Origin of the sequence: Clostridium thailandense (assembly GCF_019207025.1) — a bacterium.
GTDB classification, from domain to species: domain Bacteria; phylum Bacillota; class Clostridia; order Clostridiales; family Clostridiaceae; genus Clostridium_AM; species Clostridium_AM thailandense.
The window spans coordinates 1-52582 of sequence record NZ_JAEEGC010000062.1 but is presented as its reverse complement, the minus strand read 5'-3'; the positions used below and the strand labels follow the sequence as shown (position 1 = coordinate 52582).

The window sequence follows — 52582 nt, the reverse complement described above, 5'->3', positions numbered from 1 at the left end:
CAAATCTATGGATGTTCCCATTGAAAGCATTAAAAAAATCTTGCCATCAGGAGTTAAAATTAACCTTGTAGCTGATAACTCAACATCTATAATTGATTCGGTCAAAGATGTTCAGCATACAATGATAGAAGGATGTATACTTGCAGTTGTTGTAGTTTTTATGTTTCTTAAGAATGTTGCCAGTACTGCAATTGCTATACCTGTATCCATAATTACTACTTTTGCAGTAATGAAATTTATGAATTTTACACTTAATACAGTATCACTAATGGCTTTATCCATTGCTGTTGGATTACTTATTGATGATGCCATAGTTGTTATTGAAAATATTGTGCGTCACCTTCAAATGGGAAAAAGTCCAATCCAAGCAGCAAAGGATGGTACTGCGGAAATAGGACTTGCAGTTATAGCTACTACTTTTGCTATAGTAGCAGTATTTGTTCCTATTGCTATGATCAATGGTATGGTAGGAAAGTTTCTTGTACAATTTGGATTGACTGTTGCTGCCAGTGTTTTAGTTTCACTATTTGTAGCCTTTACCTTGGTACCAATGCTTTCAGCAAAGAATCTAAGCAGTAAAGAAAAGGAAATTCCTATAATAGGGAAATTCTTAGAAGGATTTAATAATTCTTTTGATAACTTATCTAAGAATTATTCTAAATTGTTAAAATGGGCACTAGAGCATAGATCTGTAACTTTGATGATACCAATAGGATTATTAGTAGCAAGTTTACTTTTAGCTACACAATTGAAGACAGGCTTTGTTGCTGCAACAGATAATGGACAAATATCAATAACAGCAAATTTAGATTCAGGTTCCACCTTAGATAGTGCTTCAAAAATTGATAAAGATATGGAAACTATCATTAAGAAGAATAAAACAGTACAATATATATCTTCAACAGTCCAGTCAGATAAAATTAAACTTAATGTGAAAATTTCAGATAAAAAAGACAGGAAAGAGGGTATTGACGATATTATAGCAAAAATCCGACAGGATTTAGTTAATATCCCAGGAATCAACTTATCAATTAACTCAGCCGGTGTTTCTACAGGATCAGGTAAGTCAGTTCAATACCATGTTCAAGGTTCAGATTTTGCAAAGCTGCAGGAATATGCTTTAAAAGCTGAAAAGGTAATGAAAAATACTCCTGGAGCAGTAGACGTAGGTATTACTTATACATCTGGAAAACCAGAAGTGAAACTTGAAGTGGATAGAGATAAAGCTGCTGATTTAGGAGTAAATCCAAGTACCATTTCTAGTACATTAAGTACTTTATTTAATGGAAGTGTAGTAAGTCAGTACGAAACTGAAAAGGATAGATACGATGTTCGTATGCAGCTTGAAGAAGGCAATAGAAAAGATTTTGATAGTTTACAAGGAATCTATGTGACTAGTACAAGTGGCAAAATGATTCCTATTGATCAAGTAACTAAAAAAGTTTTTGCTACATCTTCATCTACTATCAATAGATATGATAAAGAAAGAGAAATTCAGCTAAGTGCAAACTATGTTGGAGTAGCACAGAGTGATTTTACTAAGGCATTTACTAATAAGCTAAAAAGTGAAGCACCTACACCAAAGGATATAAAGTTAAGTGCCGAAGGAACTCAGGATCAAATGGCAGAAAGTATGGGAGGTTTAGCTATAGCACTTCTTATGGGAGTTCTATTTATATTCCTTGTAATTGCAGCTCAGTTTGAAAGTTTTGTAGATCCACTTGCTATTTTACTTTCTTTGCCACTAGCGATTATTGGTGCAATTTTAGGATTGCTTATTGGTAATAAAGAGCTAGATATGATGTCTGCAATAGGTGTTATCATGCTTATGGGCTTAGTTACTAAAAATGCAATTTTGCTTATTGATTTTGCAAAACAAAATTGCAGCAAAGGAATGAATTTAAAACAAGCTTTAATAGATGCTGGTCATACCCGTTTAAGACCAATTATTATGACTTCTTTAGCAATGATTTTTGGTATGATTCCTACAGCAATGGCATCCGGTGCGGGATCAGAGCAACGTGCACCTATGGCCTTTGCAATTATTGGAGGGCTAATTACATCAACATTGTTGACACTTTTATTTGTACCAGTAGTGTACACATATTTGCATGATTTTAAGGGGTTATTTGAGAAAAGGGTTAAGAAAAAGGCAGTATCTGAGATGTAACTATAAATAGTAATAATAAATTAGTTCAATATCATCTCCAAGGTTCAGATTTTGTAAAGCTGTAGAAATATGCTTTAAAGGCTAAAAAAGTATAGATTTGAGCAGTAACATCAATAAAACAAGAAAAGCATGTGATTTTAAAATAAATTATAAGAATCACATGCTTTCAACTTTTAAGGGCTTATACTCTTTCATATTATTTTTACTTTCCCTACAATGAGATTTTTGGTAGAATACTACTCATAGAAGAGATTTTATATAATTTTTAAAGTAAGAATTACTTGTTGATTAATTATATTTAGAAAGTAGGAAATCAAAAGTGTATAAAATTGGTATGGTTGGTGTCATGGGCCCTAGGCAATCAGTTGAACGAATATTAAGTGTTGCTGAGGAAATGAAAACGTCTTTTGAATTTATTCCATATATATATGAAAGTCCTAGTGAGATTGAAAAACTTATTTTAAAGAACAATGATAAAGTTAGAGCATGGTTATTTTCAGGTCCTGTTGTATACTTATTTGCTAAGGATGCATTAAAATCTGAAAAAAATTTATTTTATATACCAGCAACAGAATCAGGGCTATTTAAAGCAATGCTAGACTTTATTTATGATCAAAATAGAACTCCAAATAGTTTTAGTATTGATTTACCAAAAGACATGTATCCGTTAGATGATACACTTAAACAATTAGATAGTCCGCCGAAGCATATTTACACGAAATATATAGATTCACAAACTAAATCAGAAGAGCTTTTAGAGTTTCATATGAATTTATGGAAGCAAGGAAAGACCGAAGGAGGAATTTCTTGTTTACCCTCTATTAGTGAAGAATTGAAAAAGTTGGGAGTTCCAGCCTCGTGGCTAACAACTAGCCGTCTAGAAACCAGGCAAGCTATTAAGGTAGTAGTGGAAAACCTCATGACATCTTATTTTAAAGGAATACAAATTGGGGTTGAAATGATTGAGGTTGAAGACTTTGATAAAATCATTAATAAGATGAAATCAACCTACTATCTTCAGCGTTTAGAGCTGCGCTTAAAGGATATAATTTTAAGATTGTGTGAAAAAATTAATGGTTTTTTATCCGAACGAGGAAATGGCAGGTATGTCATTATTAGTACACGTGGTGCAATTGAAGAGGAGATTTCAACATTAAAGAAAACGATTCATCAGTTATCAACAGAGGCTGATGCTAGTGTCGCTGTTGGAATAGGTTACGGAGAAACTGTGTTATCTGCAGAAGTTAATGCACACAATGCAATGCAGCAATCAAAAGAAAAAGTTGAAAGGAACATTGTTATTATTCAGGAAAATGGATTGATAATTGAATATGCTGAGGATGAAGAAGAGTTAACTTATTTTCCAGTAACTAGTGATTTAGAGCTAATTGAGAAGTTAAAGGCGGCGAATATTAGTGTTAAGACATACAAAAAAATATTTGCCTTAAATCAAAAAATGGGCTGGAATCAATTCACAACAAAAGATATAGCAGCCCATTTACAAATGACGGAGCGTAATTCTAGGCGTATCATATCAGAATTATGTAAGATAGGTTTGGCATTGTGGATTGGTGAGGAGGATTTTTCTACTCGGGGACGACCAAGTAAGCTTTATCGATTAATTTAGACAATTAAGTTAACAACAAAATATATATTAAGTGAAAAATACATTTATTCATGAAAAGAGATTATTTTAAAACTAATCGATAGTTTTGAAATAGTCCTTTTTTGTTATCTAAAAGTTTGTGAGAGTACTAGCATTTAAGTGAGTATCCGTAAAAAATTTGGAATTCGGATTTTAAATTCCTGCATTATTCAAAAAAATCTTGAAATGTTTAAGAGTATTGAATATAATAATATAAAAGGAAAATTTCCTTTTATATACCGAAAATATAGACTAAGGGGGCAAATATGGAAAAAATTAAGAAAATGGACAAACTGATAGAATCAGTTGAGAAAGAAGTAATTGGATGGCGAAGACATTTTCATCAAAATCCAGAGTTATCATTTGAAGAAACAGAAACGTCACAATTTATTTATGACACCTTGCTGTCTTTGGGGAATATGACAGTTTCACGTCCTACGAAAACAAGTGTTGTTGCACGTTTGATTGGGGCAAAACCTGGTAAGGTAATTGCTTTTCGAGCTGATATTGATGCCTTACCCATTCAAGAAGAAAATGATTTATCGTACAAGTCTAAGAATGATGGTGTTATGCATGCTTGTGGACATGATGGACATGCGGCAGTGCTTCTTGGAGCAGCAAAAATTATGAGTCATTTTAAAGAAGAAATGAGTGGTGAAGTGCGTTTTATCTTTCAACATGCTGAGGAAATTCCACCAGGAGGAGCATATGAGATGGTTAAGGCTGGAGTTATGGAAGGAGTAGATGAGGTATACGCAATTCATATTATGGCTCTTGCGCCTATTGGAAAAATAGATGTTGCATCAGGTATAGCTTCATCAGGAAATGATGCATTTAAAATAAAGATTCAAGGTAAAGGTGGCCACTCATCTATGCCAAATGAAGCAATAGATCCAATTGTTATTGGTTCTGAAATTGTAAGTAACTTACAACATATAGTTTCTCGTCAAATTAATCCCTATGAGAGGGTTGTTGTTTCCGTAACAAAATTCCATGCAGGGGATACTTACAATATTATACCTGACATAGTTGAATTAGAGGGTTCTGTTCGTACTTTTAAACCTGAGATACGTAAAGAAATACCTGTTCTTATGGAAAGAATTATTAAAGGAATATGTGAAGCTCATGGAGCAACATATAAATTTGATTATAATTATGGCTATGATATGATAAAAAATAATGAAGATGTAACTAAATTTGTAGAGGAAACCATTATTAATACTTTTGGAGCAGATAAATTAAGAATAACGGAGCCGATGATGGCGAGCGAAGATTTCTCAGCATTTGCAAATGAAGCACCAGGGTGCTTTGTTATAGTTGGGGCTAAAAATGAGGAGAAAGGCATAATATATCCTCATCATCATCCGCGTTTCAATATTGACGAAAATTCGCTGAATATTGCATTGGAATACTTTGTGAGTATTGCGAGTGGAAGAGTTCTTCTATAAACACAAAGGATATATTTTTAAGGGGGCTAAAATTATGAATAAAGAAAAGCTAATTAATCCAAAAGTGCATCTTTTGGCTTTATGTTTAGTAGTATTTACAGAGTTTATTGGGGCTAAAAAATTAAATGTTGGATTTGGAGTTATAGCATTATTTCCAATGCTATATGCTTTAGTTTTGGGAGGAATTATAAGTTTTCCTTCACTTAAATTATTAAAAGAAAAAGATATGTCTAAATCAGCAAATATTTTAGGAATTTCATTTGTATTATTAGTAGCAAAACTAGGAACTATGCTTGGCCCTTCAATTATGAAAGTTTTCAGTGAGGGATGGGCTCTTTTATTTCAAGAAGTGGGCCATTTTATAGGAACTGTAATTCTTGCGCTTCCTGTTGCTGTTTTTCTAGGAATGAAGCGAGAAGCTATAGGTGCAACTTATTCAATAAGCAGGGAAAACAATTTAGCTATTATATCTGAGAAATTTGGCATTGAGTCTCAGGAAAGTAAGGGAGCAATTGGAGTTTATGTTTGTGGAACACTGTTTGGAGCAATTTATTTAGGACTATTAGCTGGTATTTTAGGTGGAACAGGAGTTTTCCATCCTTTAGCATTAGCAATGGGCGCAGGTGTTGGATCAGGTAGTATGATGGCTGCAGCAGCTGGCGCATTGGTAGTTTTATTTCCTGACTTTAAAAATGACATACTTGTATTCTCTGGAGCTGCAAATCTCGCAACAACTTTACTAGGTACATTTGTATGTGCATTTATATCACTTCCATTAACGGAACGCTTCTATAACTGGCTGGAACCTAGAATTGGTAGAAGAAAAAAATTAAATTCAAATATTGAAAGGAGCAATAGTAATGAAGGATAATGCTATTACATTAAGCGCTATAGGACTAATAACATTGATTGGAAATTGGATAGGATTTGGAATTAAGCCGCTCGAAGCACTCCCTGGAATGGCTATTCTTGTTGCTATAGCTATTTTAGGTTGGTGGATAAGTAAAGTTATTCCGGTAAAGATAGAATCACCTACAGTTGTATGGATTTCACTTTTGGCACTACTTTTGACTTCGCCAATTTTTCCAGGACATGAAATACTAACAAAGGTTACAAATAAAGTGAATTTTATGGCGTTAACCACACCTGTTTTATCTTATGCAGGATTATCTTTAGGCAAAGATATCAATACATTTAAGAAATTAGGATTTAGGATTGTTGTTATTTCATTGCTTGTTTATACAGGAACATTCTTATTTGCTACTGGCTTTGCACAGATAGTATTAAAATTAAATGGGACTATCTAATTTAGAATTTATACTAAGATAATGAAAGTCGAAGTTAAGATGAATAGTAGAAGTATAGAAATAGAATCTGTTATTAAGAAAATATAATGATGTATTTACATAAAAAACACTTAAGTTTTTTATTAGAACTATTTTATAAGTTAGATAATAACTTTTACTGGTTCAGATTACTGATAAAGTGTGAATGTCAGTAATCTGAACACTAAATAAGTTTATATAACTTACTGCAGTTTATTTGTAAGATGTTAAATAAAAATATATAAATGATAAGTTGGCTAGCTTACATAAAGTGTATCTAACCAACTTGTTTTTTATTTAAGCTATTAATAAGAAATATAATACTACTTTCACATAAAAAGCTATATAAGTCTTAGACAATTTATTATGAAAGAAGTTATCATCTGTACTTTATTATCAATTGATAATAAAATTCTGTTGTTAATTTTCTTTTAAATCTGTTGACAATTATAAATTCATAACATATTATTTACATATAAAATTTATTTTTAATTGATAATAGATTTGGATTATACTGGAGAAAATATTTTAAAAGGGGTGTATTAAATAAATGGGTTTATTTTCAAGATCATCAGGAAAAAGACATCATGGAGATAGCCATAGAGGTAGTAATTATTATAAGCGTGAAGGACTTTTGAGTCGTATAATGGGTATATTTGATTCCTTTTCTAGCTCAGGTAGGAGATATAATAAATACTGTTCTCATAATTCACATCACTCCCATCAAAACCATTATTCAGATCAAAAATATGGTAAAAAAAGGTATAAAAGTTCATGGTCATGATACCTTTTTGGAGAAGAAAGATATATCCACCAGGTTATTTGCTTGGTGGATATAAGGTTATAAGAGTAATAGGTGAAGGTCGATTTGGGGTATGTTACTTGGTTGGTTTGGATGGCAAACAATATGTCTTAAAAGAGATTAAGCCTAAAGGCCTTAAGAAAAGTGGCAATAAAGTTATTTTTGAGAAAAAAATACTTTCAAGTATTGACCATCCAGCAATTCCTAAAATAATTGATACAATAAAAAATGATAATATATATGCTTATATTTTAGAATACAAAAGTGGAAAGACAGTAGAAGATATGATTTTTGGAGATAACTATATATTTACTCCTTCTGAAATTTATAAAATAGGAATCAGGATTATAGACATAATAAAATATCTTCATGAGAGAAACATTGTGCACAGAGATATAAGGGTACCAAATGTGATTATTAATGAAGAAGATGTTTATCTTATTGACTTTGGACTTGCTAGAGTAGTAAATAATGAGCGATATATTCCTTCTGTAGATTTTTCGTATTTCGGTCACTTGCTTCTTCATTTATATTATTCTTCTTTCAAAAAAACTAATAGAAAATCACAGTCCTGGTATGATGAACTTGAATTATCCTCAAGTGAATTAAAATTTTTGAAAAGGCTGTTAGGCTTAGATGAGGAATACAAAAATATTTATGATGTAGAAAAAGATTTTTTGACATTAGAAATAGGGGATTTATAAGCTCAATATCCTCATTTAAATTTTTGAATAGTATCAAGAGGTAATATTTTTAGTATATGTTGGAAATCATTATTCATCAGATGTTATAGGTGCATATATAATGGTATTTGCTACAAACTATTTATATAACTTAGTATTGAAACATAAAATTGAAGAGTTTTATACAAAGATCGAAAAGTTACTGCTTAGCAAGTTGAAGTTTAGTAATGATACAGATAAGAAAATATTAAATAATCAATAAGAATAACAACTTTGATACTATAATTGGTTTATGCAAGGCAGGATATTGGAGGGATCTATAAATTGCAGTTTATAACGGGACTACTTAATCATTACGGATATATAGTTTTGTTGGTTGCATTAATGTTAGAGTTGATTGCATTTCCACTTCCCGGTGAAGTTCTTATGACCTATTGCGGTTTTCTTATAAATCAACAGAAGCTGAATTGGTTTTCAAGTATTGTGCTTGCAGCATCCGGAGCAATTATAGGTGTAACCATATCTTATTTTATCGGGAAAATATTAGGGGTTAAGTTTTTTAAGCGATATGGTCATTATATTCATTTGGGCCCAGACAAGTTAGATAAAACTTCAATATGGTTTAATAAGTACGGCAACAGACTATTAGTAATTTCATATTTTATACCAGGTGTTAGGCATATTACAGGATATTTTTCAGGAACAACAGAAATTTCCTATAAAAAGTTTGCGTTAAATGCTTATACAGGAGCTTTTATATGGACTGCAACATTTATTTCTTTAGGAAAGGTTCTAGGAACCAATTGGGAAAAGTATCACAGGATGATTACTAAATACTTAATTATAGGTGGTTTGATAATAGCTTTAATTATAATCGTCATATATCTATATAGGAATTATAAGCAGAGAATTATTGAATTTACCATAAGAATGCTTGGAAATTCTGTAAAAACATTTAATTCTTTTGGTAAAATTAAAGTTGCAATAGCAGGGTTGGCTGTAGCTTTTTTAGCATTTTCTGCTCTTGTAATTGGTGTTATACAAGACTTTTTAGCTCATGAATTTGACCAATTTGATATGATTGTAAGCTATCTGATAAAAACAATTTTCACAGAAGATTGGCGATATATGATGGAGTTGTTTGATAATATAATATCTATAAATATATTAATACCAGTGACTATTTGTATAATTATACTGATTATGATAAGAGGTATAGATAAATTTCTTGAAACCAGATTTGTATTTTTAACGATTTGGGGTGGAGAAATTTTGCAGGCTATATTAAGACTTATCTTTAGAAGGCTAGGGCCATCTGGGCAAGCAATTATAGAAAGTATTAAATATACGTTTCCAAGTAAAAATTCTTTTATGGCAATTGTTGCCTATGGCTTCTTATGTTTTCTTGTATTACGTCATATAAAGAAGGGGTGGGTTAGGACTGCTTCTGTAGTAATAACCATAATTATTTGTTTTCTTGGGGGATTAAGCCCTCTATTCTATCAACTTCAATATCCAAGTGATGTTTATGCCGGATATGTTTTTGGCGGAGTATGGTTAACTTTAAATATTGTTTTATTAGAAGTGTATCGTATAATACCTAAAATACAATTATAATTAAGAGTATAGAAAAAGTTTAATAATCAATAGAGTGATAATTTTGATAAAGACTTCTTTATGAGAAATATAGAAGTCTTTATTTTATTGTTTGTTTAAATAGAATATCCCTAATTATTATCCTTATGAACAATACAGTTATTGCTATTATCGTTAAGTTTACATTCAGTACACGCTTTTGTACAGGCTTCAAGATGTATTAATATTTCAGTATTTTTTAGAATTTTCTCTATATCATTTTCAATCACATCACACAAATCATGAGCAACCTTAACAGTCATATCTTCAGGAAATACTAGATGTAAATCAACATATTTTGTTTTACCAGATTTTCTTGTTCTAAGATTATGATAATCGCAATAAACAGATTTATGTTGATTAATCTGTTCAGTAATAATCTTAATTTCTTCTTCAGATAACTTAACATCGATAAGAGGGCTGAAGGCTGATATTAGTAAATGATAAGCTTCTTTAAGTATAAATATGGCTACAAGAATAGCAACTACAGGATCAAGATAATTAAGTTTTGTAATCCAAATTAGTAAAAGTCCTCCCCCAACGCCTAAAGAGGTGTAAACATCTGCTTTAAGGTGAAGAGCGTCTGCTTCAAGGGCAATTGAATCTTCTTGCCTAGCTACTTTGTATAGCTTTCTAGACACTAAATAATTTACAAATGCCGATGCGAACATGACAATAAAACCAATTCCTACAGATTCAACAGGTTCAGGATGAAGAAGTTTTTTAATGCTTTCAAATATTATCCATGCAGCCGCTATAAAAATAAGTAAGGCCTCTATTACACCAGATACATTTTCATACTTACCATGACCATAGGGATGCTCTTCATCTGCTGGTTTATCTGATGCTCTGACTGAGAAAAATGCTATAATAGCGGCTAACAAATCCATTGTCGAATGGATTGCTTCGGAAATGATACTAACAGAACCGCTTATAAATCCTGCTATCAACTTTGATAGTATTAAAACTGTATTAGAATATATAGATAATTTCGCAACTTTAACTTTATTATTCATAAGAAACCTCCATGTAAAGAATATGAATATTTTAAGTAATAGTTATAATAAAGTGTATTTCTATTCTATCCTTTTCTGTCCCATATATTCTATATTAGCATCAAGGAGATTTAAGTTAGAATCTTTAGTTTAACAATAGTTTAACTTTGGTTTCTTTGAATTTTACATTTCTGATTTACACTATATATATAAGCAAAATTAAAGTAAGGGGTGGAGAAATGAAAATAGGACTTTTTACTGACACCTATTATCCACAAATTAATGGAGTAGCAACTTCAGTATTAATGCTAAAAGAAAATCTTGAAAGATTGGGACACCAGGTGTATGTTTTTACAACAACAGATCCTAAAGCAGAGAAGAAAGAAACGAATGTCTATCGAGTACCTAGTATTCCTTTTGTTAGTGAAAGACGTGTTGGAGTCTTCTATAATCATAGATTAGCAAAGTTAATAAAGGAGTTGGATTTAGATTTAATCCATACTCATACAGAATTTTCACTTGGTATTTTTGGAAGAACTATAGCTAAGGAATTAAATATTCCTTTTTTGCACACTTACCATACCATATATGAAGATTACACACACTATATCGTAAAGCTTGCAGCTTTGGCACCTATTGCAAAAATGGCAGCTAGAAAACTAAGTCTTAATTTCTGCAATTCTGCAGATGAAGTCATAGTTCCTACTGATAAGGTAAAAGAATTACTTTTGTCTTATGAGATAAAGCAGAATATTTCTGTCATACCTACTGGTATTAAGCTAGATAAGTTTTCGAAATACAATTATGATTCTGAAGCCATATGTAATTTACGTACTTCTTTGGGAATTGGAGTAGAAGACAAGTGTTTGCTTTATGTTGGCAGAATATCTAAAGAAAAAAATATTGAAGAAATACTAATATCTATGAAGTCTTATTTAAAAGATAAAGAAGGTGTGAAATTTGTCCTTATTGGTGATGGACCAGAAAAAAGTAATCTAGAAGATATGGCAAGAGAACTGGGTATCTATAAACAGACAATTTTTGCAGGAGAAAGACCCTGGGATGAGATTGGCATGTATTATCAGATAGGTGATGTTTTTATCAGTGCGTCGCAGAGTGAAACTCAAGGTCTTACCTACATCGAAGCATTGGCTTCAGGACTGCCTGTTGTAGCAAAAGCAGATAAGTGTTTAGAGGGTGTAGTACAAAATAATGTGAATGGATATACTTTTCATGACCAAGAAGAGTTTTTAAGATCTTTGGATTCCATCTTGTACAATAACTTGTTAAAGAAAAATCTGTCTCATGAAGCTATTGAATCAACTAAAAAGTTTTCTGTCGAGAATTTTGCTTATACAGTAGAGGAACTGTATAAAAATGTGCTTTTGGAAAAGAAAGATTATGAAGATTTATTATATAGAAATATGACTGCTCTTAAGTCCCACTAAGAAGACATAAAGTTTTTAATCCATATATAGATTTTTAGAATTAATAATTTATGTGCCAGATAGGAGAAGTTAACTATGAAAATAAAAACACATGTTAAGTTAGCGAAATTAGCATTTAGCAATAACATAAATATTGTTCCTGAAGGATTTTCAAAGTTTATGTTTAATTTTGGCCTTGTAATGGTTGATCAAAGTTGGCATGTTATAACTCATCCGCATTATAGGGAGAAATCTCTGGAATATGTTATTGAAAAGATAGAAAAGCTTTTTTTAGTTAAAAAATTTAATGCCTATTTTTCAATGCAATTAGGAGTTGTTATTCATTATCTATGTGATTTTTGCTGTCATTCTCATATATCTGGATCAGTTGGCAATATTCCATATCATTTAAAATATGAACGTGATTTGCAAAGGTATCTATTTGAAAATTATCATATTCTAAACAGTGATTTAAATAAGAGTCGAACTAATAATATAAACTCAACTATAAAAAGCATATCTTCATTTAAAGTTTTAATTAAAGATATGTTACGTAATTATGTTAAAGGTGAATCATCTTACTTATGGGATATAACACAATGTGTTAAAATTATTTCTGTTGTTTGCTCTGCCATTTTTAATTTAACTCTTGATTCAGCAAGTAATATTGAGTATTGTTCAAAAAAAGCTGTAAATAAAATTCCAGCGTTATATAGAGATTATACACCCCTTTAGGAAGTGGAATACAGAATAAATATTAAAAGAGTTCTTAGCAGAGAATATTAACACTTTATAGTATAATAAATAAAGTGAGGTGAACTATTTGAACATTAAGCGGCGTTTATTTATTTCCAATTTCCTAATGCTTGTTATACCAGTAATTCTTAGTCTTGTGATAACCGGCGGCACTATGTTTGTATTTGGGGAAATAACGGAAATTAACAATGGAAAACATCTTGGAGATAATGAAAAATTATTTTATGATTCCATAGAAAGAATTAATATGCTTGAGAATAAATGGTCGGAAAATACTAACCTTGAGCAGATGAAGACAGATATAGATGACATTAATGAAAAGCTTAAAAATACGAAAATTTCCTTATCTATTTATCGAGACAAGGAGTTGGTATACCCATCTTCATCTAGTGAAAGTATACCCATTCTGGATACCGCTTTAACACAGAGTGGTAGTCATACATTTATTATGGATAATTTTGCAGTGTATAGAGAAAGTATTGGTAAATACAGTATACTTTTAACAGATACTAATTTTAGCAGACATAATAAAGAAGAGCATAATGCTTATCACACTTATTTGATCAATTTATGTATAATAGGGGCACTTTTTATTATTATTATCATAATTTTAACAAACCGACTTTTAACGCGGTTTGTATTTAAAAGTATTATAACGCCTTTAGATACACTGGTATATGGAGTACACCAAATTCGTGATGGTAATTTAGATTATCACATTGAGTATGATGGAAAAGATGAATTTGCTGGTGTTTGCTCAGACTTTAACGAGATGGCACAAAGACTTTTAGATTCTGTAAATGCCAGACAAAAGGATGAAGCTAATCGTAAAGAATTAATTGCTGGAATTTCTCATGATCTGCGTACGCCTCTCACTTCTATAAAGGCTTATGTGGAGGGAATAGAAAAAGGGGTGGCATCAACACCAGAAACCCAAAAACGTTATTTGGATACTATAAAAAATAAGACAAATGATTTGGAGCATATTGTCAACCAACTGTTTTTATTTTCTAAGCTGGATATTGGGGAGTTTCCATTTTATCTTGAGCGAATAAATATTGGTAAAGAGATGTCTAATATGGTAGCCAGTCTTTCAGAAGAATATCAGAGAAAAGGTCTTGGTATTGAGTTAGCACAAAACGTGGAAAACATCTATGTTCAGGTAGATATTGTACAGTTACGAAATGCGGTAATTAATATTTTAGAAAACAGTGTAAAATACAAAACACAAGAAAAAGGTCAAATGAAAATTAGCTGCAAGGAGGAAGATAAGTATGTAACTATTACACTGGCGGATAATGGACCAGGTGTTTCTGATGAGGCACTTGAAAAGCTGTTTGATGTCTTTTATAGGGGAGATCGAGCTAGAACCAATCCAAGCAAAGGCAGTGGTTTAGGCCTTTCTATAACAGCTAAAATTTTAGAAAAATTGGGTGGATCAATACGGGCAGAGAATGTACCTGAAGGTGGGCTTGCCATTACAATGATGCTCCCTAAACATGCAGGAGGTAAGGGTGTTGAAGAAAATTCTAATTATTGAAGATGATAAGTCTATTGCTGAAATTGAACGGGATTTTTTAGAGATAAATGGGTTTGAAACTTCTATTGTAGAAGATGGAGTAGAAGGACTGAAACAAGCAACTTCTGGCGAATATAATTTGATATTGCTTGATTTAATGCTGCCAGGTATGGATGGATATGAAATTTGTAAGAAGATAAGAGGAATAATTGATGTTCCTATAATCATGGTAACTGCAAAGATAGAAGATGTGGATAAAATAAGGGGTTTAGGCCTAGGGGCTGATGACTATGTTAGCAAACCTTTTTCTCCTACAGAGCTTGTTGCAAGAGTAAAAGCAAACTTAGCACAATATGAGCGGCTAACATCTGGTCAAACAGTTAAAAATGAAGAAATACAGGTTGGAAATATAAAAGTTAATCCCCAAACCCACCGCGTTTATGTAGATGGCAAAGAGATTGAGTTTAAGAATAAAGAGTATGAATTGCTCTTATTCCTTGTAACAAATCCAGATATTGTTTTTAGTAAAGAAATATTATATGAGCGAATTTGGGGAATGGACGCCTATGGTGATATTAAAACTGTTGCAGTTCATGTTAATAGGCTAAGAGAAAAAATAGAAAAAGACCCATCCAATCCTATCCATATTGAGACGGTATGGGGAGCAGGGTATCGTTTCAAAGTTTAAAATAAATATAGAAGAGTAACCACTTTTGCGAAAATTGCAGAAGTGGTTTTTTTATAGACAGTTTAACTTTTGTTTAACTTTTCAGGGCTGTGAGTTTAACATTACTTGATATTATATATACAGCTTTCATATTGAATCGATAAAGGGAGGTGCCAAAATGGAACAAGTACAACGTATGAAGTGGAATGTTTTAGTTAATGGTTCCGCATTTATCGGGCTGGTGCTGACGGTGCTAGCTTTCATATATGGTATTCAAACTCATATATTTACATCGCAGACAGCGATGGAGACATTTTTGAGAAGGTTTGGGTGGTTTGCACCATTTATTTTTATTATATTTCAAGCTGTTCAGGTAGTACTGCCTATTTCTCCTGGTGGCCTCGGCTGTGTTGGTGGTGTTCTAGCTTTTGGTGCCGTGCAGGGATTTATATATAACTATATTGGTATATGCATTGGCTCAATTGCAGCATTTCTATTATCTAGGAGATATGGTATTAACTTTGTTCGAAACATTTCCAAGAAGGAGACTTTCGACAAGTATGCGGGGTGGCTGCAAAAGCCTGGCTTTGAAAAGGCCTTTGCCATAGCAATCTTTATGCCGGTAGCACCAGACGACTTTCTATGCTATCTGGCAGGAGTAAGTAAGATCAAGTTTGAAAAATTTATTATGATCATACTCTTAGGTAAACCTTGTGCTATTGCTGCATACAGTTTTGGACTTACTCTAATAATAAAACACTTATCAGCATTATTATAAAGGATAGGAGGAATTATCATATGAAAATATTATTGTATACTGGACTTTTAAAACTTGTGGAGAAGAGCGGCATTGGGAGGGCTATTCATCATCAACAAAAGGCTTTGGAGGAAAGTGGAGTTTCATATACCACAGATATAAAAGATGATTATGATATAGTTCAGCTTAATACCATCTTTCCTGATTCTATATTTGTTGCTATGATGGCAAAGCTGAGAAAGAAAAAGGTTGTTTATTATGCCCATTCTACTATGGAAGATTTTAAAAATTCCTTCAAGGGATCTAACATTATTGCTCCAATTTTTAAGAAGTGGATTATGTTTTGCTATAAATTAGGGGACGTTATCATCACTCCTACAGAATACTCTAAAAAGTTGTTAGAAGGTTATGGAATTAAAAAGCCTATTTTTGCATTGTCAAATGGGGTTGACCTTTCTTATTTCTCTCCTGGTGTAGAAGGTGGAAAGCGATTCCGCGAAAAATACAAGCTATCAGATGATCAAAAGATAGTTATTTCTGTAGGGCATTATATAGAGCGTAAAGGCATCGGTGACTTTGTAAAATTAGCAAAAAGGATGCCAGAGGTAACATTCTTCTGGTTTGGTTATACCAATCCTAATCTAATACCTGACACTGTGCGTGAGTCTATTAGCACAGCACCCCAAAATGTGATATTTCCAGGTTATATCTGCCGTGATGAACTACGTGATGCTTATAGTGGCAGTGATTTATTTTTGTTTCTTACCCATGAAGAAACGGAAGGCATTGTTCTACTTGAAGCACTTGCAATGAAGATTCCTATTTTGATTAGAGATATTCCTATCTATAGAGAGCATTTCTCTGATGGGAAAGAACTCTATAAGGGAAGTACATTAGATGAGTTCCAAGATAAAATAAAAAAAATACTCGTGGGTAAATTACCATCCTTGCAGAATTCAGGTTATAAGTTAGTTAAGAAAAAAGACATTAAAATTATTGGAAAACAGTTACGGGAAATATATGATGGCTTGGAGAAGGAAGACGAAAATTTTATGGTGGAATATTCAGAGCAATGCAGGGTGAAAACAAAGGCTTAGTGCATAAAGTTATATTATTTAATATGCAGTTTAACTTCTGTTTACCTTTTTAGGATTATGAGTTTAACATTGCTTGATATGATATATACAGCCCAAAAGAAAGGGCTATAAAATTTATTGGAGGTAGTGGTTATGAAAAAAAAGAGATTAAAGACAGTGGCAGTTTCAGCAGCAGCGGGATGTTTTCTTTTATCCTTAAGCGCAACCGCATTTGCGGCAACCGGTTCTGGATATGAGAACTACAGGGATGCAGTAAAATCTATAGTGCTTGCTGAAAATGAAACCGTTAGTGCACAGTTTGAGGTGAAGGACAATGGATCTGTTATTCTCTCAGGTGATACTGTAGAAAAACTTAGTCAGGAGAATAAATCTTCTCAAAGTAATATCACTGTTGACGGTGTGAAGAAAACGTATGAGACCAGTGAAAATAATGGAACCTACGTCATAAATGCAGATGGAAAGTACTACAGCGTAAATAGAGGCGACAAAAAGAGTGATAGTGATAAAAAGGAAAAGTTATCAGAATCCAGCAGTACAGTAAAATTAGCTGAAATGATTACTGACACATTAGTTGGTGATGTTAAGAATCAGTTTGTTAAGGATGGACAGACTATCAGTGTAAATCTTGAAGGAGCGCAAATACCAGAACTTGCAAAACTAGCAATTTCAACAGCTGCAGAAAATAGCAATTCTATAGAGAAACATAAAAATGGTGATAAGATAGGTTCTGATGAAATGAAAGCTGCATTTGATAAAATACCAAAGCTAAGCGATATAGATGTTAAAGCTATTTCAATGACTGCTACTGTAGATGGTAGTACACTAAAGGATAACAAGATTACAGTGACTATAACAGGAAAAGACGCAAGTGGTGCATCCCATGAGGTATCAGTAGCATTAACTGCAAAAATAACTGATTTAGGAAACACTAAAGTTGATACAATTGATACAACTGGTAAAGAAGTAACTACTATTGATTGGACAAAAAATCACCGTGGAGAGTAGTCATAAGAAAAATTAAAAGGGCTGCCGAACAATAAAAATAATATGACGTATTATTTTTTAGAGGACGGAGGACAATGGACAGAGGACAGTGAAGGAGGATTTTTCTCCGTTACACTACGAAAAATCTTTAATTTAGTTTTACATTGGATAATAAGGTTTAATTAAGGTATGCTTAATTAAACCGATGATGTTTCGCTTTAGCGAAACGAATTCAGAAGAAATAAATTAGTTTTCAGACGTAAGGAAGAAAACTCACCTTCACTGTCCTCTGTCCTCTGTCAATTGTCCTCTCATAAAAATATTGCTTCACAATATTTTATAGTTTGACAACCTCTTCTACAAGGGAGGGAAGAGAAGTGGCACTAATAATAGATAATCTTACTAAGATATATAAAAACGGAAGAGGTATTAAAGAAGTTTCTTTTCAAGTTAACGTAGGAGATATTTACGGGTTACTAGGACCAAACGGTTCAGGGAAAACAACTACTATGAAAATTATCACAGGGTTATCAAGAGCTGATGAGGGTGATGTTCAGATATTTGGGAGAAGTGTTGAAAATGATGGTGAAAAATCCCTTGAGCATGTCGGATGCTTAATTGAGGCTCCTGCGGTTTATGAATATATGAGTGCGAAAAAAAATCTCGAGAATGCGGCAGCCTACTATAAGAATGTTAAAGCAGCAAGAATTGAAGATATATTAAGACAAACAGGTTTATTGCAATATCAAAATGATAAAGTTAAAGAGTTTTCTTTAGGAATGAAACAGAGACTTGGTTTGGCTTTGGCATTGTTATCAGAACCCAAGCTTGTTATTTTAGATGAGCCTGCCAATGGATTAGATATCGAAGGAATGGTAGCTATTCGAGAGATTATTATGAAGCAGGCTAAATCAAAAGGAACTACTTTCTTAATTTCTAGCCATCTTGCTCATGAATTAGAAGTTATGTGTAATAAAATTGCTATTATGAAGGAAGGAAGACTATTAAAGACAGCTACAATGAAGGAAGTATTAGAGAAAAGCGGAAGCCTTGAGAAGTATTTTCTTGAAGCGGTTGAAAGTAGAGAGGAGGAGTCTCTATGGAAATAATCAAAGCAGGTGTTCGAAACGAAATACTTAAATTATTAAGTTTAAAAAAATATAGATATTTACTTATATTAATAGGTCTTATTGGCATTTTAGCATCTTTTTTGGGAAAAGTATCAAAAGGACTAATTGGGCTTTTATCTAACAATATGCCAAACACAGTTCTATCTATTTCAACTGGATTTATACTTCCGCTTATGATTGCTATGGCAGCAGCAGATTTGTTTACTGCAGAACAGGAAAGCGGGACTATTAAGGCAATCATTACAAGACCCATAAGTAGGACCAGCATTTTTATTACAAAGTTATTGGCAATTATTATATATGTTATTTTAGCTTTGCTGGTTTGCTTAATGACAAGTACTATTTCTAATATAATTTTTAACGGCATAGGAGCATTAAACATCCTAGAAACTTTTTTATCATATGCGATATCAATTGTTCCAATGCTTCCTATAACTCTTTTTGCTATTACAGTTTCTCAAGTTTGCAAGAATAGCTCCAGTACAGTGATGTTATCTGTGTTTGGATACGCTATTATTGTTGCAGTCAGCATAATTTTTCCAAGTATTAATGCAATGATATTCACGTCTTACACAGGCTGGTACAAATTATTTATAGGAGCAATTGCACCTATAAATAAGATCTTGAATGTTTTCACCTTGTTAGTAGCATATACATTGATTCTATTTGCAGTAAGCTCGTGGACTTTCGAGAAAAAAGAGTATTAAATTTTTGGGTATATCTAAAAGATTTATAACTTATTCATAATAGTATATAATTGAGATGTAAGAATTATTTATACAGTGATGGTAGAGTTTAACGCAATAGGAGGATACAAATGAAATTAGGATTTATAGGATTTGGGAATATGGCACAAGCACTTGCAAATGGACTAGTTTATAAAAATTCAATTAAAGCTGAACAGATATATGCTTGTGCAAAAAACTGGGATAAATTATGCAAAAATACTAAATCTAAAGGATTTATTCCTTGCAAAGATTCAAAGGAATTGGTAGAAAATGTAGATATGGTTGTAATTTCGGTAAAACCGAATCTTGTTGAAGAGGTAATTACACCTATTAAAGAAAAACTAGTTGGTAAAATTGTTATTTCGGTCGTAGTAAATTATACCTTTGATCGATATGAAAAGATATTATCACCCAATACTCATCATTTAAGTACATTACCAAATACTCCAGTATCAGTTGGAGAAGGGATTATTGTTTGTGAAAACAAAAGTTCGTTAACTCTTGAAGAGCATGAGTCATTTGTGAACCTATTTTCGCAGATTGCACTTATTGAAAATGCAGAAACAAAAAATTTAGGTATTGCAGGTACAGTAAGTGGCTGTGGTCCAGCTTTTACAAGTATGTTTATAGAAGCCTTATCGGATGCTGCAGTAATGCATGGATTACCTAGAGATATATCCTATAAGTTAGCAAGTCAAATGGTAGTTGGTACAGGTAAGCTACAGTTGCTCACAAATACACATCCAGGAATGATGAAGGATGCAGTATGTTCTCCAGGAGGAACTACTATAGTTGGGGTAGCAGCATTGGAAAGAAAGGGATTACGTAGTTCAATTATTGATGCTATAGATGAAGTTCAAAAAAGTAAAAATTAATAACATAAATATAGAGGTGTACGGCCGAAAATTAACTTACACTCCGAGATGTGTTTCCAAGCTTCAGCACGATAAAAACTTTTAATCAGTCTAAAGCTCGACATTTTGAAAATCTAAGGACCTTTAATAAACTCGTGCCTCAAACATATTAAAGATCCTAAGATTTCCTAAAATGTTGAGCTAAGACTGATAAAAAAGTTTTTATATGTGCCTTAAGCTTTGGAAACACATCCCTACGTATAAGTTAATTTTCTGTTTTTAAACTCTATATTCATATTTTATATCTAATTTACGCAGTTAACTAATCTAAGAAAATAGATGAAATTGGTAGGAGAACAATAGAAAATAAGAAATTGTTTAGTTGTATACATATATAATTTATATATGTATTATTTTTTTATATTTATATTCATTAATGGAAACAATAACATATATGAAAATCAATTTATTTTTTATTTAACTTGTTATTTATTTAACTTGTTATTTATTTAACTGTTCATCCAGTTAAAAAACATTGTATTATTAATACAATGTTGATATAATACATTAAGTAAACTTTTTTATAAATTTGTTTTGATTGTTATGATTATGGGAAAATTTTATTTTTAAATTAGAAAACAACTAATTCATTCATATCTTAAATATCTTTGTAAAATAGGAGATTAAGTAGTATGAAAGAATTTAGTATTAACACAAAAATTTGTTTTGGTGAAGGCGCTTTAGACAAACTAAAAGAAGTTAAGAATAAAAGGGTACTGATTGTATGTGATAAGTTTATGGAAACTTCAGGTATGGTTACAAAGGTGAAAGAAAAACTTTGTGATTGTAAGGTATCTGTATATAGCGATATCGTACCTGATCCATCCGTAGAAGTTGTTGCAGTTGGTATTCAAAAACTACAAGAATGTAATGCCGAAGTTATGATAGCTCTTGGTGGAGGCTCAGCCATCGATGGTGCTAAAGCTATAAGAGAATATGCGAAAAAAGTTACTGGAGACGCTCTTTTTGTAAAAGAGTGTTATGCTATACCTACTACAAGTGGTACAGGTTCTGAAGTAACAGAATATGCGGTAATTACAAACAAAGAGGAAGCATTAAAATATGCTCTTGCAGACAAATCTCTTCTTCCACCAGTTGCAATTCTTGACCCAGAATTGGTGAAGTCCGTTCCGAAGACTATAACTGCAGATACGGGGATGGATGTAATAACACATGCCATGGAGGCTTACGTTTCAAAAAATGCTACAGATTTTTCAGATGCTCTTGCAGAAAAAGCTTTTACTTTAGCTTTTAGATTTTTACCAAAAGCTTATGCTGATGGGAATGATTTAGTAGCAAGAGAAAAACTTCACAATGCATCATGTCTTGCCGGTATGGCCTTTAACGCGGCTGGACTTGGAATTACTCATAGTTTAGCTCATGCTGTAGGTGGCAAATTACACATATCTCATGGCAGAAGCAATGCCATTATACTTCCTTATGTTATTGAATATAACGCTAATTTAAATAAAAGTACTTTTAATGTTGAATATGGAGTAGCAGCGAAAAAATATCAAAGACTTGCTAAATTATTAAAGCTACATGCGCCAAATGTGAGCATTGGAGTTAATAATTTAATTAGAAGCGTTATAGAGCTTCAAAAAATCTTGATGATTCCAGCAACACTAAAGGAACAAGGCGCTGATATGGAGTTAGCTAAAGGATACAGAGAAGAAATTGTTAGTGCAGCTTGTAAGGATATATGTACAACTGCAAACCCTAGAGAAGCAACAAGTGAAGATTTATTAAATATTTTATATAAGGTTTTGGGGTAAAATATTTTATTTTAAACCACTCATTGGTGAGTGGTTTTTTGTGATACAAAAAAACTTGAGAAAACGTTTGAAATAGAATATAATTTGAAATATAATCAAAAAAATTAAAAAAAGGAGTTGTAACTATGGCTGGCGAGCTATATTCAATAGGGAAAGTTGAGGAAATATGTAAAATAACAAAAAAAGCGCTAAGATATTATGACAGAATGAATATATTATCACCGGATAAAGTAAGTAATGAAAATGGATATAGATATTACAGCAAGGAAAATTTATTGACTGTACCCGTTATAAGATATTATAAACAGAGCGGGTTTAAACTGGAAGAAATGAAAGCTTTTTTAGAAGGAACAACATATGATTTTGTTGATAAAAGCTTTAGAAACAAAATTGATGAATTAGAAGAACTTGATAGAGAAATAAATTTGAAGATAAGATCGGTCAAAGATTGGCGTGATCTTATAGTTGAGGCACAGATGGTACTTGAAAATAATGTTAGTGATGTAGCTATAAAATATATAGATAACAAGAAATTAGTATTTTTAAATCAAGATTTTCAATATGATTATATGGATTCTATAATCAATATAGAGTTTAATAATTATATTGACAGTATAAATAATGCAATAACAGGTCCTGTAATTATAAATTTTCCATCTTATAGGGATAAGATGGATGGAAAATGCAATAGGATGAAAATAATGCAGCAGACTATCTTAAAGTGCAAAGAGGAAGAATGCATTGAATATGGTGGTTGGATGGCAGCTTCTTGCTACCATATAGGAGCTCATGAGAATATTGATGAAACATACAAAAAGATAGAAGCTTGGACTAGAGAACACGGTTATATATGCTCCGAAGAATGCTATGAAAGATATGTAACAGACTATTGGACTACTAAAAATACGGATAGGTTTGTAACAGAGGTTATGATAAAAATTAAGAGATAAAAAACATAAGCGGTAAGCAATCACCTTGAAAGATGATTGCTTACCGCTTATGTTTTTTTGCGGAGCATACACCAGAAGCTACAAATAAACATGTCCGAAACTTAATTTATGCTCCGATATGTATTTATTAATAAGGTTCGAATATTAGATAGCGTCATTAGTACTTAAAACATTAACCGTAGGGGAAAGTATATTTATGAAATATAAATAGCATTGTGAAAAGTATACCAATATTATTACCTAAAATGTTCACATAAATACCTAATAAAGGAATTGAAACCGATTAAAAAAGTTGAAATACAACGCTAAATATAGCGGTAAATGTAGAATTTTAGTTTTTATTAAAATATTATTGTGAAATATGTATTGACTTTACCCTATAGGGAAAGGGATATAATCTAGTTGAAAGTAAAACAACTAAGAGATATAAATGAAAAGTTGTTTGATAATTTAACAGTAAGATATCCCAAATCATAATAATCTTGAAACAATCTAAAATATTCCCATTACGAAGTTTTATTTAAGAACATAGTGTAAAAAAAGTCATTAATTGTATAGGTGAAAGGGGTTCATTTTATGGAGAAAGTTTCAAAGGCTATAACCTCAGAAACGATTTTTGCAAAGGATAAATTAAAAGCTAATTTTCTTAAGAAAGGTATTTCAATAGCTCTTTTTTCAGGTCTTATGTATGGATTTTATTCGGCATTTTTAACTATGGGAATGAAGAAAGGAGTATGGGCCGACTGGTATGGTGATAACACAGCAGGTTTGTCGGCTATTGTTATTACATATGTACTAGCTGCTCTTGGTAGTGCGGTAAACGATACCTGTAGCTCTATTTGGGCAATGGGATATGCAACTTTCAAAGGTAAGCTAGGAGATTTCTTTAGATGTCTTAAGACTAAGCCAGGTGCTGTAATGATATTAGCGGCACTTATAGGAGGACCGATCTCAAGTACAGCGTATGTAGTAGCGCTTCAAATGGCAGGTTCGATTGTTATTCCGATAACAGCACTTTGTCCAGCTATTGGTGCTATTTTGGGAAGAATATTATTCAAGCAGAAGTTAAACAAACGTATGATAGCTGGTATTGGTATTTGTGTTTTATCTAGCTTTATGATCGGTAGTACTAGTATTGGCAGCGATGCTCCAAAAGGAATGTTTCTTGGACTTTGTATTGCTTTCATAGCAGCTCTTGGATGGGGATTTGAAGGTTGTGTAGCTGGATATGGTACATCAATGATTGATTCAGAAATTGGTATTACAATTCGTCAGGCAACATCTGGACTTTCAAATCTATTAATATTAGTTCCTTTATTTGGTTTATTATTTGGTGGTGGAGTTAAATTTTCAACTGGCTTAACTGTTGAGGCCTTTACAAGTGGACCAGCAATGATATGGTTTGCATTAAGTGGTCTTTGTGCTTTTGTTTCTTACATGAGCTGGTACAACGGAAACAGTATGTGTGGCGCTGCTCTTGGAATGGCATGTAATGGTACATATTCTTTCTGGGGACCATTTTGCTGCTGGTTAGTTCTTGGAGTAATGGGTGGTATGCAAGGATGGAATTTACCAATTATAGTTTGGGTTGGAGCTGTCATAATGATGTTTGGTATTCTTGTAATAGCTATGAATCCAATGGAGTTGTTCCGTAAAAAGGAGGCAGCTTAAAATGATATCTCTTGATTTTGCTATATTAAAATATTTTACAGAAGTTGAAGAAGCTTGCGCTCAAGATATAACAAATGCTTTAAAACAGGAATATGAAAGTTTTAAAGATTTAAAAAAAAGATCTGTAATAATGACTTTAATGACAGCAGAGGCATTTGGTGCAGTTAAAAGAACAAGATTTCAATTTAATGAAAATGGAAAAATAGAAGTTTATTATTGTGCAAATGAAGCAGAGAATTCAGATTTAGTATATAAAAATAATTAATTATATAAAGAGATTTATTGAAAGGAGTTTTAATTTTTATGAAGGAAGTTTCAAAAGCAGCAATAGCAGCAAAGAAGAAATTAACAAGTAATTTCTTTAAAAAAGGTATATCACTAGCTTTATTTTCGGGACTTACCTATGGAATGTATACAGCATTTTTAACCATGGGAATGACAAAAGGAGTATGGGGTGACTGGTATGGAGCTAATACAGCAGGATTATCAGCATTTGTATTAGCATACTTAGTTGCAGCACTTGGTAATGCAATAAATGATTCAGTTAGTGCTGTATGGGCAATTTTATATTCAGTAATTAAAGGTAAATTTGGAGATTTCTTAAGATGTATTAATACAAAACCAGGACGTGTAATGATATTAGCAGCTCTTATTGGAGGACCAGTAGCAGGTACTGCTTATGTTATAGCGCTTCAAATGGCTGGTTCAATAGTTGTTCCAATATCAGCCTTGTGTCCTGCAATTGCAGCAATACTTGGAAAAATATTATTTAAACAGAAATTAGATAAACGTATGGCTTTTGGTATCTTAGTATGTGTATTTGCTAGTTTCTTAATTGGTAGTACAAGCTTTAGTAATGGTGCTGCTTCAACAAAAACTTTTGTTGGATTTGGTATAGCGATTATTGCAGCACTTGCATGGGGCTTTGAAGGCTGTGTAGCTGGGTATGGTACAGCAATGATAGATTATGAAATTGGTATTGCTATTCGTCAAGTAACATCAGGTATAGCAAATTTATTTGTTGTAGTTCCAGTTTTAGGAATAATGTCTGGTAAAGCTGGTATTTCCTTTAGCCTTGCAGCACAAGCCTTTACAAGTGGTCCAGCAATGAAATGGTTTATTCTAAGTGGTCTTTTATCAGTTATTACTTTTATGACATGGTATGCTGGAAACAGTATGTGTGGAGCAGGACTTGGTACAGCATGTAATGGTACATATTCTTTCTTTGGACCATTATTCTGTTTATTACTTTTAGGAGTTTATGGAGGCATGGATGGATGGTCATTACCTTCAGTTGCTTGGATTGGAGCTGTAATAATGATGTTTGGTATCCTTACAATATCTATGAATCCACTAGATTTATTTAGAAGAAAAAATGATGATATGGGAGGTTCAATGAATGAAGCCGCTTAATTATGCTATCTTAAAACATTTTACTAAAGTTGAAGAAGCTTCTGCAAATGATGTTATAGAAGCATTAAAAGGACAATATGGAAGCTTTAAAGCTTTGAAAAAGAATGCTGTAATAAATGCATTAATGACAGCTGAAGCAAATGGTCTTATTGAAGAAACAAGATTTGAATTAGATGCAGCTGGAGAATTAGTTGTTTACTATCATGCACATGAAGATGGAGCTGCAACAATAAATAAATATATTAAATAATTTAAAACACATATATGGAAAAATAGGAAGGAGAAAATGTAATGAGATATTACGGAGAAGAAGCATTAGGTCTTATTGAAACATTAGGAATGGTGCCTGCAATTGAGGCTGCAGATAAAATGCTAAAGGCAGCCAATGTTGAATTAATATCATATGAAAACGTTGGTTCCACGCTTGTTACAATTATGGTAAAGGGTGATGTAGCTGCGGTTAAAGCTGCTGTAGAAGCAGGAGCTGCTGCGGCTTCAGCAATAGGAAAACTCACAGCACAAAATGTTATGCCAAGACCAATTAAGGATATTGGAGACATTGTTTCAATCTATGATGTTGATCTATAAAAATAAATTGGGAGAGAGGAACTATATATGAGCAGATACAAAGCTTTAGGTTTAATAGAAACATTTGGTATAGTTTATGTTTTGGAGGCAGCAGATGCAATGTGCAAAGCTGCAGATGTTGAATTAATTGGTTTTGAAAATGTAGCATCTGGCTATATTTCAGTGTTAGTTCGTGGAGATGTAGGTGCATGTAAAGCAGCTGTAGAGACTGGTGTAAAAGCAGTTGAAGATATGGGTTCTGAAGTTTACAGTTCCGTTGTTATTGCAAGTCCTCATGAAGATCTTGATAAAATAATAAGAAAATATTCACTTGAAACTTTAAATCCTTAATATAAAAGCGAAAAGGGAGAGAGAAAAATGAGAATTATAGATAATGATTTACTCTCCATGCAAGAAGCGAGAATTCTTGTTGAAAATGCTCGCGAAGCACAAAAGAAATTAGCAACCTTCTCACAGGAGAAGCTTGATGAGATAGTTGAACGTATGGCTGAAGAGATTGAAAAGCATTTAAAGGAACTTGCTAAGGTATCTAATGAAGAAACTGAATATGGAAAGTGGGAAGATAAATATATTAAAAACCGCTTTGTATGTAAGTTTCTAAGAAGCAGACTTAAAGACATGAAGTGTGTAGGTGTAATAGCTGAAGATAAGGTGAAAAAGACAACGGATGTTGGAGTGCCAATGGGTGTTATTATAGCCTTTTGTCCATCTACAAGTCCAGTTTCTACAACTATATATAAGGCGTTAATTGCAATCAAGTCAGGAAACGCAATTATATTTTCACCACATCCTAGAGCTAAGAATACAATTGGTAAAACTTTAGATATTTTAATAAGAGCTGCAGAGGGAGTTGGACTTCCAGAAGGTGTTCTTGCATATTTACATACACTGTCTAAAAATGGCTCTTTAGAACTTATGAATCATAAAGATACGTCTCTTATAATGAACACAGGAGTTCATGAAATGCTTGACGGTGCTTATAAATCTGGCAAACCGGTAATTTATGGTGGTAATGGAAATGGACCGGCCTTTATAGAGCGTACAGCAGATATAGAGAGAGCCGTTAAAGATATTATTGACAGCAAGAATTTTGATTATGGAGTTGTAGCCAGTGCAGAGCAGTCAATTGTAGTTGATAGTTGTGTTGCAGCAGAAGTAAAAGAAAAACTTCAGATAAATGGTGCATACTTTATGAGTGAAGAGGAAGCTCTAAAATTGGCAGACACCTTCTTAGAGAAGGATGGAAGCATAAATGTAGATATAATAGGTAAATCACCACAATATCTTGCGAAAAATGCTGGGTTTACTGTTCCAGAGGATACAAAGCTGCTTATCTCTAAGCAAAAATTTGTTTCACCAAAAAACCCTTATTCAAGGCAAAAACTTTGCCCTGTGCTTGCTTTTTATATAGAAGACGATTGGATTCATGCTTGTGAAAAATGTATAGAGCTATTACTTAGTGAAAGGCAAGGACATACCCTTGTTATACATTCCAAGGATGAAGAAGTTATTAGACAATTTGCACTAAAGAAGCCTGTTGGCAGAGTGCTTGTCAATACTCCAGGTACTTTTGGAAGCATGGGAGCAACTACAAATCTATTTCCATCAATGACTTTAGGTAGTGGTTCTGCAGGGGATGGAATGACTTCGGACAATGTTTCACCTATGAACTTGATATATATACGTAAAGTTGGATATGGAGTTCGCAGAGTAGATGAAATTATTAATGAAGTTCACAGTGAAGAAGAAAAAGTAGATTCAAAAGAAATAGATAACATTAAGTTATTGGAGAGTATTTTGAAGAAGGTTATAAAGGACTTAAAATAAAAATCATATAAGCAGATATCCAAAATCTCTGATTTTGTGATAGTCGCTTAAGCAGAGAACTCAAATCTCTGATTTGAAGTGAATCGCTTACACAGAGTGTACTCATTCGACAAAAGGAGAAGGAGTTTCATTTAAAAATATCGTAAAGAATGTGAGGTAATAAATTTGGATATTCATGAATTTTCAAACAAGTTTATGGAAGCTACTAAAAACATGACTGAAGAAGAACGTGCAAGTTTAATGAAGATGTTTTCAAGTGTTTCTAAAGAAATAACAAAAGAAGAACCAGCTCACGTATGTGTTACTGGTAATAATAATGGTCAAATTCCAGATGGAATAACAGAGCGTTTAGTTAAGTTAAAGGAAACTTACTTAAAACACGTTCCAACAATAACAACTCACCGTGCAAGAGCTATTACTAAAATAGCTAAGGAAAACCCAGGTATGCCTAAATCAGTTTTACGTGGTAAGTGTTTCAAGTATTGTTGTGAAACAGCACCACTTGTAATACAAGATAATGAGCTTATTGTTGGAGCACCAAATGGACAACCTCGTGCAGGAGCATTTTCTCCTGATATAGCTTGGAGATGGATGGAAACTGAATTAGATACAATATCAACTCGTCCACAAGATCCATTCCATATATCAGAAGAAGATAAAAAAATAATGCGTGAAGAGTTATTTCCATATTGGAAAGGACAATCCGTTGATGAATACTGCGAAAGTCAGTATCGTGAAGCTGGAGTATGGGAACTTTCAGGAGAGTCTTTCGTTTCAGACTGTTCATACCACGCAACAAATGGTGGAGGAGACTCTAACCCTGGATATGATGTTATCCTAATGAAAAAAGGAATGCTTGACATAGTTAAAGAATCAAAAGAAAAATTAGCTAACCTTGACTATGAAAGACCAGAAGATATTGAAAAAATATATTTCTATAAATCATTAATTGATACTGCTGAAGGCGTTATGATATATGCTAAACGTATGTCAGACTATGCTGCAGAACTTGCTGCAAAAGAAACTAATCCTAAGCGTAAAGCAGAACTATTAAAGATTTCTGAAGTAAATGCTAAAGTTCCAGCACATAAACCAACTACTTTCTGGGAAGCAATTCAAGCAGTTTGGACTATAGAATCACTACTTGTAGTTGAAGAAAATCAAACAGGTATGTCTATAGGACGTGTTGACCAATATATGTACCCATTCTACAAAGCTGATATTGAAGCTGGACGTATGACTGATTTTGAAGCTTTTGAATTAGCAGGTTGTATGCTTATAAAGATGTCTGAAATGATGTGGTTAACAAGTGAAGGTGCGTCTAAGTTCTTCGCAGGCTACCAACCATTCGTTAACATGTGTTTAGGTGGTGTAACTAGAGAAGGCCGTGATGCTACAAACGAATTAACTTATCTTTTAATGGATGCAGTTCGTCATGTTAAAATATATCAACCATCTTTAGCTTGCCGTATACACAAAGGATCGCCACAGCAATATCTTAAGAAGATAGTTGAAGTTATCCGTGCAGGTATGGGATTCCCAGCATGTCATTTTGATGATGTTCATATAAAAATGATGCTAGCTAAAGGTGTTTCTATAGAAGACGCAAGAGATTACTGCTTAATGGGCTGCGTTGAGCCACAGAAGTCAGGAAGATTATATCAATGGACTTCTACAGCATATACTCAATGGCCAATATGTATAGAACTTGTTCTTAACCAAGGTGTACCACTATGGTATGGTAAGCAAGTATGCCCAAATATGGGAGACTTAAGCAACTTTAAAACTTATGAACAGTTCGAAGCAGCTGTTAAAGAGCAAATTAAATACATTACTAAATGGTCAAGTGTTGCTACAGTAATTTCTCAACGTGTTCATAAAGACCTTGCACCAAAGCCACTTATGTCTATGATGTATGAAGGTTGTATGGAAAATGGTAGAGGAGTAGAAGCAGGCGGAGCTATGTATAACTTCGGACCTGGAGTTGTATGGAGTGGTCTTGCTACTTATACAGATTCTATGGCAGCTATAAAGAAATTAGTATTTGATGAGAAAAAATACACATTACAAGAAATGAACGAAGCTTTAAAAGCTGATTTCGCTGGATATGATCAATTAAGAAAATATTGTTTAGAAGCACCTAAGTATGGTAATGATGATGATTATGCTGATTTAATTGCTGCTGATTTAATCAACTTTACTGAGCAAGAGCATCGTAAATATAAGACATTATATTCAGTGCTTAGCCATGGTACTTTATCAATTTCAAACAACACTCCATTTGGACAACTTACTGGAGCAACAGCAAATGGACGTAAAGCATGGACTCCATTATCAGATGGTATAAGCCCAACTCAAGGAGCAGATTACAAAGGACCAACTTCTATAATTAAGTCTGTTTCTAAGATGAGCTGTGAAGACATGAATATAGGTATGGTTCATAACTTTAAGTTAATAGCTGGTCTTCTTGATACACCAGAAGGTGAGCAAGGAATCATTACACTACTACGTAGTGCATGTGCTCTTCAACTTGGAGAAATGCAATTTAACTATTTAGATAACAAAACTTTACTTGACGCACAAAAACACCCAGAACAATATCGTGACTTAATAGTTCGTGTTGCTGGATACAGTGCATTCTTTGTTGAGTTATGTAAAGATGTTCAAGATGAAATTATAAGCAGAACTGTACTTACACATTTCTAAGCATCGAACTCGAATATATTAAAAATCAATGTGAATAATTGGAGAATGAAAATATGAGTAATGGAAATTTAGGCATAATTGAACGAAAAGCGACGATTTTTAATATACAAAAATACAACATGTATGATGGAGATGGAGTAAGAACTTTAATATTCTTTCAAGGATGTCCTCTTAGATGTAAATGGTGTGCAAATCCTGAAGGATTAATTAAAAAAAATAAAGTTATGTTTAAAAGTGATTTATGTGTTGACTGCGGGGCTTGCGTTTCTGTATGCCCTGTAGGGATACACTCTATAAACAGCCAAACTTTAAAACATGAAGTTAACCGAGATGTTGATTGTATTGGATGCGGTAAGTGCAAAGATGCCTGCCTTAAATCCGCTATATCAATAGTTGGACAAGTAAAAACCATCTCTGAACTATTAGAAATCGTAGAAGAAGATAGAACTTTTTATGAAGTTTCTGGAGGCGGAGTCACATTAGGTGGCGGTGAAGTTTTAATGCAGCCTGAAGCTGCAAGCAGTTTACTTATGGCCTGCAAGCAGGCAGGTATAAACACTGCAATTGAAACTTGTGGTTACGCAAAACTAGAATCAGTACTTAAAGTAGCGGAGTTCACAGATTTATTCCTATTTGACATTAAGCATATTGATTCTGATAAACACTTTAAGTGGACTGGAGTCAGAAACGAACAGATTTTAGAAAACCTTCAAGAATTACTTCGTCGTAAATATAATGTAAAAATTCGTATGCCATTACTTAAAGGCGTAAATGATGAAAAAGAAGATATTGAAAAAACAATGGAGCTTTTAAAGCCCTATAAAGATTATAGAAACTTTAAAGGAATTGATTTACTTCCATATCATAAAATGGGTGTAAATAAATACAAGCAATTAGGAATGGAATATCCTATAAAAGATGATCCGAGTTTAACTAATGAAGATTTAAATAGAATAGAAGAATATATTAAACAGTACGATTTATGTGCAAAGGTAATTCGTCACTAAGCAGAGAACCAAAATCTATGATTTTGTGTGAATCGGTTAAGCAGACATAAAAAATCTTTGATTTTTATATGGTCGCTTACACTCTGTGTACTCATTCGACAAAGGAGAAGGAGTTTCATTTAATATTTTCAAATAGATAATTAAGATGGAAGGTAAGATTTATGGGAGATTTTTCTGATAGGAATATACAGCGTATTATACAAGAATCTGTTCCAGGAAAGCAGATTACTATAGCACATGTTATCGCATCCCCAATGCATGATATATATGAGCGTCTTGGAATTGATGAAAAAGGGGCAATAGGTATTTTAACTCTTTCACCTTATGAAACTGCCATTATTGCAGCGGACATTGCTACAAAGGCTGCTGATGTGGAAATTGGATTTTTAGATCGTTTCACAGGATCGGTGGTAATAAATGGTGATGTTCAAAGTGTAGAAACAGCACTTAATGCAGTAAATGATACGCTGAAAAATATGCTTGGATTTACTCCTGCTCCCATCACAAGAACATGAGAAAAAAACGGATAATGGTAATTGGTCCCTCAAGATGTGGCAAAACTACTTTAGTTAATGCATTAAATGATTATGATGGCCCATTAAGGAGAACACCAGATTTAATTTATGGTAAAAATACCATTGATGTCCCAGGTGCCTATATAGAGAATGCATGGATGTATAAACATATAATTGCAGCAGCTCAGGATGCAGATTGTGTACTTATATTAGTTGATCAATCTAATTATACTCTAATATACTCCCCTGGATTTGCGAAATTATTTAGATGTCCAGTAATTGGAGTTATAACAAAATGTGATATTATGCCTGAAAATGAAGAAAAGTGTGTAAGGCAGTTAAAGGACATAGGAATATTGGAGCCATATTTTCATATTAGTTTCAAAGTGGGAACAGGAATTGATGCCTTAAAGAATTATTTGAAAAAGGTAAGGAGCAAAGGCCTATGATCAGATTTATTACCGAAGAGTATCTAAGAGATTTATATAGAAAAGAAACTTTTGATACCTACAAATTACAACAGGGACAAAGGCTTACACCTGGTGCATCTCAATACCTATCAGATAAAAGAATAAAATTACTTACTGAGGATTCAAAGGCGAATACTCAGAAGGAAATAAAGGCTGAGAAACAGGTAGAAGCAGTAAAAGAAGAGAAAAAAACCAATCCAAATTTAAATTTGAACTTAAAAAAGAAGCTTTGTTGTAAATTGAGAGCTATGGAGGCGACATTTCTTGTTACTAGCAGTGAAATATTAAAGGAAGATATTATTTTAGCACAAAATATTATAAGTTTGGGTAGAAAAATATCAAATATAAGAAATGTTTTGGAAGAAAAAGGTACACTTGAACCTATTTTCTTTAAAGAGTGTACTGGCATGAATTCATCAAATTTCACAACTGAGCTTGAGGATTGTTTTGAAATAACAGAATTTCATATGCAGCTTGAAAAAAGTAACGTAATATTAAAAACCCATGTACTTCGTTGTGCTTTAAGGGAACTACACTTTGAAATAATTAGTGCTTACGAAAATGATGATGACGATTTAAAAAATAGAATTATAAATAATGTTAATTCAATAATTAATTCGCTGTCACAATTGATTTGTTCAGCAGTAGGAGGGAAACAATGTCAGAGAAAAATATAACTTTTGAATATTGCGATGAAATGGTTCAAAAGTTTGAAGAAGTTGTAGAAAGACCAATACAGAGTAACTCTTCTGTTTATTATACAGGCGTGGATTTAGGAACTGCTTGTGTAGTGCTGGCAGTTTTAGATGAAAACTACGAACCTGTGGCAGGGGCATACAGATATGCTGATGTAGTTAGAGATGGTATGGTTGTGGATTATATTGGAGCAGTAAGGCTTGTTAAAGAGCTTAAACAGGAAATTGAAGAAAAACTTAATACAGAACTTCTTTATGCTGCTGCTGCAATACCACCGGGAACAGATGCCTTAGATGGTGGAGCAATTAAAAATGTAGTTCAAGCTGCAGGCTTTGAACTGACAAACCTTTTAGATGAACCTACTGCTGCAAATGCTTTACTTAAAATCGAAAATGGTGCAGTTGTAGATGTTGGTGGCGGAACAACTGGTATATCAGTATTAAAGGATGGAAAAGTTGTTTATGTTGTTGATGAACCTACAGGTGGTACTCATTTTTCACTAGTTATTTCAGGTGCATATGGAATGCCTTTTAAAGAGGCAGATAAATTTAAAAGAGACAATAAGAATCATAAAGAAATTTTACCAGTATTAAAACCAGTAGTTGAGAAGGTAGCATCAATTATTAATTACAATATTAAGGATTATGATGTTAAGGAAATTTCTTTAGTAGGTGGTACTTGTTGTTTAACAGGAATGGAAGAAATAATTAAAAAAAAGACAGGGGTTTATACACATAAACCTAAAAATCCAATGTTTGTAACACCACTTGGTATAGCCTTAAGCTGCACTCAAGATATTATTGAGTAATAAGGAGAGTGTTTAAAAGTGGATTTTAGAATAATAAAATCGCCGTCCCAAAGCACTAAAGACATTCTAAGAAGACGAATGGGTGGAAACTGTAAGACAGATTTAGATAGTAGCGATGCAATAGGACTTGTTCAAGGAAAGCTTATTGATATGATTTATGCTGCAGATATTGCTGAAAAAGCTGTTGGAGTTACCGTTGAAGATATAAGGGGAACATGTCCTCAACATATGGTTTTAATTGGGATTTTTGGTGACACAGCATCTGTACAATCTGCATTAGAGGAAATTAAATTTAAAATGAAAGAGGTAAAAGCAATATGATAGTAGCAAGACTTATTGATAATATATGGGCAACTAGAAAAGCAGACTCTCTTAATGGACTTAAATTTATGCTTGCAGAGGAAATCGGAGGAACAGATGCAGGAAAAAGGCTTATTGTTGTAGATAACATTGGAGCAGGTATTGGAGATAGGGTTATAGTTAGCACTGGCTCTTCTGCAAGAAAGATGTTAGGCAATGATGATATTCCTGTAGATGCAGTTGTTGTTGGAATGATTGATGAAGATTGTAATTTTGGATAAGTTCAGAATCCATAAGAGTTAGCAGTTTCTATATGGCGTAGGAAACTGCAAGGGAGGTAAAAATGAATCTTCTTGAAATGGTAAGAGAAGCCGGCGTTATTGGTGCAGGCGGTGCAGGGTTTCCTACCCATGCAAAGCTAACCTCAAAGTCGGAATATATATTACTTAATGGAGCTGAGTGTGAACCTCTGCTGCGAGTGGACCAGCAGCTCATGGAATTGTTTCCAGATGAAATAATTAAAGGCTTTGAAGCAGCAGGTAAATTTGTTGAAGCTAAAAAAGCTATTATAGGAATTAAAGGAAAGCACAAAAAAGTGATTTCTATTCTAAAAGAAAGAATTGAAGCACTTAAAGTAGGCGATTTCGTTGAAGTCGGAGAGCTTCCAGATATTTATCCAGCAGGTGATGAACAGGTTTTGGTTTATGAACTTACAGGAAGAGTTGTTCCTGAAGCGGGTATTCCAATACAAGTTGGTTGTGTAGTAGTAAATTCAGAGACAGCATTAAATATTTATCATGCCTCTAGAGGAGAAGCTGTTACAGAAAAGTATATCACACTTGCAGGAGATATTCCGAATAGGGTAACTGTAAAAGTGCCAGTAGGAACACCTATTATAGATGTATTAAAGCTTAGTGGAATAGATAATTTTGATAACTATGCAGTTATTGATGGAGGCCCTATGATGGGACCTGTGATGACCAGTTTAGATGGTTACATTACAAAGAAAAATAAGGGATTTGTAATCCTTAAAAAAGATCACTTTCTTATTCGTAGAAAATCTATGAAGATAGAACAAGCAAAAAGAGTAAATAGAGCTTCTTGTGAACAGTGCCGCATGTGTACAGATATGTGTCCTCGTTATCTTATAGGACATAATACACAGCCACACAAAATGATGAGAGCTTTAAACTATAAATTAGATGACATTGAAGGACAGAAGAGTGCGCAGTTATGTTGCCAATGCAACTTATGTGAATTGTTTTCATGTCCAGCGGGGCTTTATCCTAAAGCTGCAAACCTCTATTTTAAAGGGAAACTAGCAGAAAAGAATATAAGATATAAGGCTGTAAAATCAGAGTTCACTGCAAGCAAAAATCGAGAATATAGATTAGTTCCAAGTAAACGTCTTATAGTTAGATTGGGATTACATGATTTTGATAAGTCTGCTCCTATGACAGATACCACAATAAAACCTGAACTTATACACATTGCAACAAGACAGCATGTAGGAGCGCCAGCGACAGCAGTTGTTTCTGTTGGAGATCATGTGGAAATAGGTCAGCTTATTGGTAAAATTCCTGAAAATAGTTTAGGTGCTTCAATTCATGCAAGTATTAGAGGAACAGTTGTGGAAAGTGGAAATGATTTTATCGCGATAAGGAGGGATTAATATGTCAAAAGCAATAGGTATGGTTGAATTTACAAGTATTGCACGTGGCATATATGCAGCAGACCAAATGGTAAAAACCGCTGAGGTGGAAATAGTAACAGCTAGTTCTGTTTGTCCAGGGAAATATATAGCTATTGTTGAAGGTGATGTAGCAGCGGTTCAGGATTCAGTACAAGTTGGTGAAAGGGCTGCAGGAGAATTTTTAATTGATTCTATTATTATACCAAATGTCAGCCCAGAAGTATTCCCAGCAATAACAGGCACAACAATGCCAGATAGAATTCAGGCCCTTGGAATTATAGAATTTTTCTCCTTAGCAACAATGGTCATTGCTGCTGATGCAATTCTGAAAGCCGCTGAATTACAGCCTTTAGAACTTAGACTAGGAACAGGACTTGGTGGTAAGTCATTCTTCACCTTTACTGGAGATGTTGCTGCAGTTCAAACTGGCATTGAAGCTGGAAAGGCTGTAGCAGAAGAAAAAGGTATGCTAGTAAATGCTGAAGTTATACCTTCCGTTTCTAACAGATTAGTGGAATCTTTATTCTAATAGGTTAAAAACTTATATATGTGAAGGTACATTATAATGACTTCGTAATAAATAGAAGGATGTGATAAAGTGAAAAGATTAATATCTGCAAAAGATATTGAAACACTAATACTAAAGGGAGAAAAGGTATTTTGTGTAGATGGCAGTGAAATAATCACACCATCAGCTCAAGATCTTGCAAGAATCAATGGAATAATATTTTCAACAGAAGCTCCTGAGGTTAAGGTACAACAACCAGAGGTTAAAGTAGTACAACAACAACCAGAGGTTAAAAAGCCGTTAAATGTAGAAGACATGGACTGTGAACAGATGCTTAACTTCTTTAGAGCAATGATGGACAAAGGTCTTCTTCAACAAATGCTTGAATGTTTAAAGGGCAAAAGCCTTCCATTCGAAGCTGACACTGACGCTAGCGGACTTAAAGTTGTTAGAGGAAGTTCAGTAAAAATGGATGTATTTGATACTGGAAACCCAGATAACAAAGTTTATTACCAAGAATTAGTAAATAAAGAAGAATCAAAAATGAGTGCTGGTTTCTTAATCATTGAAAACTCAAAATTTGATTGGGAATTAACTTATGAAGAAATCGACTATGTTATTGAAGGAACTTTAACAGTAGAAATCAATGGAAAGACATATACAGCTCACGCTGGTGATGTACTATTTGTACCATCAAATACTAAAGTAGTTTGGGGTTCACCAGATAAAGCTAGGGTATTCTATACAACATATCCAGCAAATTGGGCGGATCTTTTATAGAAGACTAGGAGGATAAACCTATGCAAGCCCTTGGTTTAATAGAAACAAGAGGATTACTTGCAGCTATTGAGGCAGCCGATGCAATGGTGAAATCAGCAGATGTAAGTATTATTGAAAAAACTTATGTAGGTGGCGGCCTTGTTACCATATCAATTACTGGCGATGTAGGTGCAGTAAAAGCATCTGTAGAAGCTGGAGTAGCAGCTGTTAAAAAACTTGATGAAGGATTTTTGATTTCAGAACATGTAATTCCACGTCCTCATGAGGAACTAAAAACTATAATTGGGCCTAGTGATCCAGAAGACGATATAGCAGCTGATGAAAAAGTTGAAGATAATGTTTTGGATACAGAAAGAGCAGAAGTTATAGAAGTAAAGTCTGAGGAAACAGAAACTTTAGAGGAAAAGCCTGTGGAAGAAGTAAAAGCTTCGGAAACAGAAGCTGTGGAAGAAACAAAAAATTCTGTAGAAAATGCTGAAGACAGTTCTGAAAAAAATCAAGATATGTCAGATTCAAGTAATGCCTATAAGATAAAATTAGAGAGTCTGCGAAAGGATGATGTAGATAAGTTAGTAAGAAAAAATGGTATAGAGAAGACTATTGCTATCTTATCTAAATTAAGAGTTGTTAAACTTAGAAACCTAGCTCGCGAATACAAAGACTTTGTAATCACAGGCAGAACAATTTCAAAGGCAGATAAAAATTTATTGATTGCTAAATTTAAGCTATATTATGAAAAAAAGTAGTTTAAATTATAAGAAGGGAAGTATGAAATAATGGAAAACTTTGATAAGGATTTGCGCTCAATACAAGAAGCTAGAAACCTTGCTAGACTTGGAAAAGTAGCCGCTAATAAAATTGCTGACTATACTGAAGAGCAAATCGATAAAATTTTACGCAATATGGTTAGAGTTGCAGAAGAGCATGCTGCTTGTTTAGCAAAAATGGCAGTTGAAGAAACTGGTTTCGGTAAAGTGGAAGATAAAACTTTCAAGAATCAATTAGCATCAACTATATTATATGATTCAATAAAAGACATGAAGACTATAGGAATAGTTAAAGAAGATCCTATAAATAAGCTTATAGAAATTGCTGAACCAGTTGGTTTAGTTATGGGTATAGTACCTTCAACAAACCCAACCTCTACAGCTATTTTCAAAGCTATGATTGCAATAAAATCTCGTAACGCTATAGTGTTCTCACCACATCCATCTGCAGCAAAATGTACAACTAAAGCAGTACAATTAATGCATGATGCAGCAGTTGAAGCTGGTGCTCCAGAAAATGTTATAAGTGCAGTAACACTTCCAACAATCGGAGCTACAAATGAATTAATGAAATGCAACGAAGTTTCTATAATAATAGCTACAGGCGGCCCAGGAATGGTTAAAGCTGCTTACAGCTCAGGAAAACCAGCTCTTGGTGTTGGTGCAGGAAACTCTCCAGCATATATAGAAAGAACTGCTGATGTAGAAAAAGCTGTTAAAAACATTATGGCAAGTAAAACTTTTGATAATGGTACAATCTGCGCTTCAGAACAATCAATAATCTGTGAAGAATGTAATCATGATAGAGTTGTTGAAGAGTTCAAGAAACAAGGTGGATACTTCATGACAAAAGATGAAACTGATAAAGTTTGTCAATTGTTATTCAAGAATGGACATGCTATGAATGCTAAGTTCGTTGGAAGAAACCCACAGGTTATTGCTGATGCTGCAGGAATTGTAATTCCAGAAGGAACAAGAGTACTTATAGGAAGACAAAGTGGAGTAGGAGAAGGTAATCCATTATCCTTCGAAAAACTTACAACAGTACTTGGTTTCTACACAGTAAGTAACTGGGAAGAAGCATGTGAATTAAGTATTGCATTACTGCAAAATGGAATTGGACATACAATGAGTCTTCATACTGAAGATAGAGATATAGTTATGAAGTTTGCTAAAAAACCAGCTTCACGTATTCTTGTTAATACTGGCGGAACTCAAGGTGGAACAGGTGCAAGTACAGGTCTTAACCCTTCCTTCACTTTAGGCTGTGGTACATGGGGTGGAAGCTCAGTATCTGAGAATGTTACTCCAGAGCACCTTGTAAACATCAAAAGAGTTGCTTATGGTATAAGAGATTGTGAAACACTAGGAGTTGAGATTAAAACTAGCAGCAGTTGTTCAAGCACTACTGGAAGCTGCAGTGAAATTGAAAATGCATTTATGAATATGAGTCCAGCTCAAATTGCAGCAGCTGCAGCAGCTTTAAATAAAGCTAGTGAATGTACAGCAGCTACAACTGCAGCAACAGAAGTTAATACTTGCACTAACAATGAAGGTTCAAAAAATGAAGGTCTTTTAGATTTAGTTAACCAAATAGTTGCTGCTATTAAGGGGGCAAACTAATGGATAATCTTGAATCTGTATTAAGGCTTTTGCTAGATGCAGTTAAATCTAACGGAAAAAAAGCTGTAGCACAAAGTACTACATCTGAAATTCCAGTAGGTATTTCAAATAGACATTTACATCTTTCACAAAAGGATCTAGAAGCTCTATTTGGCAAAGACTATGAGCTTGCAAAGCTTAAAGATTTATCTCAACCAGGACAATATGCTTGCAAAGAAGTTGTAACACTTTGTGGACCAAAAGGTGCTATAGAAAAGGTTAGAATTCTTGGACCTGTAAGAAGTAAGACACAAGTGGAAGTATTAGCAGGAGACTGCATAAAGCTTGGAGCAGCAGCTGATGTAAGACTATCAGGAGATTTAAGCAGAACACCTGGAGTAACAATAGTTGGACCAAAAGGTTCTGTTCAAATTGAAGAAGGTTTAGTAGTTGCTCAAAGACACATTCACATGACACCTGAAGATGCTAAAAACTTAGGAGTTCATGATGGAGAAGTTGTATCAATAAAGGTTCAGGGTTTAAGAGGCGGAGTATACAGTAATGTAGCTATTAGAGCTAATGATGCTTCAGGTCTTGAATGTCACCTTGATATCGAAGAAGCTAATGCTATGAGCATTAATTCAAAGTCAACAGTAACAATAGTAAAATAAGAGTATGTAAATTAAAAATTAAAATAAAAATTATAAAGAATATTTAGGAGGATTTTAAAATGAAATATGATGCATTAGGAATGATAGAAACTAAAGGTTTAGTAGGAGCAGTAGAAGCAGCTGACGCTATGGTTAAGGCAGCAAACGTATATTTAATAGGTAAAGAATATGTTGGAGGCGGACTTGTAACTGTTATGGTTAGAGGAGACGTTGGAGCTGTTAAAGCTGCTACAGATGCTGGAGCAGCAGCAGCACAAAGAGTTGGAGAATTAATATCAGTACACGTTATACCACGTCCACACTCAGAAGTTGAAGTAATTCTTCCAGCAAGCAAAGAAACTGCAAAATAAGATTTTAACTAAATTTACAATATTAAAAGAGGCTGTTCCACAATAGTAGGGACAGCTTCTTGTTATATAGAGGAAGCACGGCCGATACTTAACTTATGCTCCGTCATATGTTTCCAAGCTTCGGCACTATAAAAACTTTTGGTCAATCTAAAGCTCAGCATTTAAGCAGATATCCAAAATCTTTGATTTTGTGATAGTCGCTTACTCATCTGACGTAAGGAAGAGGAGTTTCATTAAAATCTAAGAAGGTTTTATAAACTCGTACCTCAAACATATAAAACCTCCTAAGATTTTCTAAAATGCCTCGCTAAGATTGACTAAAAAGTTTTTATATGTGCCTTCAGCTTTGGAAACATACGCCTGCGCATAAATTAAGTATCTGGTTTCTTTCTCTATATAGAAAGAAGTACAAAGAAAATTAGATTTATTCTGAGAGAATATAAATATATTTTTAGAGGGCAATTGAAAGAGGACAGAGGACAATGAAGGTAACTTTTCTTCCTCATGTCAGAAAACTAATTAATTTTTTTGAGGGCTTGTTTTGCTGATGCAAAACATCGCATGATTAGGTATGACTTTTGAGAAGTAATAGAGAAGGAGTTTCTTTTAAATTAAAGATTTTTCGTAGTGAAGCGGAGAAAAATCCTCCTTCACTGTCCTTTGTCAATTGTCCTCTGTCCTCTAAAAAAAGATAGGAAATTTAACTGATAGTAGGAGGTTGGAATTTTATGATAGAGGAATTTGAAAAGTATTTGCTGTGTAAGGAGCATAAAAGTATGAGTACGGTTAAGACGTATTCAAGATGTGTTGAGCAATTTATAAGTTGGTATCATAGCAGCAGGAATGAAGAAATTTCAAAGTTAGATAAGCAAACGAGTAAAGAGTATAAAGACTATTTAGTGTTCGTTGAGAAGAAAAAAGAGCAGACTGTAAATGTTAGACTTTGTGCACTGGCTATGCTTAGCAGATTTTTCTATTATAAGAATCCGCCTAAGAACTATATTGTGAGAAAAAAATATAATAAATATATTAGTAATTGTTCAAATTAGTTTTGGGGTTAAGAGAAAAGAGAGGTATTAGTAATGAATACACCAGCATCAATAACAGAATTTGTAGGGACAGCTATGGGAGATACCATTGGCTTAGTTATAGCCAATGTTGATTATTCTCTTCGTGAAAAGATGGGTTTAGATAAAGAATATGGTTCTGTAGGAATAATTAGTTCAAGAGTAGGGGCAGGACCACAAATTATGGCAGTAGATGAGGCTGTAAAGGCTACTAATACAAAAGTACTGAGTATTGAGTTGTCAAGGGATACCAAAGGTGGAGCAGAGCTTCACAAATGAAGAGTTAATAGTTAATAAAAAAGCATGTGTCTTTGAGCAATAAGTTGTAATTAGTACATGCTTTTTTGTCATTTGAATTTTATTTTCAATAAGAGCTTTTGAAAATTTAAAAGAAACAAAGTGTTGTTAATTAAATTTATTTAAGGGATAATGAAAGAAAAAATTAAAACATTGAAATATAGGTGGGGTAGTTCAGTATGGATAAAAAAATATTATTAGTTGATGACGAAAGAAGTAAAAGGCGTTAAGTCTGGATTTTTAGGATATCAGGGTTGGAGAGACAACGACAAGTTTATGAATAAGTTGAAATAGGATATAGAAGAGCTGATAGGTCAAGGGTGTATTGTGGTTATTAATTTAACTAAGAGAAAATAAGGTAAATAAATAAGACAATAAATTTTGATAGGAGGTTTATATGGAAAACTATAATTTTGAAGAAACTTTGAGAAGGATTATAAAGGTAACTATATGAATATAAAAAATAAAAGTTTAATGGAAATCCATTTAGCAGTTTTTCTATTTGGTCTATCAGGCTTGTTTGGAAAATTGTTATTATTACCATCAATGATAATTGTTCTTGGGAGAGTTTTCTTTTCAAGTATTTTTTTATTGATTATAATGCTTTATCTAAAAAAAGATATAAAACTAAAACAACAAAAGCATTATTTTTATTTAGTGATAATGGGTATAACTTTAGCAATCCATTGGAGTACTTTTTTTAAATCTATACAGGTATCTACAGTGGCGATAGGATTACTTACATTTTCTACATTTCCCGTTTTTGTTACTTTTCTTGAGCCATATTTTTTTAAAGAGAAGATTAAATTTCCAGATATTGTAATTGCAATCATTACATTCTTAGGTGTAGTGCTTGTCGTTCCAAAGTTTGAGCTAGGAAATAGTCTAACCCAAGGTGTTGTTTGGGGAGTGATATCTGGTTTTACTTATGCGATTCTTTCGATGCTTAATAGAAAATATGTAAAGGAATATTCAAGTTCAGTAATTGCTTTCTATGAACAATTTGTGGCAACAATTGTATTAATTCCTTTTTTATTTTTACAAAAACCTGTGTTTGACCTTAGAGATATACTACTACTAATCATATTAGGCACGGTTTTTACTGGAATTTCCCATTCATTATTCATAAAGAGTTTAAAGAATATTAAAACGCAAACAGCAGGAATTATATCGAGCCTTGAACCAGTTTATGGTATAACTTTAGCTGTTTTTTTCTTAAGAGAAGTACCAAATTTGAGAGAAGTTTTAGGTGGGATTATTATTTTAGGTACAGTTTTTTACTCAACTATTAAATCTAAATAATTTATATTATTGTTGGTTAGTATCCCAATTTAAAAATGGACAACTTATGAAACACCATATTATTCACAAGAATTTTACGGTGTTTTTGTATAGTAATATTCCACAATAGCTTGAGTACAGTGAAAGCTGGCACCATTTAGGGGCTGAAAATATTACTCTCTAAAATGGCCTGGCAAAAGATTCTTTAATATTAGTAACTTCCATTTGTTTCTGATAATGCCGACTGCAGTTGTTAGAGAGCACTTTGGCAAGTCTTTATTAACAACCATAGGTTATATTCTTTTATGTCATGGGTTATAAAAAAGAATAATAAATTTAAGGCATAGTAGTAGTATAATATATAATTGTGAAAACCTTGGTGGATTTATAGTACTTAGAGAAGAGTAAATATAGGGGGAAATTGTGGTTAGTTTATTATTAATGAAACAGATTGCTGAACTTTTTTTAATTATGGTTATGGGATTTGTATTGGTGAAAACAAATTTGTTAAAAGCAGAAGAGAGTAAAAGCCTTTCAGTTGTTGTTCTTTATTTGGTAATGCCTTGTGTGATTATTAATGCTTTTCAGATTAAATATACAGAAAGCATACAGAAAGGATTGATTCTTGCTTTTACAGCAGCAGTGTTGATCCATATTGTACTGTTGATTTTAGTAAAGATACTTGAAAAGATATTCCACCTAGATGCAGTTGAAAAAGCATCCATGATGTATTCAAATGCTGGAAATCTTATAATTCCGATTGTAACTTCTATTTTGGGAAAAGAATGGGTTATTTATTCCAGTGCTTTCATATCCGTACAGTTAATTCTTTTGTGGACTCACGGTAGGATGATGCTTTGTGAAGAACGAAAAATAGATTTGAAAAGAATTTTTTTAAATATTAATATAATTACTATTTTCTTTGGAATTTTACTTTTTGTTACAAGATTGCAGCTGCCAGACATTATCATAAAAACATTGGAATCAGTAAGTGTTATGATTGGTCCTATTTCCATGGTTGTGGTGGGAATGCTGATTGGAAACATGAGTTTCAAACAGATATTTGCCTATAAGAGAATCTACATAGTCACTTTTCTTAAGATGATAGTCTGTCCTGTTATAATTTTGCTTCTACTTAAATATAGTGGAATAGCAAATTTATCATCAAATGGGAAGATGATTTTACTTATCAGTCTGCTTGCAACAATTACGCCTTCCGCGTCAGCAGTTACACAAATGGCTCAAATCTATGAGAAAAATGGAGAATATGCAAGTGTTATAAATGTAGTTACAACTATTGTTTGTATTATAACAATGCCAATTATTGTTTGGTTATACCAGATATAAAATTTATAATTCATACAAAAAAGTGTTAATTTAGAAGAAAAAATTAAAAGGCTTAATCAGCAACACTATAATTTTAAATTGTAGTATTGCTAATTAAGTTTTTTAGTCTATCATGGAAGAAAGTTATAATTTCACAATTTTTACAACTTAAACAATTAGATTTATAAATCATTCTTGGTATAGTTTTCTCCTAGTACCCTTGGGCAGTCCCATTTCTTTTGATAGATAAAGTATGCTGTAAACAAATTGCATGTACTAATATAAATTGGCTTAGCAAAGAACAATAATCTTATATGGAGTAGTTTGGGCAGGTATGCTTTTGGTTGTAGGACCATAGACAACAATTAGGTTTCTATCTCCGGGATATCTGTTAAAAGGTTGATCGTTTGTTAGAATTACATCAGTAGATGGGCTGATATTTAGTTTTAAGTTTCTAGTGCTGTTTATAAGTTGATTGTCAAAATAGTCTACGATAACATTTTCATATTCTGTGTCTTTTGCCATAACAATTGCAGGATATTGCGGAGGATAAATAAGAATGGCAGGTGCGTTTGCATCGTAAAATCCAGTTACCTTATCTCCTACCTCTACCACTTCATGATTTACAAAATAAGTTCCTGGAGATATCACAAAATTTACAGGACCCATGTCTTTACTTTCAAGTGACATTAATTTATAGCAACCTCCTGATATATCCCTTGGACTAGATGAAAAATCTTCAATTCTTGTAACTACACCGCTAAAGGCTGCAAATTTTTGTGCTTCAATTCTCCATTTTGTATTGAAGGAGTGGTAAGCATCTTGATTCATGTAGTAAGGACAATAGGGAACTTGTCTGTTATACATATAATACTCCTTTATATTGATACAGCTAAAATTTCATCATTATATAGTATATGAATTATTCTTATAAGTGTTACTCAATGAAAAGTATATATATGCATAAAGAGCAAGCTTTGTGTCTTTAGATCATCATAAAGTGAATAGTTGTTTTTGCAGTTTTGCGAAGTATTAAGAGGAGAAACTTTCAAAATTTTAGTTTAGAAAGATTATTAACGAAATAAAAATGAATATCATCATGATTAAATTAAGAGTAAATATAAAAAATGAATTAATTTGGTTTATAAAATTCAATTTGTTGAATTAAAGTGATAATAATTTATTTAATATTTCTCAATAATATTGTATAATTATGACGAGGTCAAGTATTATTATATGCAAATTAAAGGAGATTTTATCATGATCATTAATATCGTTTCAGGAATCCTTATAGCTCTTACATTGGTTTTTGCATTTATTTTTTTCCAGGACTACAGAAGGACAAAAAATGAAGGAAGGCTTGAGGAAGGTGGCAACTGGTTAGTTTATGGAATAGTAGGACTTATAGCAAATTTCTTTGACACCTTGGGAATCGGAAGCTTTGCCCCTACCACTGCGGTTTATAAATTCTTAAAACTTGTGGATGACAGAATAATTCCAGGAACCTTGAATGTTGCCAATTGTATTCCAGTGGTAACAGAGGCGCTTATATTCATGACTGTTATTAAAGTTGATATAACTACATTGGTCACAATGATTATAGCAGCTACTGCAGGTTCCTATTTTGGTGCAGGAATAGTGTCCAAGCTTCCTAAAAAGAAAGTTCAAATTGGAATGGGAATAGCTCTTCTGATTGTTGCATTTGTAATGCTGTCAGGATTACTAAATATAATGCCTATAGGAGGAGAATCAACAGAACTTACAGGAGGTAAGCTGATAATAGGTCTAGTAGGAAACTTCATTTTAGGAGCTTTAATGTGCATAGGAATAGGAAATTATGCGCCATGTATGGCTTTGGTTTTTGCTTTGGGAATGTCTCCTAAAGTGGCTTTTCCTATAATGATGGGTTCCTGTGCATTCCTTGAGCCTGTAGGTGCCATAAAGTTTGTTAAGGAAGGGGCTTATCATAGAAAGGTATCTTTAGCTACAAATATTTGTGGTATCATAGGAGTTCTACTTGCTGTCTATGTTGTTAAGGCACTACCTCTTACTATGTTAAAATGGGTGGTAGTATTCGTAATTATATTTACATCTGCCATAATGTTTAGATCTGCAATGAAAAATAAAAATTAATTTGCAAGAGCATAAGATAACTAAGGATTGTAGAGTTATCATAAGGACAAGAGGATAAATAAGAAGTTTAACTGTACGAGTGGAAATGACACGTACAGTTTTTTATAATCTTATTTCTATTATTGATTTTGGGCGTAAGTTATTAAATTCAAATAACATTCATTTAACCACATGTGGTTAAAAAATGTAAGTATTTAATAAAAGCTGTACATAATTTAAACCATTCTATTCTCTTAAAAGCATGCGATCAAATTCATGAAAGTTGGCAATCACATCATATACTTCTTTCATTTGTTCGAATATTAATTGATGGTTTCGAGGGGCTATTGCAATTACTTTACCTATACCAGCATTATAAGCTGATATAATCCCGGATAGTGTGCTTTCAAAAATAATACAGTCTTCTGGAGGCATATTGATTGCCTGTGCAGCTCTAAGGTAAAAGTTAGAATTTGGCTTTCTGAGAATTATGCTATCGTCATAAATAATTTTCTCAATTTCAAACCATTTGTCTAAATGAAAGTTTTCAAAATAAAAATTTACAGTGCTTCGAGGAGAAATTGTTGTGATTGTTCTTGGAATATTTCTATCTTTAAGGTCATTGAAAAGCCATACTGCGCCAGAGGTTAAACGAAAATTCAATCTGTATGATCTGCAAAGTTGGCGACAAGTTTCAAGCTCATCGTTAGACATATCATGGTTTAATTCTTTTTTTGAAAACATACGCCACGTTTTTTCATATTTATCAAAATCGTTAAAAAGAGTACCATTAAAGTTAAAAATCACGCCTCTCATAGGTATATTAAGATCTCCTTTTTATTGGTTTACATCTATATTAGTAAGTTTTTGATATACGATTTTCTATCATAAGTTGAATCAGATGCTCTACATCTTGAGGGTTAGTACATTTCAATTTTACTTCAGGAATTTTACCAGATGGGTCTATCCAAGTTAAAAAGTTTTGTAATATAAAATTGAATCTTAAGTCAGTAGATTGAGCAGTTGGAATACATAAAATAACAGGCTCGACACAATTATTTATCACATCAAAAAAACGTTCGGAATCCTGAATATCAAAAAATGTAAGATAAGTTACATCCTTTAGCATATAGATCACCTCACTTGGTAAAAATATTTTTGTATTATAATTATATTGCCATTTATACCTTGTAACAATAAAATTAAAGACTTATACTATAATAAAATTGCCATATTGATTAAGGAGTGAACTGAATTGTCTGTAGAAGTTTGTAAGTTGATTCTTTGTGATATAAATCAACATGAATTGAAGGTAAGAGGTACACCTATGTTTCCGTGTGGGGGCTATTTTGCTGATATAAGTGATAATGTAACTGGAGACATTCCATGGCATTGGCATGAGGAAATTGAAGCTGTTGTAGTGAGTAGTGGTGCTATGAACATGAGTCTAAACGGAACGAATTTTACTTTGAAGAAAGGTGAAGGCGTCTTTATCAATTCTAATGTATTGCATTCAATGCAAATCGTAGGAGATACAGGTTGTATATTAAATTCATTTGTTTTTCATTCGAACTTAATATCAGGCACAGCAGAAAGTGTATTTGAACAACGTTATGTACGTACGTTATTAGGATGTGATACATTACCTGGTATTCCATTCTATTGTGGAGTTGATTGGCATCGTCAAGCTGTACAGTGCATTCAGGAAGCTTATGAGGCTTATAAGGAAGAGGAATTCGGTTATGAATTGATTGTTCGTGAAAAGTTATCTCATATGTGGTACTTAATTGTTAAAAACATGATGTCCATTTTAAAGCAGCAAAACCAGAATAAAAATTATAATATAGTACGTATTAAGAATATGTTGGATTTTTTGCATTATCACTATGATGAACCGCTAGAGCTTCATCAAATTGCGGCAGTAGTCAATATCAGTGAGAGAGAATGTTTACGTTGCTTTCAAAAAAGCATTGGAATGACACCTATACAATATTTGATTAAATATCGAGTTTCAGTGGCAGTACGTTTATTAGAGGAGACTAATACACCAATTACTGAAATATGCAGTCGTGTTGGTTTTGATAGTCCGAGTTATTTTTCAAAGATTTTTAAACGATTTATGCGTTGTACACCATCCTCCTATCGAAAGCGACAAAGAAATTGTTGAATTTTATATTGGAATCATCGTTAAGTGTAAAACAAGGAGCTTTATCCTTATAGAGTTACTTTAAAAAAAGTGGTATCATTAAAAGGATATTCTAACTTATTAGAAACGGAGTGCATAACGTGAAAATAACTAACTTAGAGAAGATTATATTTGATTCTTTACATGATGGTGTTCTTATTGCAGATCATGAATGCATTGTAGTATACGTTAATCCTGCTTATACGAGGATAACGTCTATGAGCAGCGAAGAAATTTTGGGAAAATTTTTATCTGAAGTAAGACCTGGCTCTAGGCTTCCTAATGTAATAAAAACCGGTACTAAGTTATTAAGAATTCCTAGAAAGGTTAACGATTCAGAGTATATAGTAAATATGGTTCCTATTATTGAAGAAGATGAAATTGTTGGAGGAATATCTATATTAAATGAAATAACAGAAATATATAAGCTAACAGAAGAATTAAATAAGTCAAATACAATAATTAGAAATTTGGAAAAACAAGTTAATAGTATGAAAAAAGCAAAGTATAGCTTTGATGATATAATTTCCTTAGATATAAATTCAGAAGAAGTAAAAAAGCTGTGTCAAAAGGCAGCAAAAAGTGAATCTAATATACTTATCACTGGTGAAAGCGGAACAGGTAAAGAGCTTTATGCTAATTCTATACATGCCTACAGTGAAAGACAAAACGGACCTTTTATTCCAGTAAATTGTGCAACTTTTGATGGTAACTTATTGGAAAGTGAGTTATTTGGTTATGAAGAAGGTGCTTTTACTGGGGCAAAAAAAGGTGGAAAGATAGGACTTTTTGAACTAGCCAGCGGAGGAACATTATTTTTAGATGAGTTATCAGAAATGGACTATGGGCTGCAGGCAAAACTATTAAGAGTTCTCCAAGAAAATACCATTAGACGAATAGGTGGACTTAAAGAAGTAAGCATAGATGTTAGAATAATAGCAGCCACAAACAAGAGTTTAGAAAAAATGATAGAAGAAAATAAATTTAGGAAAGATTTGTATTATAGAATCGCAATATTTCCAATAAATATCCCTTCACTTAGAAATAGAAGGCAGGATATAAAACCACTAATAGAAAAGTTTATAAATGAAATGGCAAATAAAATTAAGAGAAGTATTGAAATTTCAGAAGATGCAGTTAATATTTTATATAATTATGATTGGCCAGGGAATATTAGAGAACTTAAAAATTCTATGGAATTTGCATCTAATATGACAGAGGATTATGTTATTAAACTAGAACACCTTCCAAAGGTAATTCAATCAGAAGGTATTAAAAAGAATATAATTAAATTAAAACCTCTCGAAGAAGTTATAAAAGACGCAGAAGTTTCAGAGATTAAGAGGGCTATTGCTACTTATGGAGATACTGTTCAAGGTAAAAAGAGAGCCGCAGAAGCTTTGGGAATTTCATTAGCTACACTTTATAACAAATTAAAATAGAATAATATATAGTTATACAATAGAAACTTATAAATATAAAATGTGGCCGCTGCACTAAGTGCAACGGCCACATTAAAATTTTCAACATATTCATTTAATCTCATCTCCAAACTCAGTTAATATAACTTATCAAACTAGAGCCATGCACAAGCATAGTATTCAAAGTTCAATAATCAAAAGGTTATATTTGGTATAAAATTTGTTTTAATTTATTAGTATGTTGAAAATCTAGTTGATGCTCATTGTTAAGCAGGAGAGAGTGGTATAGAGAAAATTATTAAACCGAATGGTAGTGAAGAAATGCTTATATTTAATAATATTCAAAATACACCAAAATGGTCTCTAGGCATGGTTACATCAGAAAAGGAGTTGTATAGTCAAGTAAAGAGTCTACTGGAGTTAATAATAATAGTTATGATTATTGCTTTAATAGTTTTATATATAATTGTATTTTTAATATCAGGAATTATAGCAAAACCACTAATTTAATGCAAAATTCTATAAAGGATTTAGTGAGGGGAATAGTGTATGAAACTTCTGACATAGGCAGATATATAGAAGACTCAACTTACAGTATTAATGAATTAAATGAACATATAGGGGAAGTATCGGCTATTATTCAGGAAATGTCAGCTGCAGCGACGGAAGGATTAAATGCATCTATAGAAGCAGCAAGAGCTGGTGAAGCTGGAAAAGGTTTTGCTGTAGTTGCCAGTGAAATTAATAGCTTAGCAGAAGATTCCACTACTGCTATTAATGAGATCCAAAAAGTAGTAAATGAAGTAATTCTAGCAGTAGAAAAATCCTCCTGAGTTCTACAAAAGTCTGAAGTGGTAAATAAAATGATGATTAGCACAAAAGAAAGTTCAGAAAAACTAAAATATATGGTTGAAAAATTTAAGATAGATTAGGAACAAGAGATCCCAGGGGTAAAAAATTTCTTACTTGAGTTTTTTACCCCTGGGATCTCTGAGTGCGACACATCATATTTAAATAACATTTCTAATATTTTAGAAATATGATTTTTTGTTTCTAAAATATTAGAAATACATATAGTGCCTATAAATTAAATTTAGAAATTGTTGATAATGTT

General features: G+C 32.9%; 54 protein-coding genes and 1 pseudogene. 51 read left to right on the top strand and 4 right to left on the bottom strand.

Annotation, left to right across the window (positions count from 1 at the left end):
* From I6U48_RS14065 to I6U48_RS14030, 8 genes are all read left to right on the top strand, one after another.
* On the top strand, positions 1–2170 hold a 2170-nt coding region (locus I6U48_RS14065; protein WP_218321098.1), incomplete at its 5' end, for an efflux RND transporter permease subunit.
* A 346-nt stretch (positions 2171–2516) separates the two neighbouring features.
* Positions 2517–3797 (top strand): hypothetical protein, encoded by a 1281-nt coding sequence (locus I6U48_RS14060; RefSeq protein ID WP_246615348.1) that lies wholly within the window; start codon positions 2517–2519, stop codon positions 3795–3797.
* A gap of 284 nt (positions 3798–4081) precedes the next feature.
* On the top strand, positions 4082–5263 hold the full coding sequence (locus I6U48_RS14055; RefSeq protein ID WP_246615347.1) for an amidohydrolase: 1182 nt from the start codon (positions 4082–4084) through the stop codon (positions 5261–5263).
* Positions 5264–5297: 34 nt separating this feature from the next.
* Positions 5298–6134 (top strand): DUF3100 domain-containing protein, encoded by an 837-nt coding sequence (locus tag I6U48_RS14050; RefSeq protein ID WP_218321097.1) that lies wholly within the window; start codon positions 5298–5300, stop codon positions 6132–6134.
* Entirely contained in the window at positions 6124–6570 is a 447-nt protein-coding gene (locus I6U48_RS14045; protein ID WP_218321096.1) for a hypothetical protein, read from the top strand. The genes I6U48_RS14050 and I6U48_RS14045 overlap by 11 nt, the downstream gene beginning before the upstream one ends.
* 568 nt (positions 6571–7138) lie before the next feature.
* Positions 7139–7372 (top strand): hypothetical protein, encoded by a 234-nt coding sequence (locus I6U48_RS14040; RefSeq protein WP_218321095.1) that lies wholly within the window; start codon positions 7139–7141, stop codon positions 7370–7372.
* Positions 7363–8094 (top strand): protein kinase family protein, encoded by a 732-nt coding sequence (locus tag I6U48_RS14035; protein ID WP_218321094.1) that lies wholly within the window; start codon positions 7363–7365, stop codon positions 8092–8094. Before I6U48_RS14040 ends, I6U48_RS14035 begins: the two co-directional genes overlap by 10 nt.
* Before the next feature lie 303 nt (positions 8095–8397).
* Entirely contained in the window at positions 8398–9690 is a 1293-nt protein-coding gene (locus I6U48_RS14030) for a VTT domain-containing protein (protein ID WP_218321093.1), read from the top strand.
* Between the two features lie 110 nt (positions 9691–9800).
* On the opposite strand, the gene I6U48_RS14025 is transcribed toward I6U48_RS14030, so the two are convergent.
* Positions 9801–10724: a cation diffusion facilitator family transporter gene (locus I6U48_RS14025; RefSeq protein WP_218321092.1), complete on the bottom strand. Its 924-nt coding sequence runs from the start codon at positions 10722–10724 to the stop codon at positions 9801–9803.
* A 218-nt stretch (positions 10725–10942) separates the two neighbouring features.
* Here I6U48_RS14025 and I6U48_RS14020 point away from each other — a divergent pair, with 218 nt between their 5' ends.
* From I6U48_RS14020 to I6U48_RS13835, 38 genes and pseudogenes are all read left to right on the top strand, one after another.
* Positions 10943–12151 (top strand): glycosyltransferase family 4 protein, encoded by a 1209-nt coding sequence (locus I6U48_RS14020; RefSeq protein ID WP_218321091.1) that lies wholly within the window; start codon positions 10943–10945, stop codon positions 12149–12151.
* A 75-nt stretch (positions 12152–12226) separates the two neighbouring features.
* On the top strand, positions 12227–12865 hold the full coding sequence (locus I6U48_RS14015; RefSeq protein WP_218321090.1) for a zinc dependent phospholipase C family protein: 639 nt from the start codon (positions 12227–12229) through the stop codon (positions 12863–12865).
* Positions 12866–12953: 88 nt separating this feature from the next.
* Positions 12954–14426, top strand: coding sequence for a HAMP domain-containing sensor histidine kinase (locus tag I6U48_RS14010; RefSeq protein ID WP_218321089.1), 1473 nt, complete (start codon positions 12954–12956; stop codon positions 14424–14426).
* Positions 14404–15093: a response regulator transcription factor gene (locus I6U48_RS14005; protein ID WP_218321088.1), complete on the top strand. Its 690-nt coding sequence runs from the start codon at positions 14404–14406 to the stop codon at positions 15091–15093. The genes I6U48_RS14010 and I6U48_RS14005 overlap by 23 nt, the downstream gene beginning before the upstream one ends.
* Before the next feature lie 157 nt (positions 15094–15250).
* Complete coding sequence (locus I6U48_RS14000) at positions 15251–15850, top strand: TVP38/TMEM64 family protein (protein WP_218321087.1); 600 nt, start codon at positions 15251–15253, stop codon at positions 15848–15850.
* Between the two features lie 20 nt (positions 15851–15870).
* A complete protein-coding gene (locus I6U48_RS13995) occupies positions 15871–16926 on the top strand; it encodes an LTA glycolipid anchor biosynthesis glycosyltransferase, IagA/BgsA family (RefSeq protein ID WP_218321086.1) in 1056 nt (351 codons plus the stop codon).
* 132 nt (positions 16927–17058) lie between these two features.
* Positions 17059–17931, top strand: a complete 873-nt coding sequence (locus tag I6U48_RS13990) for a hypothetical protein (protein WP_218321085.1) — start codon at positions 17059–17061, stop codon at positions 17929–17931.
* 356 nt (positions 17932–18287) lie between these two features.
* Positions 18288–19019 carry an ABC transporter ATP-binding protein gene (locus I6U48_RS13985; protein WP_218321084.1) on the top strand — a complete coding sequence of 244 codons (732 nt, stop codon included), beginning with the start codon at positions 18288–18290 and terminating at the stop codon, positions 19017–19019.
* A complete protein-coding gene (locus tag I6U48_RS13980) occupies positions 19010–19747 on the top strand; it encodes an ABC transporter permease (protein ID WP_218321083.1) in 738 nt (245 codons plus the stop codon). Before I6U48_RS13985 ends, I6U48_RS13980 begins: the two co-directional genes overlap by 10 nt.
* 110 nt (positions 19748–19857) lie before the next feature.
* The gene (proC, locus tag I6U48_RS13975) at positions 19858–20643 is read left to right on the top strand and encodes a pyrroline-5-carboxylate reductase (protein ID WP_218321082.1); all 786 of its coding nucleotides are present in this window, start codon (positions 19858–19860) and stop codon (positions 20641–20643) included.
* A 671-nt stretch (positions 20644–21314) separates the two neighbouring features.
* Positions 21315–22457: a 1-propanol dehydrogenase PduQ gene (locus I6U48_RS13970; RefSeq protein WP_218321081.1), complete on the top strand. Its 1143-nt coding sequence runs from the start codon at positions 21315–21317 to the stop codon at positions 22455–22457.
* A 125-nt stretch (positions 22458–22582) separates the two neighbouring features.
* On the top strand, positions 22583–23407 hold the full coding sequence (locus tag I6U48_RS13965) for a MerR family transcriptional regulator (RefSeq protein ID WP_218321080.1): 825 nt from the start codon (positions 22583–22585) through the stop codon (positions 23405–23407).
* 576 nt (positions 23408–23983) lie between these two features.
* On the top strand, positions 23984–25078 hold the full coding sequence (locus I6U48_RS13960) for a DMT family transporter (RefSeq protein WP_218321079.1): 1095 nt from the start codon (positions 23984–23986) through the stop codon (positions 25076–25078).
* A 1-nt stretch (position 25079) separates the two neighbouring features.
* A complete protein-coding gene (locus I6U48_RS13955; RefSeq protein ID WP_218321078.1) occupies positions 25080–25343 on the top strand; it encodes a hypothetical protein in 264 nt (87 codons plus the stop codon).
* Between the two features lie 38 nt (positions 25344–25381).
* Complete coding sequence (locus I6U48_RS13950; RefSeq protein WP_218321077.1) at positions 25382–26491, top strand: DMT family transporter; 1110 nt, start codon at positions 25382–25384, stop codon at positions 26489–26491.
* A complete protein-coding gene (locus tag I6U48_RS13945) occupies positions 26478–26741 on the top strand; it encodes a hypothetical protein (protein WP_218321076.1) in 264 nt (87 codons plus the stop codon). Before I6U48_RS13950 ends, I6U48_RS13945 begins: the two co-directional genes overlap by 14 nt.
* Before the next feature lie 41 nt (positions 26742–26782).
* The gene (locus tag I6U48_RS13940; protein WP_218321075.1) at positions 26783–27079 is read left to right on the top strand and encodes a BMC domain-containing protein; all 297 of its coding nucleotides are present in this window, start codon (positions 26783–26785) and stop codon (positions 27077–27079) included.
* A gap of 27 nt (positions 27080–27106) precedes the next feature.
* Positions 27107–27409, top strand: a complete 303-nt coding sequence (locus I6U48_RS13935; protein ID WP_218321074.1) for a BMC domain-containing protein — start codon at positions 27107–27109, stop codon at positions 27407–27409.
* A gap of 27 nt (positions 27410–27436) precedes the next feature.
* Positions 27437–28906, top strand: coding sequence for an aldehyde dehydrogenase family protein (locus I6U48_RS13930; RefSeq protein WP_218321073.1), 1470 nt, complete (start codon positions 27437–27439; stop codon positions 28904–28906).
* Positions 28907–29071: 165 nt separating this feature from the next.
* Positions 29072–31612 (top strand): choline trimethylamine-lyase, encoded by a 2541-nt coding sequence (gene cutC, locus I6U48_RS13925; protein ID WP_218321072.1) that lies wholly within the window; start codon positions 29072–29074, stop codon positions 31610–31612.
* A 53-nt stretch (positions 31613–31665) separates the two neighbouring features.
* Positions 31666–32619, top strand: a complete 954-nt coding sequence (gene cutD / locus I6U48_RS13920) for a choline TMA-lyase-activating enzyme (protein WP_218321071.1) — start codon at positions 31666–31668, stop codon at positions 32617–32619.
* 161 nt (positions 32620–32780) lie between these two features.
* A complete protein-coding gene (locus I6U48_RS13915; protein ID WP_218321070.1) occupies positions 32781–33134 on the top strand; it encodes a BMC domain-containing protein in 354 nt (117 codons plus the stop codon).
* Positions 33131–33583 carry a EutP/PduV family microcompartment system protein gene (locus tag I6U48_RS13910; RefSeq protein WP_218321069.1) on the top strand — a complete coding sequence of 151 codons (453 nt, stop codon included), beginning with the start codon at positions 33131–33133 and terminating at the stop codon, positions 33581–33583. The genes I6U48_RS13915 and I6U48_RS13910 overlap by 4 nt, the downstream gene beginning before the upstream one ends.
* Positions 33580–34281 carry a cobalamin adenosyltransferase gene (locus I6U48_RS13905; RefSeq protein WP_218321068.1) on the top strand — a complete coding sequence of 234 codons (702 nt, stop codon included), beginning with the start codon at positions 33580–33582 and terminating at the stop codon, positions 34279–34281. The genes I6U48_RS13910 and I6U48_RS13905 overlap by 4 nt, the downstream gene beginning before the upstream one ends.
* The gene (gene eutJ / locus I6U48_RS13900) at positions 34263–35108 is read left to right on the top strand and encodes an ethanolamine utilization protein EutJ (RefSeq protein ID WP_218321067.1); all 846 of its coding nucleotides are present in this window, start codon (positions 34263–34265) and stop codon (positions 35106–35108) included. The genes I6U48_RS13905 and eutJ overlap by 19 nt, the downstream gene beginning before the upstream one ends.
* A gap of 18 nt (positions 35109–35126) precedes the next feature.
* Entirely contained in the window at positions 35127–35429 is a 303-nt protein-coding gene (locus tag I6U48_RS13895; protein WP_218321066.1) for a BMC domain-containing protein, read from the top strand.
* Positions 35426–35689 (top strand): EutN/CcmL family microcompartment protein, encoded by a 264-nt coding sequence (locus I6U48_RS13890; protein ID WP_218321065.1) that lies wholly within the window; start codon positions 35426–35428, stop codon positions 35687–35689. Before I6U48_RS13895 ends, I6U48_RS13890 begins: the two co-directional genes overlap by 4 nt.
* Before the next feature lie 62 nt (positions 35690–35751).
* The gene (locus I6U48_RS13885) at positions 35752–37080 is read left to right on the top strand and encodes a 4Fe-4S dicluster domain-containing protein (protein WP_218321064.1); all 1329 of its coding nucleotides are present in this window, start codon (positions 35752–35754) and stop codon (positions 37078–37080) included.
* Between the two features lies 1 nt (position 37081).
* On the top strand, positions 37082–37630 hold the full coding sequence (locus I6U48_RS13880; RefSeq protein ID WP_218321063.1) for a BMC domain-containing protein: 549 nt from the start codon (positions 37082–37084) through the stop codon (positions 37628–37630).
* A 69-nt stretch (positions 37631–37699) separates the two neighbouring features.
* The gene (locus tag I6U48_RS13875) at positions 37700–38389 is read left to right on the top strand and encodes a EutQ-related cupin domain-containing protein (protein ID WP_218321062.1); all 690 of its coding nucleotides are present in this window, start codon (positions 37700–37702) and stop codon (positions 38387–38389) included.
* A 20-nt stretch (positions 38390–38409) separates the two neighbouring features.
* Positions 38410–39135 carry a BMC domain-containing protein gene (locus I6U48_RS13870; RefSeq protein ID WP_218321061.1) on the top strand — a complete coding sequence of 242 codons (726 nt, stop codon included), beginning with the start codon at positions 38410–38412 and terminating at the stop codon, positions 39133–39135.
* Between the two features lie 30 nt (positions 39136–39165).
* Positions 39166–40779, top strand: a complete 1614-nt coding sequence (locus tag I6U48_RS13865; protein ID WP_218321060.1) for an acetaldehyde dehydrogenase (acetylating) — start codon at positions 39166–39168, stop codon at positions 40777–40779.
* The gene (locus I6U48_RS13860; protein ID WP_218321059.1) at positions 40779–41429 is read left to right on the top strand and encodes a phosphate propanoyltransferase; all 651 of its coding nucleotides are present in this window, start codon (positions 40779–40781) and stop codon (positions 41427–41429) included. Before I6U48_RS13865 ends, I6U48_RS13860 begins: the two co-directional genes overlap by 1 nt.
* A gap of 59 nt (positions 41430–41488) precedes the next feature.
* Positions 41489–41779, top strand: a complete 291-nt coding sequence (eutM, locus tag I6U48_RS13855; protein ID WP_218321058.1) for an ethanolamine utilization microcompartment protein EutM — start codon at positions 41489–41491, stop codon at positions 41777–41779.
* Positions 41780–42507: 728 nt separating this feature from the next.
* Positions 42508–42828, top strand: coding sequence for a phage integrase N-terminal SAM-like domain-containing protein (locus I6U48_RS13850; protein ID WP_218321057.1), 321 nt, complete (start codon positions 42508–42510; stop codon positions 42826–42828).
* Positions 42829–42861: 33 nt separating this feature from the next.
* Positions 42862–43110 (top strand): annotated as a pseudogene (locus tag I6U48_RS13845) (propanediol utilization microcompartment protein PduB); the annotation flags it as partial.
* Between the two features lie 483 nt (positions 43111–43593).
* Entirely contained in the window at positions 43594–44445 is an 852-nt protein-coding gene (locus I6U48_RS13840; RefSeq protein WP_218321056.1) for a DMT family transporter, read from the top strand.
* A gap of 402 nt (positions 44446–44847) precedes the next feature.
* Positions 44848–45771, top strand: a complete 924-nt coding sequence (locus I6U48_RS13835) for an AEC family transporter (RefSeq protein ID WP_218321055.1) — start codon at positions 44848–44850, stop codon at positions 45769–45771.
* 270 nt (positions 45772–46041) lie between these two features.
* Here I6U48_RS13835 and I6U48_RS13830 read toward each other — a convergent pair whose 3' ends face one another.
* Entirely contained in the window at positions 46042–46617 is a 576-nt protein-coding gene (locus I6U48_RS13830) for a hypothetical protein (protein WP_218321054.1), read from the bottom strand.
* Between the two features lie 393 nt (positions 46618–47010).
* Between I6U48_RS13830 and I6U48_RS13825 the strand changes: the two genes are divergently transcribed.
* Positions 47011–47883, top strand: a complete 873-nt coding sequence (locus tag I6U48_RS13825) for a sulfite exporter TauE/SafE family protein (protein WP_218321053.1) — start codon at positions 47011–47013, stop codon at positions 47881–47883.
* Positions 47884–48108: 225 nt separating this feature from the next.
* Here I6U48_RS13825 and I6U48_RS13820 read toward each other — a convergent pair whose 3' ends face one another.
* Positions 48109–48678 carry an HAD family hydrolase gene (locus I6U48_RS13820; protein WP_218321052.1) on the bottom strand — a complete coding sequence of 190 codons (570 nt, stop codon included), beginning with the start codon at positions 48676–48678 and terminating at the stop codon, positions 48109–48111.
* 40 nt (positions 48679–48718) lie between these two features.
* The gene (locus tag I6U48_RS13815; RefSeq protein WP_218321051.1) at positions 48719–48991 is read right to left on the bottom strand and encodes a hypothetical protein; all 273 of its coding nucleotides are present in this window, start codon (positions 48989–48991) and stop codon (positions 48719–48721) included.
* Positions 48992–49117: 126 nt separating this feature from the next.
* On the opposite strand from I6U48_RS13815, the gene I6U48_RS13810 reads away from it, so the two are divergent.
* The 4 genes from I6U48_RS13810 to I6U48_RS30335 all read left to right on the top strand — a co-directional run bounded on the left by I6U48_RS13810 (position 49118) and on the right by I6U48_RS30335 (position 52301).
* Positions 49118–50029: an AraC family transcriptional regulator gene (locus I6U48_RS13810; RefSeq protein WP_218321050.1), complete on the top strand. Its 912-nt coding sequence runs from the start codon at positions 49118–49120 to the stop codon at positions 50027–50029.
* Between the two features lie 119 nt (positions 50030–50148).
* A complete protein-coding gene (locus I6U48_RS13805) occupies positions 50149–51489 on the top strand; it encodes a sigma-54 interaction domain-containing protein (protein WP_218321049.1) in 1341 nt (446 codons plus the stop codon).
* Between the two features lie 300 nt (positions 51490–51789).
* Complete coding sequence (locus I6U48_RS13800; RefSeq protein ID WP_218321048.1) at positions 51790–51978, top strand: hypothetical protein; 189 nt, start codon at positions 51790–51792, stop codon at positions 51976–51978.
* Positions 51979–52013: 35 nt separating this feature from the next.
* The gene (locus tag I6U48_RS30335; RefSeq protein WP_312891015.1) at positions 52014–52301 is read left to right on the top strand and encodes a methyl-accepting chemotaxis protein; all 288 of its coding nucleotides are present in this window, start codon (positions 52014–52016) and stop codon (positions 52299–52301) included.
* The last annotated feature ends 281 nt before the right edge of the window (positions 52302–52582 follow it).

Bases quoted from the DNA above. Each gene is read 5' to 3' on its own strand.
- I6U48_RS14060 (WP_246615348.1), top strand. From the start codon at position 2,517: ATGGGCCCTAGGCAATCAGTTGAACGAATATTAAGTGTTGCTGAGGAA.
- I6U48_RS14055 (WP_246615347.1), top strand. From the start codon at position 4,082: ATGGAAAAAATTAAGAAAATGGACAAACTGATAGAATCAGTTGAGAAA.
- I6U48_RS14050 (WP_218321097.1), top strand. From the start codon at position 5,298: ATGAATAAAGAAAAGCTAATTAATCCAAAAGTGCATCTTTTGGCTTTA.
- I6U48_RS14045 (WP_218321096.1), top strand. From the start codon at position 6,124: ATGAAGGATAATGCTATTACATTAAGCGCTATAGGACTAATAACATTG.
- I6U48_RS14040 (WP_218321095.1), top strand. From the start codon at position 7,139: ATGGGTTTATTTTCAAGATCATCAGGAAAAAGACATCATGGAGATAGC.
- I6U48_RS14035 (WP_218321094.1), top strand. From the start codon at position 7,363: ATGGTCATGATACCTTTTTGGAGAAGAAAGATATATCCACCAGGTTAT.
- I6U48_RS14025 (WP_218321092.1), bottom strand. From the start codon at position 10,724: ATGAATAATAAAGTTAAAGTTGCGAAATTATCTATATATTCTAATACA.
- I6U48_RS14020 (WP_218321091.1), top strand. From the start codon at position 10,943: ATGAAAATAGGACTTTTTACTGACACCTATTATCCACAAATTAATGGA.
- I6U48_RS14015 (WP_218321090.1), top strand. From the start codon at position 12,227: ATGAAAATAAAAACACATGTTAAGTTAGCGAAATTAGCATTTAGCAAT.
- I6U48_RS14000 (WP_218321087.1), top strand. From the start codon at position 15,251: ATGGAACAAGTACAACGTATGAAGTGGAATGTTTTAGTTAATGGTTCC.
- I6U48_RS13995 (WP_218321086.1), top strand. From the start codon at position 15,871: ATGAAAATATTATTGTATACTGGACTTTTAAAACTTGTGGAGAAGAGC.
- I6U48_RS13990 (WP_218321085.1), top strand. From the start codon at position 17,059: ATGAAAAAAAAGAGATTAAAGACAGTGGCAGTTTCAGCAGCAGCGGGA.
- I6U48_RS13980 (WP_218321083.1), top strand. From the start codon at position 19,010: ATGGAAATAATCAAAGCAGGTGTTCGAAACGAAATACTTAAATTATTA.
- proC (WP_218321082.1), top strand. From the start codon at position 19,858: ATGAAATTAGGATTTATAGGATTTGGGAATATGGCACAAGCACTTGCA.
- I6U48_RS13970 (WP_218321081.1), top strand. From the start codon at position 21,315: ATGAAAGAATTTAGTATTAACACAAAAATTTGTTTTGGTGAAGGCGCT.
- I6U48_RS13965 (WP_218321080.1), top strand. From the start codon at position 22,583: ATGGCTGGCGAGCTATATTCAATAGGGAAAGTTGAGGAAATATGTAAA.
- I6U48_RS13960 (WP_218321079.1), top strand. From the start codon at position 23,984: ATGGAGAAAGTTTCAAAGGCTATAACCTCAGAAACGATTTTTGCAAAG.
- I6U48_RS13955 (WP_218321078.1), top strand. From the start codon at position 25,080: ATGATATCTCTTGATTTTGCTATATTAAAATATTTTACAGAAGTTGAA.
- I6U48_RS13950 (WP_218321077.1), top strand. From the start codon at position 25,382: ATGAAGGAAGTTTCAAAAGCAGCAATAGCAGCAAAGAAGAAATTAACA.
- I6U48_RS13945 (WP_218321076.1), top strand. From the start codon at position 26,478: ATGAAGCCGCTTAATTATGCTATCTTAAAACATTTTACTAAAGTTGAA.
- I6U48_RS13940 (WP_218321075.1), top strand. From the start codon at position 26,783: ATGAGATATTACGGAGAAGAAGCATTAGGTCTTATTGAAACATTAGGA.
- I6U48_RS13935 (WP_218321074.1), top strand. From the start codon at position 27,107: ATGAGCAGATACAAAGCTTTAGGTTTAATAGAAACATTTGGTATAGTT.
- I6U48_RS13930 (WP_218321073.1), top strand. From the start codon at position 27,437: ATGAGAATTATAGATAATGATTTACTCTCCATGCAAGAAGCGAGAATT.
- cutD (WP_218321071.1), top strand. From the start codon at position 31,666: ATGAGTAATGGAAATTTAGGCATAATTGAACGAAAAGCGACGATTTTT.
- I6U48_RS13915 (WP_218321070.1), top strand. From the start codon at position 32,781: ATGGGAGATTTTTCTGATAGGAATATACAGCGTATTATACAAGAATCT.
- I6U48_RS13910 (WP_218321069.1), top strand. From the start codon at position 33,131: ATGAGAAAAAAACGGATAATGGTAATTGGTCCCTCAAGATGTGGCAAA.
- I6U48_RS13905 (WP_218321068.1), top strand. From the start codon at position 33,580: ATGATCAGATTTATTACCGAAGAGTATCTAAGAGATTTATATAGAAAA.
- eutJ (WP_218321067.1), top strand. From the start codon at position 34,263: ATGTCAGAGAAAAATATAACTTTTGAATATTGCGATGAAATGGTTCAA.
- I6U48_RS13890 (WP_218321065.1), top strand. From the start codon at position 35,426: ATGATAGTAGCAAGACTTATTGATAATATATGGGCAACTAGAAAAGCA.
- I6U48_RS13885 (WP_218321064.1), top strand. From the start codon at position 35,752: ATGAATCTTCTTGAAATGGTAAGAGAAGCCGGCGTTATTGGTGCAGGC.
- I6U48_RS13880 (WP_218321063.1), top strand. From the start codon at position 37,082: ATGTCAAAAGCAATAGGTATGGTTGAATTTACAAGTATTGCACGTGGC.
- I6U48_RS13870 (WP_218321061.1), top strand. From the start codon at position 38,410: ATGCAAGCCCTTGGTTTAATAGAAACAAGAGGATTACTTGCAGCTATT.
- I6U48_RS13865 (WP_218321060.1), top strand. From the start codon at position 39,166: ATGGAAAACTTTGATAAGGATTTGCGCTCAATACAAGAAGCTAGAAAC.
- I6U48_RS13860 (WP_218321059.1), top strand. From the start codon at position 40,779: ATGGATAATCTTGAATCTGTATTAAGGCTTTTGCTAGATGCAGTTAAA.
- eutM (WP_218321058.1), top strand. From the start codon at position 41,489: ATGAAATATGATGCATTAGGAATGATAGAAACTAAAGGTTTAGTAGGA.
- I6U48_RS13850 (WP_218321057.1), top strand. From the start codon at position 42,508: ATGATAGAGGAATTTGAAAAGTATTTGCTGTGTAAGGAGCATAAAAGT.
- I6U48_RS13840 (WP_218321056.1), top strand. From the start codon at position 43,594: ATGAATATAAAAAATAAAAGTTTAATGGAAATCCATTTAGCAGTTTTT.
- I6U48_RS13830 (WP_218321054.1), bottom strand. From the start codon at position 46,617: ATGTATAACAGACAAGTTCCCTATTGTCCTTACTACATGAATCAAGAT.
- I6U48_RS13825 (WP_218321053.1), top strand. From the start codon at position 47,011: ATGATCATTAATATCGTTTCAGGAATCCTTATAGCTCTTACATTGGTT.
- I6U48_RS13820 (WP_218321052.1), bottom strand. From the start codon at position 48,678: ATGAGAGGCGTGATTTTTAACTTTAATGGTACTCTTTTTAACGATTTT.
- I6U48_RS13815 (WP_218321051.1), bottom strand. From the start codon at position 48,991: ATGCTAAAGGATGTAACTTATCTTACATTTTTTGATATTCAGGATTCC.
- I6U48_RS13800 (WP_218321048.1), top strand. From the start codon at position 51,790: ATGCTTATATTTAATAATATTCAAAATACACCAAAATGGTCTCTAGGC.